The organism is Arthrobacter sp. 05T410 (assembly GCF_056396505.1).
The window spans coordinates 1-56158 of the sequence record NZ_JBFTLP010000004.1; the positions used below are offsets into that span (position 1 = coordinate 1).

Consider the following 56158-nt stretch of genomic DNA (forward strand, 5'->3'; position numbering starts at 1 on the left):
GAAACGCCCGGTCCCATCCCGAACCCGGAAGCTAAGACCCACAGCGCCGATGGTACTGCACCCGGGAGGGTGTGGGAGAGTAGGTCACCGCCGGAACACCATTAACGGTCGAGGACCCCCACCACACGTGGGGGTCCTCCCGCATTTAAACCCCCCTCTCAGGCAGGGCCGGGACCCCGCAACACCTGCGGGAGCATCCCGCCACACCCCGCCAAACGTGAGGGAGCGTCACCGGACTTCCCGACCAAGGTGGGGGAGCGTCACAGCCGCCGTCGACCACCCAACTGCCCGCCAGCCGGCGGCCGCCGACAGAAGTGCCGCAGGAGGTTGTGAGACTTCCCACCGCGGGCCCCCGTCGACCTGATGCCGTTAGCCGGTGGCGGGTTGCTCGCCTAGAATTGGGGGAGATGTACGGACTTCGAAGCGCTTGATTTCGGGTTGCGTAGGAAACGAAACACGGAACAGAGCGGCTGCGATTGCGCCAGTGGTCAGCTCACAACAGGAGGATTCCAGCATGGCTGAGCACAATGATGGCAACCGCGGCGGCAAGGCCCCCGGCAACTCGGGCGGACGCAGTTCCGGTGGAGCCCCTTTCCGCGGCACCAGCAACTCTGGCGGCGATCCCCGCGGATTCCGTTCCAGGGAAGACCGTGACCGCAAGCCGTATGGTGATCGTGCTCCGCGTGAGGGCGGGGATCAGCGCGGCTTCGGAAACAGCGAGCGTAAGCCGTACAGCGGCGGCGGTGAGCGTAAGCCTTATGGTGATCGTGCTCCGCGTGAGGGCGGGGGTCAGCGCAGCTTTGGTGGCGACAGCCGCCCGTCCTATGGTGACCGCAAGCCGTACAGCGGCGGTGGTGAGCGTAAGCCTTATGGTGATCGTGCTCCGCGTGAGGGCGGGGAACAGCGCAGCTTCGGCGGCGGCGACCGTAAGCCTTATGGTGATCGTGCTCCGCGTGAAGGTGGGGGACAGCGCAGCTTTGGTGGCGACAGCCGCCCGTCCTATGGTGACCGTAAGCCGTATAGCGGCGGCGGTGACCGTAAGCCGTACAGCGGTGGTGGCGATCGTGACCGTAAGCCTTATGGTGATCGTGCTCCGCGTGAAGGTGGGGGACAGCGTAGCTTCGGTGGCGACAGCCGCCCGTCCTATGGTGACCGCAAGCCCTACAGCGGCGGCGATCGTGACCGTAAGCCATATGGTGATCGTGCCCCGCGTGACGGCGGGGATCAGCGTAGCTTCGGTGGCGACAGCCGCCCGTCCTATGGTGACCGCAAGCCCTACAGCGGCGGCGATCGTGACCGTAAGCCTTATGGTGACCGTGCCCCGCGTGAAGGCGGCGGCCAGCGCAGCTTCGGCGGCGGCGGCGACCGTGACCGCAAGCCGTACGGCAGCGGCGAGAACCGCAAGCCCTTCGGCACCCGCGAGGATCGTCCCGCACGGGGCTTCGACCGTGGCGACTCGGGCCCGCGCCAGTACGGACGCGACCGCCCCGAGGACCGTCCGGTTCGCGTGCCCAATGCCCGCGACCTCCGCAGCGCCAACCGCCCGGACCGGGAGCGTTCACCCCAGATCGACGAGGACGTCACGGGCAAGGAGCTTGACCGCGCCACGCAGCACCAGATCAAGACCCTCGAAGGCACCAGCGCCGAATGGGTGGCCCGCCACCTCGTCATGGCCGGGAGGCTCCTGGACGAAGAACCTGAGCTTGCCTTCCAGCATGCCCTGGCAGCCAGCCGCCGTGGCGGACGCCTCGCGTCCGTCCGCGAAGCTGTCGGCCTGACGGCCTACGCAGCCGGCCACTATGGTGAAGCCCTCCGGGAATTCCGGACCTACCGCCGGATCAGTGGCTCCAACATGCACCTGCCGGTCATGGCCGACTGCGAACGCGGCCTTGGCCGCCCGGACCGTGCCCTGGACATGGCCCGGTCCGACGAAGCCAAGGATCTCGACGCCCCCGGCAAGGTGGAACTGGCCATCGTTGCAGCCGGGGCCCGCACCGACCTCGGGCAGCTCGACGCAGCGGTTTCCGAACTGGAAATCCCGCAGCTGGACATCAACCGCGCCTTTTCCTACAGCCCCCGGCTGTTCCGTGCCTATGCTGACGCGCTGACGGCAGCCGGCCGCGCTGCCGAAGCCGCCAAATGGCAACGCCAGGCCACCGTGGCCGAAAACGCGCTGGGCCTCGGGGCTGACGAGGAACCCGACATCATCGATCTCGGCTGGGACGAGGAAGAGGAAGCCCGCGAGGAGGAACGGCAGCGCCGCCTCCGGGCGCAGGAGCATGCGGACACCCACGCCGGAACCGAAGAGCGCGCACCGCGTGCCGCCGGTGCCGCTGCCGCGGCAGAAGCCACCGGCGCCGCAGCCGGAGTGGCCGGCTTGAACGCGGGCGATGAGCTCGCCAGCGACGATCGAGCCGACGACGCCGAAGCCGACTACTTCGAGTCTGACGACGCTGAGTCCGACCTGGATTCAGTGGAATCCGACGTGCTCGACGAAGCCGACGGCGAAGCGATCGACGAGGCCGACCTGGAACTGAACGATGACGCGGACGAGGAACTCTCCGCTGACTCAGAGCCGGCGCAGCACGGAAGTGTGGAGGACTAATCGCATGACGGGAACCGCCCTGATCGCCACCTTTGATGCCCTGCTCTCCGATCTTGACGGCGTTGTCTATGCCGGCCCCAACGCCATTCCCGGGGCCGTCGAGTCGCTGCGCCGGCTGGCCGGGGTGGGCGTCGGGCTGGGCTACGTCACCAACAACGCATCCCGTTCCCCGGCACAGGTGGCCCAGCACCTGCGCGATCTCGGCGCCCCCGCCGAGGACCACCAGGTGGTGAGTTCCTCGCAGGCAGCGGCAGCGCTGCTGGCGTCGATGCTGCCGGCCGGGGCACACGTGCTGATCACGGGCAGTGCCGCACTTGCCCGGGAAATTGAACTGGTTGGCCTGGTTCCCGTCCGCGGCGCGGAGGATGCCCCAGTCGCCGTCGTTCAGGGCTTTAGTCCGGAACTTGGCTGGAAGGACCTCGCCGAGGCATCGTACGTCGTCGCCGGCGGCGCCCTGTGGGTGGCCACCAACACGGACTGGTCCATTCCCCAGGCGCGTGGAATTGCCCCCGGTAACGGGACGCTCGTGGCCGCCGTGGCAGCCGCGACCGGCAAGAGCCCGATCGTGGCCGGCAAACCCGAAGCCCCACTGTTCCACACTGCCGCCAAACGGCTGGCGGCGGACCGGCCGCTGGTCGTCGGCGACCGCCTGGACACCGACATCCTGGGCGGCAACAACGCCGGTTTCGCCACCGTCGCCGTGCTGACCGGAGTGGACACGAGGGAATCGATCCTCGCGGCACGATCTGTGGAACGCCCCGATTTCCTCATCAATGATCTGACCGGCCTGTACGCGCCATACCCTGCCGTAGAGCACGACGCCGGGCGGTTCCGCAGCGGCACGGCCTCGGCGGTCGTGCGGGGGCAGTCGGTCCACATCAGCGGCGACCCCGCCGACCTCGATTCGTGGCGTGCCGCCTGTTCGGCCTGGTGGGCCGCAAACCCCGAGACGACCAGCGCACTGGCTCCGGTCCTCGAGTGGTCCGATCACTAGGCTGGACACATGAGCGAGCTACACCAGGGACTGGACCAGGCCCCAGACGAACGGCCGGCTGAGGCGCCGACCCCTGCGGCCGATGTCGCCTGGCCCGAGCTGCCGTCGAAGCAGCTCCCGGCGGAGCTGTCCGGGCACGCCGCACCAGAGCACGCGGCAGCAGTCCTGGATCCGGCCGTCAACGCTGTCCTGGACCGCCTCGGGGCCGTGCGGCAAATGCCTGTGTCCGGGCACGGCGAAGTCTATGCGGGCATGCATGATGCCCTGCTGGAGGCCCTGAACGAAGACGTGGCCGGCCACGCCGGCGTGGCGCGCCGTATCCATGCCGCGGGGAACGGGGGATCGTGAGCCGGCTTGACCAGGCACTCGTCAGCCGGGGGCTCGCCAGGTCCCGGACCCATGCCGCCCGGCTCATTGCCGAGGGCAAGGTGAGCTCCGGGGGCGAGGTCCTCGCCAAGGCGTCCCTGCAGGTCCCGGAGGACGCCGCGCTGGACGTCACGGCCTCGGCCGAGGACGGCTACGTCAGCCGCGCCGGGCACAAGCTGGCCGGCGCGCTGGATGCCTTTCCCGCCGTCGACGTCGCAGGCAAACGGTGCCTCGACGCCGGCGCCTCCACCGGCGGGTTCACCGATGTGCTGCTTCGGCGCGGTGCGGCCCACGTGGTGGCCGTCGACGTGGGGCACGGCCAGCTGGTGCCGGAAATCCGGAATGACTCCAGGGTTTCCGTGCACGAAGGCCTCAACGTCCGCTACATGGCGGCCGCGGAAATAGGCGGACCGGCCGCCCTGACGGTGGCTGACCTGTCCTTCATCTCGCTGACGCTTGTGGTGGCGCCACTCGCGGCCTGCACCCTGCCCGGCGGCGACCTCGTCCTCATGGTCAAGCCACAGTTCGAGATCGGCAAGGACCGGCTGGGCCGGACCGGCGTGGTCACCTCGGAACGCGAACGCCGGCTCGCCGTGGGCAAGGTGGCTGCCGCCGCCGTGGACGCGGGCCTGGTCTTGTCAGGCCTCGCCCAGAGCCCGCTGCCGGGCCAGGACGGCAATGTCGAATACTTCCTGTGGATAAAACGCGCGATGTCGGAAGTCCCGCCTAAGATCGAGGAGCGGGACGCAGCTGTTGCTGCGTTGCTCGGAACAATCTGGCCGAACCACTAGTACCACCAGAAGGCGGAACCTGATGAGCAGGCGTGTCCTGATCCTGGCCCACACAGGGCGCGAGGAGTCCCTCAAGGCTGCCTGGGAAGCGTGTGCGCTGCTGCACGAATCCGGGCTGGTCCCCGTGCTGCAGGAGAACGAGCTCGGGGACATGGTCCGCTTCTTCGGCCGGCTCGACCACCCGGTCGAGGTCCTTCACGACCACGTGAAGCTGCCCGACGTGGAACTTGTCATGGTCCTCGGCGGAGACGGCACCATCCTCCGGGCTGCCGAACTGGTCCGCGAAGTCGATGTGCCGCTGCTTGGGGTGAACCTTGGCCACGTGGGGTTCCTGGCCGAGAGCGAACGGGCCGACCTCGCCCAGACCGTCGAGTGGATCGCCAGCCGTGACTACACGGTGGAAGAGCGCATGACGATCGACGTCCAGGTCTGGGTCCGCGGCCAGAAGATCTGGCACACCTGGGCCCTGAATGAGGCCGCGATCGAAAAAGGCAACCGGGAACGGATGCTGGAGGTGGTCACCGAAGTCGACGAACGCCCCCTGACCTCATTCGGCTGCGACGGCGTGGTCCTGGCCACGCCCACAGGCTCCACGGCTTACGCGTTTTCCGCCGGCGGTCCCGTGGTGTGGCCCGAGGTCGAGGCCCTCCTGATCGTGCCGATCAGCGCCCATGCCCTCTTCGCGAAGCCGCTCGTGGTTTCGCCGCGGTCCCGGCTCGCCGTCGAGATCCTGAACCGCACCGACGCCCAGGGCGTCCTCTGGTGCGACGGCCGCCGCTCGGTGGACCTGCCGCCCGGCGCGCGCGTCGAAGTTACCCGCTCCGCAACGCCCGTGCGTCTGGCCAGGACGCACCAGACCCCCTTCTCCGGCAGGCTCGTGCGCAAATTCCAGCTCCCCATCCAGGGCTGGCGCGGGCCCGTGCCCCAAACCCGGGCCATCCACACCGGCCCCCTCCCGATCATCCGCACGCCCCGTCCCATGCCGCCGCTTCCCTCGCCGCGCCACGCCGAACCCGGTGACGCGCCCGATCCCTCGCCAGATCCCACAACCGAGAAGTGAACCATGCTTGAAGAACTGCGTATCCGCGACCTCGGCGTCATCACCGACGCCACCCTGCCGCTGGGCCCGGGCCTCAGCGTGGTGACCGGTGAAACCGGTGCCGGCAAGACCATGGTGGTGACCGCCGTCGGGCTGCTCCTCGGTGCCAGGTCCGACGCCGGCGCCGTCCGCAGCGGCGCGAAGAGCGCCTCGGCGGAGGCTGTGCTGAAGCTCGACGCCGGCCACGCTGCCGTCGCGCGGTGCAGGGAAGCCGGGGCCGAGGTGGAGGAGTTCGACGGCGGTGTGGAACTGCTGCTGGCCCGCAGCGTCGGAGCCGACGGCCGCAGCCGGGCCTATCTGGGCGGACGCGCAGCGCCGGTGGGGGTGCTGGCCGAAATCGGCGAAACCCTCGTGGTGGTGCACGGACAGTCGGACCAGATCCGGCTCAAGAGCCCGGTGGCGCAACGCGGCGCCCTGGACAAATTCGCTGGCGAGAGCCTTGCGGGCGCGCTGACCGCCTATCAGGACCTCTACGCGCACTGGCATGCCAGCCAGGGCGAGCTGGACTCCTTGCGCAGTGCCGCGCGTGAACGCCTCCGCGAGGCCGAGTCGCTGCACGTTGCCCTGGCCGAGATCGACGCCGTGGACCCGCAGCCGGGGGAGGACGAGGCCCTCAAGGCCGAGGCCGTGAAACTGGCCAACGTAGAGGAACTGCGGATCGCGGCCAGCACCGCCCACCAGGCCCTCATCGCCGAGGACTTCGGTGAAGAAGCCGACGCCACCACCCTCGTGGACGCTGCCAAACGCACCCTGGAGCACGTGGCCGAACACGACGGTGAGCTGGGCTCCGCCGCGGCGCGCCTGGCCGAGGTCGGTTTCCTGCTCAACGACATCGCCGCTGAACTCGCCAGCTACCAGGCCGCCCTTGACACGGAGGGCCCGGAACGGCTCGCCGAAATCGAGGACCGACGGGCCGCGCTGGCCAAGCTGGTCCGCAAGTACGCGCCGAGCATCGACGAGGTGCTGGTCTGGGCGGAGGAGGCCCGGGCCCGGCACGAGGAACTCCAGGACGACTCCACCAGGATCGAAGCGCTGGACGCCGAGGTCGCCCGGGCCGAAACCGAGCTCCGGAAGAAGGCCGCCGGGATCAGCAAGGCCCGCACCAAGGCCGCCAAGGACCTCTCCGCGCGGGTCAGCGCTGAGCTCACGGCGCTGGCCATGGCCGATGCCACCCTGGTCATCAATGTGGAGCCCGCAGGCCAGCTGGGACCGTTCGGGGCCGACGAGATCTCCTTCCTGCTTCAGCCGCACTCCGGCGCGCCGGCCCGGCCGCTGGGCAAAGGCGCCTCGGGCGGTGAACTCTCCCGCGTCATGCTCGCCATTGAGGTGGTGCTTGCTGCCGTCGATCCCGTCCCGACGTTTGTCTTCGACGAGGTCGACGCCGGCGTCGGCGGCCGTGCCGCCGTCGAGATCGGGCGCCGGCTGGCGATGCTGGCCCAGCACGTCCAGGTCCTCGTGGTGACCCACCTGCCGCAGGTGGCCGCTTTCGCGAACCAGCACATCAGGGTCACCAAGACCTCCGTGCGGGGCGCTGACGGGGCTACCGCCACCGGCTTCACCTCCAGCGACGTGCAGCTGCTGGACGAGGCCGAGCGCGTCCGCGAACTGGCCCGCATGCTGGCCGGCCAAGAGGACTCCGAATCAGCCCAGGCCCACGCCCAGGAGCTGCTGGACGACGCCAAACTCCTCCCGCAAAGCTAGGCGGGCCCGAAAGGACGTCCGCAGGGACTCCCGCAAGGACCGCTGCTAGGACAACAATCACATCGGGATCCCGCCAAGGAACCCGTGGAAGGCCGAATTGATGATAAGCTCAAACCCCGTGGTGCAGCGATCAAACTCTCGTGTAAATTCCCGGTTTCCGGGCTCGTCCAAGACGACCAAACACATCTTCGTCACCGGTGGTGTAGCGTCCTCGCTCGGTAAGGGACTGACGGCTTCGAGCCTCGGCCACCTCCTGCGGGCACGCGGTCTGTCTGTAACAATGCAAAAGCTCGATCCCTATTTGAATGTGGATCCGGGCACGATGAACCCCTTCCAGCACGGCGAAGTCTTCGTCACTGACGACGGCGCCGAGACGGACCTGGACATCGGCCACTATGAGCGCTTCCTCGATGAAAACCTCGAAGGATCGGCCAACGTCACAACCGGCCAGGTCTACTCGACCGTCATCGCGAAGGAACGCCGCGGCGAATACCTCGGCGACACCGTCCAGGTCATCCCGCACATCACCGATGAGATCAAGCGGCGCATGCGGCTTCCCGCCGAGGGCAAGAACGCCCCCGACGTCATCATCACCGAAATCGGCGGCACGGTGGGCGACATCGAGTCCCAGCCGTTCCTCGAATCCGCCCGCCAGGTCCGCCAGGACATCGGCCGCGGAAATGTGTTCTTCCTCCACGTGTCCCTCGTGCCGTACATCGGCCCGTCGCAGGAGTTGAAGACCAAGCCGACGCAGCACTCCGTTGCCGCGCTGCGCTCCATCGGCATCCAGCCCGAGGCAATCGTGATCCGGTCGGACCGCGAAGTCCCGCAGCCGATGCGCGACAAGATCGGCCGCATGTGCGACGTCGACATCGACGCCGTGATCGGCTGCCCGGACGCACCGAGCATCTACGACATCCCGAAGACCCTGCACTCCCAGGGTCTGGATTCCTACATCGTCCGCGCCCTGGACCTGCCGTTCAAGGATGTGGACTGGACCAGCTGGGACAAGCTGCTCGACGCCGTCCACAACCCGAAGCACGAAGTTGAGATCGCGCTCGTGGGCAAGTACATCGACCTGCCGGACGCCTACCTGTCCGTCACGGAGGCCCTGCGCGCCGGCGGCTTCGCCAACGACACCAAGGTCAAGATCCGCTGGGTCCCCTCGGACGAATGCGAAACCCGTGAGGGCGCAGTGCAGTCCCTGGCCGGCGTCGACGCCATCTGCGTTCCCGGCGGCTTCGGCATCCGCGGCCTGGAAGGCAAACTCGGCGCCCTGAAGTACGCCCGCGAAACCAAGCTTCCGGTCCTGGGCCTGTGCCTGGGCCTGCAGTGCATGGTGATCGAGTACGCCCGCAACGTGGTCGGCCTCGAGGGAGCGTCCTCGTCCGAGTTCGAGCCGGACTCCAAGTACCCCGTCATCGCCACGATGGAAGAGCAGCTGGACATCGTTGACGGCAAGGGCGACCTCGGCGGCACCATGCGCCTGGGCCTGTACGAGGCCAAGCTCGACGAAGGCTCCGTCGTCGCCGAGACCTACGGCGCCACGAAGGTCAGCGAACGGCACCGGCACCGCTACGAGGTCAACAACAAGTACCGCGATCAGATCGCCGCCAAGGGCCTGTCGTTCTCCGGAACGTCGCCCGACGGCAAACTGGTCGAGTTCGTGGAACTTCCCCGCGACGTCCACCCGTACTACGTGGCCACGCAGGCGCACCCCGAGCTCAGCTCGCGGCCCACGCGCCCGCACCCGCTGTTCGCGGGCCTGATTGAGGCTGCCCTTGGCCACCAGCGGGCCGGCGACGCCGCGAACGCTGCAAGCAGCAGCCCGAGTGCGAAGGCCGATGCCCCGGCACCTGCGCCCAAGCCCTCGTCGGCAGCAGTGTCCAAGTAATTTCCAACTGAATCAAAGGACGGCGCGATGCCCGGTATGTCTGAGACCCCCAATGCTGCACGGCAGGTTTCGGATGAGCCGAGCCCGCGCCGTCTTTTGTCGTCCCGAAAGGTGTACGAGGGCAGGATCTGGGACGTCGTCAGCGACAGTTTCCAGCTCAACGACGACGGCGACACCCTGGTCCGGGACTACATCGACCATCCAGGCGCGGTGGCGGTTCTCCCGATGAACGACGACGGCGACGTGCTGCTGCTCCGGCAGTACCGGCACCCCGTCGGCATGGACCTCTGGGAGATCCCCGCCGGGCTGCTTGACGTCGAAGGGGAGGACTTCGTCGTCGGGGCCGCCCGCGAACTGGCCGAGGAAGCGGATCTCGTCGCGGACCGCTGGAACGTGCTGGCGGACTTCTTCAACTCCCCGGGCTCCTCCAGCGAGGCCATCCGCATCTACCTGGCCCGCGGCCTGAGTGAGGTGCCGGGACATGAGCGGCACGTCCGCACGGACGAGGAAGCCGAAATCGAACTGCGCTGGACCCCGCTGGACGAGGCCGTGCAGGCGGTCCTTGACGGCCGCCTCCACAACCCGTCCGCCGTCGTCGGCGTCCTGGCCGCTGCCGCCGCCCGCGCCGGCAATTTCGAAAGCCTCCGCCCGGCCGACGCGCCCTGGCCCGCCCATCCCAGCCAGCGCTAGTGGAGCCGCTGATCGCCGAACCGCCGGCCCCGGCGCAACTTCCGGCCCCGGCGCAGGCAGCCGCTCCCGAGCGCCCGCCCGCCAGGGCGTTGACGGCGATCGACCGCGCAATCACTGACTACCTGCAGCACATGGGCGTGGAGCGGGGCCTCGCGGCCAACACCCTCTCCGCCTACCGGCGGGACCTGGCCCGCTACGCCAGGCATCTGGACCAAGCCGGCCGGGAACGCCCCGCGGAGATCACCCGGCACGACGTCACCGGATTCGTTCAGGCGCTCTCCGACGGGTCCGACGGCGGCTCCGCCCTGGGCATCCGCTCGGCGGCCCGGACGGTGGTGGCGGTGCGCGGACTCCACAAGTTCTGGGCCCTCGAAGGCATCACGTCCACCGACCCGGCCAGCGACGTCCACCCGCCCATGCCCGGCAAGCGGCTGCCCAAGGCCATCAGCGTCGATGAGGTCACCCGGATCCTCGAGGCGGCCGGCACGGACACGGCAACGGGCCTGCGCGACCGCGCGCTGCTCGAATTCCTCTATTCCACCGGTGCCCGCATCAGCGAAGCCGTGGGCCTGGACGTTGACGACATTTCCCTGCATACCTCCGGCGGGTCCGATGCCGGCGACGGGCCCGCGATCGTCAGGCTCTTCGGCAAGGGGTCCAAGGAACGCCTCGTCCCGCTCGGATCCTATGGGGCACGAGCCCTTGACGCCTACCTCGTCCGCGGCCGGCCCCTGCTGGCCGCCAAGGGCAAGGGCACCCCCGGCCTGTTCCTCAACGCCCGCGGCGGCAGGATCAGCCGGCAAAGCGCCTGGACCATTTTGAAGGCGGCGGCGGACAAGGCCCACATCACCAAGGACGTTTCGCCACACACGCTGCGGCACTCCTTCGCCACCCACCTGCTGGAGGGCGGCGCCGACGTCCGGGTGGTGCAGGAGCTGCTGGGGCACGCCTCGGTGACCACCACGCAGGTCTACACCCAGGTGACGGCCGATACGCTGCGGGAGATCTACGCCGCCGCGCACCCGCGCGCCCTGGGCTAAGGCGCAGTCCGCCGGGTCCCCGCACCGCGCCGGTGCCGGCAAACTTTTTTGCGGGCCTGTGTAAGAAAATGCCGTTCACTGGACACTTACACAGCAAGAAGAAGTCATCGATGTCCGGGGGAACCACCATGTTGGCTGCCAAAGAGCAAGCATTCATTGATCTGCACACCCAGCACTCCGCGCGGGTCTACCGCTACATTGCCTGCCGTATCAGTGACCGGCACCGCGCCGAGGAACTGGCCGCGGACGTCTTCAGAATTGCCTGGGAGAAAGAGCTGTCGGAACCGCCCGGCATTGGCTGGCTGTTGGCAACGGCCCGGAATGTGGTCGGCAATGAGTACAAGGGCCGCCGTCGCCGCCAGGAACTTGTCGAAAGGCTGAAAGACGATGCGCGCAGCCAAATCCCCGAGTCAAACAATGAAGAACGAGGCGCCGTGGCAGAGGTGCTGGTGCAGCTCAGGGAGCGGGACCGCGAGGTCCTCATGCTCAGCTACTGGGACGAGCTGACCATCGCTGAACTGGCGCAGACGCTGGGCTGTTCCTCATCCGCCGCTGCGGTTCGCCTCCACCGGGCACGCCGGGCGTTCGCGAAAGCTGCCCCCTCACATCTCATGACCGAACGGAAGGACTAGCCATGGACCGCATCGAACAGCTCATGAGGGATGCAAAACCTCGGGTGGGAGCGCCGGGAGCAGAGCCGGGAAGCGACTCTGCCCGCTCAATCGTATTTTCCACGGATCCGAATGTCGTCCTTTTGGCAGGGCGCACTCCGGCACGACGGAATGCCGTGCGGGCTGCGGCCGCGACTGTACTGGCCGCTGCAGCCATCGTTGGCGCGGTGGTTGTCGGCGGCAATCTGATGCCGCAACCAGCGCCGGGGCCGGCCCAGACGGGCATCCCGGCCCCGACTGTCTCCGCCAGCCCATCGCCGTCGTCCCCAACCCCGTCCGCTGCCGCCCCCACAGCGTCTCCCACGAAAGCGGGTCCAGCCGCTTTGAGCACCGGCGGGGTCGCATGCACCCTGGCCAACATTGACCAGCAGCGCAATGACCAGCAGCGCGCGATCATCCCGATTGCCCGCGCCGAACAGGGCTACTACACGGTGCTGGGCTGCGCCGGCGGCTGGCTCGCCTATTCCATTTCCGGTGACGGGATCCGGGCGCTCCAGCTCGACGGCGGCAATGCCTGGTATCAAATTGCCAAACTGCAGAACGGCCGATTCCTCTGCGATGTCCGGCAGGAGTGGTCCAGCGTCTACAACTGGGAGTTTCAAGCCACGAACAACCAGGGCCTCACGCCGCAGCAGGCCATGGACAAGGAATTCGCGCAGAAGGGGATACCGGTCGAACTGAGGCCGCAGCTTGTCGGCGACGGCCCGGCCGCCGGATAGCGCCGGCAGCCTGCGGCAGCTATAGGGTTGAGCACATGAAGCTCACGCCAGTCACTCTCTGCTTCCCGCTCCGTGAGGCGGAGAGCGGCACCGAGGTGCTGCTGGGCATGAAAAGGACCGGCTTTGGCATCGGCAAGATCGTGGGAATCGGCGGCCACGTTGAGCCGGGGGAGAGCGACGCCGAGGCCGTGGTCCGCGAGGTCTGGGAAGAAGCCGGGATCATAGTGCTCCAAGAGGACCTGGCCCACGCCGGCGTTGTCGAGTTCATCTTTCCGGCCCGGCCTGACTGGAACATGTCGTGCCGGCTCTTCACCACCCGGCGGTGGCACGGCGAACCCGTCGAGAGCCCGGAAATCACGCCCGAATGGTTCGACTCCGCGGCGTTGCCGCTGGAGCGGATGTGGCAGGATGCGGGGCACTGGCTGCCTCCGGCGCTGGCAGGCGAAACGATCGACGTCGTCGTGGTCCTCAACGAGGACAACGAGACTGTTGCGTCGGTCCGGATCCCGCGGCGCTGAAGTCCGCGGGCAAACAGCACGGGCCGGCCACCTACGAATAGGTGGCCGGCCCGTGCCGGCTGTCCGGTCCCGTGCGTCCCGCAGGAAGCCCTGCTACGCCAGGTGCCGTTCCTCGACGCCGTTGTACTCGCTCAAGGGACGGATGAGGGAGTTCGAATCCAGCTGCTCCATGATGTGCGCCGTCCAGCCTGTGATGCGGCTGGCGACGAACAGCGGGGTGAACGTGGCGGTGTCGAAGCCCATGAGGTGGTACGTGGGTCCGGTCGGGTAGTCGAGGTTCGGCTTGATCCCCTTCGCCTCGTCCATCGCCGTCTCGAGCCCGTTGTAGAGGCCCAGCAGCTCCGGCCGGCCATAGTGCGCGATCATCTTGTCCAGTGCCGACTTCATGGTGGGCACCCGGGAGTCGCCGTGCTTGTAGACGCGGTGGCCGAAGCCCATGACCTTCTTCTTGTGGGCCAGGGCGTCCTCCATCCAGGCCTTGGCCCGGACGTGGGCGTCCTCCAGGGACTCCTCCGGCCGGATGCCGATCTCGTCAAAGGTGTGCATGACGGCCTCGTTGGCACCGCCGTGCAGCGAGCCCTTGAGGGCCCCGATGGCGCCGGTCACGGCTGAGTGCAGGTCCGAGAGCGTGGAGGTGATTACCCGGGCCGTGAAGGTCGAGGCATTGAAGGAGTGCTCGGCGTACAAAATCATGGAGACATTGAACGCGTCGACTACTTCGGGGACGGCTTCCTCACCAAACGTCATCCAGAGGAAGTTGGCGTCGTAGCCCAGATCCTCGCGGGGTTCCACCACGTCCTGGCCGTGCCGGCGCCGCTGGTCGTAGGCCACCACGGCAGGCATCGCGGCGAACAGATCGATGGCCTTGGCCAGGTTGGCTTCGCGCGAGGCGTCCTCGGCGAGGGGGTGCCGGGCCCCCAACACAGACGTGGCAGTCCGGCAGACATCCATGGGATGCGCGGTGGTGGGCAGCGCGTCAATCACCTGTTTGACGACCGGATCCAGGGCACGCCCGGCGCGTTCCCGGGCGGTAAACTCCGCCAGCTGCTCCGCGTCGGGCAGCTCGCCGTTCCAGAGCAGGTAGGCGACTTCCTCGAAGCTGCACTTGGCAGCCAGTTCCTGGACAGGGTAGCCGCGGTACAGCAGCGAGTTCGTGTCCGGGTTGACCTTGGAGACTGCGGTGTAGTCCACCACGACGCCGGCGAGGCCCTTTTTAATGTCCTGTTCAGCCATGCTGAAACTCCTTTGTTCCTAACGCCTGTATACCGGCACGTGCCGGAGGTTCTATGCGGGGCTTACTTACCGGGGATCTGGAAATTAAAGACTCCGGTATCGAAACGGTTGTAAGCCTCGTAATCAACGAGATCGTACAAACGCGCACGGGTCAGCATGCTTCCAACCTGTGCCTCCTGGGTTCCGTCGGCCTTAATCGATTCCAGAGTACGCTCCGCAGCGCCCATGGCACTACGGAGCAGCGTCACCGGATAAATGACCATATTGACGCCGACGCCGGCCAGCTCCTCCACGGTGAACAAGGCACTCTGGCCGAATTCGGTCATGTTGGCCAGGATCGGGACGTTGACGGCGTCGCGGATGGCCTGGAATTCGGCCAGGTCCTTCATCGCCTCCGGGAAGATCGCGTCCGCACCGGCCTCCACGAGCGCTTTGGCGCGCTCCTGGGCGGCCCCGAGCCCGTCCGTGGCGCGGATGTCGGTCCGGGCCATGATCAGGAAGTTCGGGTCGCGGCGGGCATCGGCCGCGGCCCGGATCCGCTTGGTGGCGGTTTCCAGGTCCACGACGTTCTTCCCGTCGAGGTGGCCGCAGCGCTTGGGGTTGAACTGGTCCTCGATGTGGCAGCCGGCCAGGCCGGCGTTCTCGAGTTCCTGGACCGACCGGGCCACGTTCATGGGCTCACCGAAGCCGGTGTCGGCGTCGACGATTGCCGGCAGGTCCGTCATCCGGGCGATCTGCCCGGCGCGGGTGGCGACCTCCGTGAGGGTGGTCAGCCCGATGTCCGGCAGGCCCAGGTCATTGGCGAGGACGGCGCCGGAAATGTACACCCCGGCGAAGCCCTTCTCCTCGATCAGCCGCGCCGAGAGCGGGTTGAACGCGCCGGGGAACTGGGCGATGGTGCCGGAGGCGAGGATTTCGCGGAACCGGATCCGCTTTTGCTCCGGGGTGACTTTCGAATACAACATTAGAAGAGTCCCTTCGGGGCGCCGGCGAGGTCGATCACGCCGTCGGCGGCCTGGATGTTCAGCTGGTCCAGCTCGCCGGCGGCGAGCTCGGGGAGCCGGGCGGCGGCGGCGAGGAAGCGCTCGATCTCCTCGTCGGCCACCAGGCCGGCGGCGAGGGTGCGGAACTTGTTGACGTACTGCTCCCGGGCGAACGGCCGGGCGCCCAGCGGGTGGGCATCGGCGACCGCGATGTCATCGGTGATGACCGTGCCGTCCTTGAGCGTGATCTCCACGGTGCCGCCGAAGGCCTTCTCGGCGATGTCCAGGGAGTGGTAACGGCGGGTCCATTCCGGGTCCTCGACCGTGGTGACCTTGTGCCAGAGTTCCACGGTGTCGGGGCGGGCGGCGCGTTCCGGGGCGTAGGAGTCCACGTGGTGCCAGGTGCCGTCCTGCAGGGCGACAGTGAAAATGTACGGGATCGAGTGGTCCAGCGTCTCGCGGCTGGCCGTGGGATCGTACTTCTGCGGGTCGTTGGCGCCGGAGCCGATCACGTAGTGGGTATGGTGGCTGGTCTTGATCAGCACGGATTCGACATTGGCCGGGTCCGTGACCTCGGGGTGTTCGCCGTTGAGCTTGCGGGCGAGGTCGATCCACGCCTGGGCCTGGTATTCGGCCGAGTGTTCCTTGGTGTACGTGTCCATGATGGCCCGCTTGGCCTCGCCGGCCTCCGGCAGCGGCACGGTGTAGGAGGCGTCCGGGCCGTCCAGCATCCAGGCGATCACGCCGTCTTCGCCCTCGTATATCGGTACGGGCGAGGTCTGGCCGCGCATCGCACGGTCCGCGGATTCGACGGCCATTTTGCCTGCGAACGCGGGGGCGTGCGCCTTCCAGGTGGAGATTTCGCCCTTGCGGGACTGCCGGGTGGCGGTGGTGGTGTGCAGCGCCTGGCCGACCGACTGGAAGATGGTCTCGACGTCGAGGCCCAGCAGGGTGCCGATGCCGGCGGCGGCGGACGGGCCGAGGTGGGCCACGTGGTCGATCTTGTGCTTGTGCAGGCAGATGGCCTTGACCAGGTTGACCTGGATCTCGTAGCCGGTGGCGATGCCGCGGACCAGGTCCCGGCCGCTGGCACCGACGTGCTGGGCGACGGCCAGGACCGGGGGGATGTTGTCACCAGGGTGCGAGTAGTCCGCGGCCAGGAAGGTGTCGTGGTAGTCGAGTTCACGGACCGCGACGCCGTTGGCCCAGGCGGCCCATTCGGGGGAGACGCGTTCCTCGATGCCGAAGACCTTGGCGCCCTTGCCGCCGGTGCTGGGACCGTGGGTGAGGGCCTGGGCCCGAGCCGCGACGATCGGGGCGCGGTTCAGCGAGGCAACCGCCACCGAGGCGTTGTCGATGATCCGGTTGATCACCATGTCGGTGACCTCATCGGTGACCTCCACGGGATCCGCGGCGACCTTGGCGATCTTGTAGGCGAGCTGGTCCTCGCGGCCCAGGTTTTCCTCGCTCTTGTAAACGCGGACGTGGTGTTCCTTAACCATGGTGCTCCCTTTGCTGAGGTGTATGGGTGGCTTTGACGTGCGAAAGACTGCGGTGCAGGTGAAGCGTGGTGGCGGCCTCGGCCAGGCGCGGGTTGCCGGCGGCGATCGCCTCGGCGATGGCAGCGTGCTCGGCGGCCGCGGCAGTAAGCCGGGCGGCGTCGTCGGCGGCCAGGCGCCGGACGCGCACGAGGTGGACGCGGAGACTGCGCATGGCCTGGACGAGGTAGGCGTTGGAGATGGCGGCGTCGATGGCCGCGTCCAGCCGTCCGACCAGCCCGTAATAGTCGTGCAGGGCCGGATCCTGTCCGCCGATCAGTTCCGGGGCCTGGAGCAGTTCGCGCCGCAACGCATCGAAGGTTGCGGGGTCGCCGCGCTCGGCGGCCAGGGCGGCGGCCCTGCCCTCGAGGGTTTCGCGCAGTTCGAACAGTTCGTCTATGTCGTCCAGGGAAATGTCGGTGACGACGACGCCGCGGCCGCCCGCCGTCGTCGTCAGCCCTTCGGCCGTGAGCCGGCTCAGGGCCTCCCGCAGCGGGGTGCGGGAGATGCCGAGGCGCGCCGACTGTTCCACCTCCGCGAGCACGGTTCCGGGCAGGAGGCGCCATTCGATGATGTCGTCGCGCAGGGCCGCGTAGGCCTTGTCGCTGGCGCGCATCCTGCCTCCTTCGGTGGCGGCTGTGTCGGGATGGAACATCATCAGTGTATACACGCAACGGCCCTTTGCCCAGCAATTGCCGCCTGTGGTGAACAAATAGCCGAGTTGTGTATACATGACCCTTGTATCGCCGGTCCGCCCCGGTTTACCATGGCTGCATCACAACGTCGTGGACAGGATGTACGTCATGGTCACCAAGAGCTACAGGGCAGCCTACGAACGAAGCCTGGAACATCCCGCAGAGTTCTGGCTGGAGGCCGCGGAAGGGATCTCCTGGCAGACGTCCCCGCGGCAGGCCCTCGAGGCGGGCCGGGCACCGCTCTACGACTGGTTTCCGGACGGGGTCCTGAACACGTCGTACAACGCCCTCGACCGGCACGTCGCCCAGGGCAGGGGTCAGCAGGATGCCCTGGTCTACGACTCCGCGATGGTGGGCATCCGGCAGAGCTATACCTATGCGGAACTGACGGACCTCGTGGCCCGGTTCGCCGGTGTCCTGCGCCGCAGCGGCGTCGGCAAGGGCGACCGCGTGGTGATTTACATGCCGATGATCCCCGAGGCCGTGATCGCGATGCTGGCCACCGCACGGCTCGGCGCCGTGCACTCGGTCGTCTTCGGCGGGTTTGCCCCCAAGGAACTTGCCGCCCGCATCCGCGACGCAGCCCCCGCGGCGGTGGTGACGGCGTCCGGCGGCATCGAGCCGTCGCGCCGGATTGAGTACCTGCCTGCCGTCGCCGAGGCCCTCAGTATCGCCGGCGCCGCCGAAACCCCGGTGCTGGTCAAGGCCAGGGACGGCTTCGGCTCGACGGTGGCCTCCATGGCGGCCGAGCACCCCGGGTGGCTCGACTGGGACACCGAGATGGCCTCCGCCGAGGCGGCCGCGCCGGTGGACGTCAAGGCGACGGACCCGCTGTACATCCTCTACACCTCGGGCACCACCGGCTCGCCCAAGGGCGTGGTGCGGGACAACGGCGGCCACGCCGTGGCCCTGAAATGGACCATGGAAAACCTCTACGACGTCGGCCCCGGCGACGTCATGTGGACCGCCTCGGATGTCGGCTGGGTGGTGGGCCACTCCTACATCGTCTACGGTCCGCTGCTGGCCGGCGCCACCACGGTGCTGTACGAAGGCAAGCCGGTGGGGACGCCCGACGCCGGCGCGTTCTGGCGGGTCATCCAGGACCACAAGGTCAACGTGCTGTTCACCGCGCCCACCGCGCTGCGGGCCATCCGCAAGGCCGACCCTGAGGGCCGGTTCCTGGACAAGTACGACATTGCCAGCCTGCGGACCCTGTTCGCGGCCGGCGAGCGGCTGGACACCGATACCTTCCACTGGGCCTCCCGGGTGCTCGGTGTTCCGGTGGTCGACCACTGGTGGCAGACGGAGACGGGCTGGGCCATCTGCGCCAACCCCCGAGGCCTCGGCGGACTGCCGATCAAGGCCGGGTCGCCGAGCGTCCCGATGCCCGGCTTCCGGCTCAACGTCGTCGACGGCGCGGGCGGGGACGTCGAGGCCGGCACGGAAGGCAACATCGTCCTCGGCCTGCCGCTGCCGCCTGGCACCCTGACCACGCTCTGGCGCAACGACGACCGCTACATTTCCTCCTACCTCCAGGCGTTTGAGGGCTACTATGCCACCGGTGACTCGGGCTACCGGGACGAGGACGGCTATGTCTTCGTCATGGGCCGCACGGATGACATCATCAACGTCGCCGGACACCGGCTCTCCACCGGCGCCATGGAACAGGTGATCGGCCAGCACCCGGCAGTTGCCGAATGCGCCGTGATCGGCCTCGCCGACCCGCTCAAGGGCCAGCGGCCCAGCGGCTACGTGGTCCTCAAGTCCGGGGTGGACGTGCCCGAGGAAGTCCTGGTCAAGGACCTGATCGCCCTGGTCCGGCGCGACATCGGGGCCGTGGCGGACTTCAAGCACGTCACCGTGGTGGATGCCCTGCCGAAGACCCGTTCGGGAAAGATCCTGCGCAAGACCATGCGCCAGATCGCCGACGGCGAGACCTACGTGGTGCCCTCCACGATCGAGGACGCCGGCGTGATCGACGCGCTGCTCGACACCCTGCGCCCCGGCCCTACGGAGTGACCGGAGCAGCCTCGTGGTCTAGTGATAGTCGCCGGCCCGTTCGCGGGCGATTTCCAACAGGGTGGAGTGGAAGGCCACCTCGGCCGGGGCATAGACCTTGTCCTCCCGCTGCGCCAGCAGTATTCTCCGCAGCGGGGCAGCGGAGCCCAGGCTCAGCACCTTCACGTCGGGATGCTGAAGTGCCACGGCGGTTTTGGGCACCATAGCCACGCCCATTCCCACGCTGACCATGGCCTGGGCCTCCTGGTAGTCGTTGGCCAGGAAGGCAATCTCCGGTTCGAATCCGGCGTCGTGAGCGGAACGCTGCAGCACCTCCACGACGGGGTGGGCCTCGGCGCGCACGATCCAGGACTCGTTGCGCAGGTCTTCCATGCGTACCTGCTCCCGCTCGGCGAGTGGATGGCTGCGGGCCACCAGGATAACGGTGCTCTCCCGGAAGACCTCGGTTACGCGGATGGAATCGTCCCGGAACGGGTTCCAGGGGTAATCCCAGAGCAGGCACAGACCCGTGACCCCGGACTGCAGATCTGCGACGAGTTCGTCGAAGCGGGCGCTGCGCAAAGAGAGGCTGATGGCCGGGTAGCGCTTCTTGAAGGTCCGGATGACGATGGGCAGGAAGGATCCGGCCAGGGTTGGGAATGTACCCACAGTCAGGGAACCGCGTCTGAGGCCGGCAATCTGGCCCAGGTCGGACCGGGCTGCCTGCATCTGCCAGACGATCTTGCGGGCGTGGCCGGCCAGAACCTGGCCGGCCTCGGTGGGCACCACCCCGCGGGAGCGGCGGGTGAGCAGAGGCTGCCCCACTTCCTGTTCGAGCTTGCGCAGCTGCTGGGAGACGGCCGAGGGCGTGTACATCATCAACTCGGCCGCCGCGGTGATCGAGCCCTGCTCCACCACCTCCAGCAGAAGCGCCAGCCGCCTTATGTCGAACAAATCCTGACCTTCGTCCTTTAGCAACGCTTCACCCTTCTTCGCCTTTGGTTCATTCCCTGCCGGGACGAGGCCTGCCTTGAGGACTTCGAGCACTTTTCCTGGCAACGGACGCTTTGCAGCTGGGGAATAATCCTCCAGCGCTCTATGAATTAAGCAATCCTACATCCCCCTGAAAAAATCCAACATTGTCTAAAGTTGTGATCTGGCTCAATCTCTTTTCAGGTCCTCATTCAAGTCTGAGGCACGAGGAGAAGCGGGAAACACCATGAAGATCGAAGCCCAATGGATGCGCGGAGGCACCAGCAAGTGCTGGGTGTTCGAAGCGGAGCATCTTCAGGCGGGCGGCATCAGCCTGGATGTGCTGCTGCCGCGGCTGTTCGGCAGCCCGGATCCGCGCCAGATCGACGGCGTCGGCGGCGCCACCTCGACCACCAGCAAGGCCGTGATCGTGCACCGGCCCGTCAGTGGCGACGTCGACGTTGAGTACACCTTTGCCCAAGTCGGTGTCGAAGAGGCCGCGGTGGACTGGGGCAGCAACTGCGGGAACGGCTCGGCGGTGGTGGGTCTGTACGCCATCGAGAAGGGCTGGGTGCTCCCCAACGGAGACGTCACCCGGATCGTCACCCGCAACACCAACACCAACCAAATCATCGTCCAGCGCGTGGCCACCCCTGCCGGAGCCCTGGCCTCCGTTCCGGACGCCCGGACGCCAGGCGTACCCTTCCCCGGCTACGCTGTGGGGCTCGGCTTCCAGGACCCTGCCGGCAGGACCACCGGTGCGCTGCTGCCCACCGGTGCGGCCACTGACACCCTCACCGCCGGCGGAACCCGCTGGACTGTGTCGATGGTCGACGCCGGAGCGCCCGTCGTGATCGTCAACGCCGAAGAACTGGGCCTGGACCCGGCCAGGTACGACAGCTGGCGCGCCGGAGTGGAGCTGCAGCTGGATACCCTGGAGCAGATCCGGCGGCAGGCGGCGGTGCGGATGGGGCTGGTCCGCACAACAGCCGAAGCGGCCCGGGCCATCCCCAAGCTCGCCATCGTCGCCGCGGCCGCCCAGGCTGACCCAGACTGCGACGCCAACGTCATGATGCTCTCCATGGGCAAGCCCCACCCGGCCCTGGCCATCACCGGCAGCATCGCCCTGACCCTGGCCGCCCGCACCCCCGGCACCGTGCTGCACACCATTACGGGCGACTCCCTGGGGAGCACGCTCCGGCTCCGCACCCCCGCCGGGGTCATCGAGACCTGGAGCGAGGAGCACGACGGGACGCTCCTCGTAGGCGTCGACCGCACGGCCCGCACCATCGCCACAACCATCATCCATCTCCCCGAGGTCCCCGGCAGCGCCGTCGCTGCCTCCCTCGCGGGAGCCACCCGCTGAGGAGACCATCATGACCAAGACTGAGCACCGCACCGCTGTCGCTGCGGACCAGACCCGGGACGACGATGCCCCGCGTCCAACCCGCCGCCGCCGAATCCTGCTGGCGGCGGCCGCCGGGTTCGCGTTCCTGGCTTTGATTGCGCTCGGGCTGGGGGGTGATATCTTCAACCCTTCGGCCACCCCGCAACCGGAGCACTCCATGACCGCTGTCCAAATCATCCCGCTCGTCATCCTCGTCATTATGTTCATCGTCGCCACGAAATGGCCGCTGAACATCGGCGTGATGGGGCTGGTTGCCTCCTTCGGCGTCGGCTATTTCATGCTCGGAATGACGGACAAGCAGATCCTCGAAGAGTTCCCCGCCAGCATCGTCGTGACGATCATCGGAGTCACGTACTTCTTCAGCATGGCCCAGCGGAACGGCACCATCGACATCATCGTCCAGACCTGTGTACGCCTCGTCAGGGGCAAGACGATGCTGCTGCCCTGGGTGTTCTTCCTGATCGCTGCCGCGCTCACGTCACTGGGCACCTTCTCGCCGGCCGCCGTCGCGCTGCTGGCGCCGGCGGCCATCGGCTTCGCCTACGAGTCCCGGATCCATCCCGTCTTGATGGGCGCATTCATCATCAACGGAGCCCACGCCGGCGGCTTTTCCCCGCTGTCCGTCGCCGGCGTGCTGGTGCACGATATCGCCCTGAAGAACGGATTTCCCATTTCCCAGGGCGCACTCTTCATCGCCAGCTTCGCTCTTAACCTCATTCTCTCCGTGCTCACCATCGTCCTGTTCGCCCTCCTGGGCAGGCTGCGGGACGGCGAAGGCGGCCAGCATGCCGACGTCGACACCGCCCGCACCAGCCGCCCTCGCGGGCAGCAGATCCTCACGCTGGCACTGATCGCGGTGATGCTCGTGTGCACCCTGGGCTTCCACCTGCCGATCGGCTTTGTCGCACTCTCCGCCGGGCTCCTGCTGGCGCTGGTCAATATCAAAGAACACCAGACGTTCATCGGCGGTGTCTCCTGGTCCACCGTCCTGCTGGTAGCCGGCATGATCACCTATGTCTCCCTGCTCCAGCACGTTGGCGTCATCGACACCCTCGCCGAGCAGGCTCTGGCACTGGGCGCACCGCTGCTGGTGGCGCTGGTCCTCTGCTATGTCATTGGCGTCGGCTCAGCCTTCGCCTCCTCTACGGCGTTGCTGACCGCGTTCATTCCCCTGGCCGGTCCGCTCCTGGCTACCAGCTCGCTGAGCGCATCAGGAACGGTCGCGGCGCTGGCTATAGCTGCCACGGTGGTGGATGTCTCGCCCTTCTCCACCGACGGTGCGCTGGTGGTCGCCAACGCCCGCGACAATGACAGGCAGCGAGTGTACCGGCAGCTGATGGCGTATGCCGGGGGAGTGGTGCTCGTAGCCCCGGCCCTCGCCTGGGTCCTGCTGGTTCCCACCGGCATCATGTAACCGCGCGGCCACCGGCGGTGCGGCTACCGATAGCCGGGCCGACCCCGCCGCATTGAATGAAGTCTTCGTTTGCGGCAAGTAACCACGCAGAAGGCCCGGACACACAGAGTCCGCCGGCACCAGACCGCAGTGGGGCGGCGAATGATGATCACCCGGATCATCGCCTATTCGCAACGCGCGCCGCCCCGCTGCCCTGACACGTCAACAGCGGCCGCATGGCACTAAGCATTCGCGATCATCCCGCCACAAGGAAACCGCCGGGACGGCATTTCGCGGCAGTGTTTCCCGGGATTGCCGGCAAGTGCCCTCCCGGTGACGGTAACGGGGAGCGGCAGGCCTACGTCCGCGGCCGGTTCCAGCGGTATTCGTTCTCCGGCCGCCCGGGGGCGCCGTAGCGGGCGGCGCGGGAGACCGTTCCGGCGTCGGCGAGGTATTCGAGGTAGCGCCGGGCGGTGACCCGGGACATCCCGAGCGCCTCCATGACCTCGCTGGCCGACACCGCCTCGGCCTGCTGCTTGATGTAGTCCTGGACGGATTCCAGCGTGGATACGGCCAGGCCCTTGGGCAGCGACAGCTCGGACGGGGCACGGAGGCTGGCGAAGGCCTGGTCCACATCGCTTTGGGACGCCCGGGCTCCGGCTTCCCCGGCCAGGGGTGCGGCCAGCTGCTCGCGGAACAGCCGGTAGCTGGCGAGCTTGTCCGCAAAGGTCGCGTAGGTGAACGGTTTGATCAGGTACTGGACCACGCCGGTGGCCACCGCGCTGCGGACAATGTTCAGTTCCCGCACCGCGGTGATGGCGATGATGTCCGCGAACAGTCCGGCCGCCCGCATCCGGCGTGCGATGTCCAGCCCGTGGAGGTCCGGGAGGTTCATGTCCAGCAGGACCAGCTCCACCGGATTGCCTGCCGCGGAGAATTCGGTGAGCAGGCGCAGGGCGGACTGGCCGTCGGGCGCGGAGCCCGCCAGGGTGAAACCGTCCAGCCTTTCTATGTAGGCGGCGTGCGCTGCGGCAGCGATGGGCTCGTCCTCGACGACGAGTACCCGGATCTCGCTCATGGTTGTCCCTCGGTAGTGACCGGCAGCGGAGTGACCGGCGGTGTTGTGACGGGCAGAGTGACGCGGAACAGCGCCCCGGCCGGGCTGGTGATTGTCATGGTACCGCCCAGCCGCTGTACCGCCTGGCGCACCAGGGCCAGTCCAAGGCCGCGTCCGAACGGTCCCGGGGCCTTGGTGCTGAAACCGTGCCGGAAGACGTCCTCCACGGCCGCGGGATCGATCCCGGGGCCGCTGTCCTCCACGGTAATCTCCAGGGCGGAGCCGGTGGTCTCGACGGTCAGCTCCACGAGCCGGGGTGCCGGTGCCTCGGCCGCGGCGTCGATGGCATTGTCCAGCAGGTTCCCCAGGATGGCCACGAGGTCCTGCACGGCCAGTCCGGTCACGGCCGTGGAACCGCTGGTATTGAGGGTCAGTTCGACGCCGCGTTCGTGTGCTTCGGCTGCCTTGCCCATGATCAGGGCGCCGAGCACGGGTTCCTCGATGGAGCTCACAATGTCATCCGTGAGCCGCTGGCTCAGTTCCAGGTCCTTGGTGGCGAAGTCCAGCGCCTCGGGGCCCCGGCCCAGTTCCATGAGCGAGACGATGGTGTGGAGCCGGTTGGCGTGTTCATGGGTCTGGGCGCGGAGCGCGTCCGAGAGCGTGCGCATGGTCTCGAGTTCACTGCCCAGGGATTCGATCTCGGTACGGTCCCGGATGGTGGCGACGGTTCCATAAACAGGAGTGCCAGCGCCGGCAGCGCCGGACTTCGCTCCGCGCGGGCGGGCGCCGGCAGATTCGGGTCCCACCGCGGGGCCCTGGTTGACCACCAGGATCCGCGAGCCGGTCAGGTGGATCTCATCCAGGGCGGTCCGCCCCGATTCGAAGAGCTCTTTGAGGCTGGGGGCCAGTGGCAACTCCGCGAGGGAGGGCGCCGCCTGGCGGCCGCCCCCCGCAACGCCGCCGTCAGCGCCGGAGCTGGGACCGCCGTCGGCGGACTGCTTCCTCAGCCCGAGCAGTTCGGCGGCCTGGTCGTTGTACATCACCACTTTGCCCTTGGGGTCGATGAGGATCACGCCCTCACGCACGGAATGCAGCACTGATTCGTAGTACGCGAAGAGCTGGCCCAGCTCTTCGGGGCCCCAGCCGCGGGTCACCCGGCGCAGGTACCGTCCCAGGAGCCAGGCCGCCGCCGACCCGCCGGCCAGCAGCGCCAGGCTGATGGCCAGCAGCGCCGGCAGCCGGCCGGAGAGTGCGACGTCCACCGTCCGGACCGTCACGCCCGCGGCCACGAGCGCCCGGACCTTGCCGTCGGCATCCTTGACCGGGGCGATGGTACGCACCGACGGGCCGAGGGTGCCGGCCACGACTTCCGTGAACACCTGGCCATGGAGGGCCGCGTCAATGGAGCCGATATACGGTTTGCCCAGTTCCTCATCCCGCGGGTGGGTCCAGCGCGTGCGGTCCGGGGCCATGATCGTGATGAAATCCGCGTCGGCGTCGTTCATGGTCTTTAGGGCATACGGCTGCAGCAGGGCCGTGGGATCGGCCGAGTCCGCCGCCGCCAGGACGAAGGGGGCGTCGGCGACGGCGGTGGCGATGCCGGCCATCCGGCGTCCGGCCTCGTCGTAGGCGTGATCGCGCGCGTCCACGAACACGGCCGTGCCAACGATGGCCGTCAGGGCCACCACGAACAGCAGGTTGGCCGCAAACAGCCTGCGGGCGATGCTCCAGCGCCGGATCATCAACACCTTCCATGACCAATATGAACGCAAGGGTGATGCGCGTCACCTTCTCATCAATGATGGGGTTACACGCAAGAAGGACAAGAGCGGACCACAGCCAGGACCGCACCAAGTCCAGCCTATCCAAGGAGAACACCATGGCCTCTCAACGAGGAGAGTCAGCAGCACCGGCCGCCGCTCCGGCCAAGAAGCGCAAGGGACTGGACAAGTCCCACTACCTCTACATCGCAGTCATCGTAGCCGTGATCGCAGGTGCCGTTATCGGCCTGCTGTTCCCCGAGGTCGGCAAATCCCTCAAACCACTCGGCGACGGCTTCATCAAACTCATCAAGATGATGATCGCGCCCGTGATCTTCTGCACCATCGTGCTGGGCATCGGCTCCATCGCCAAGGCCGCCACGGTCGGCAAGGTCGGCGGCCTGGCGCTCGCCTACTTTGTGGTCATGTCCACGTTCGCCCTGGGGATCGGCCTGGTGGTCGGCAACCTGATCCACCCGGGCGAGGGCCTCAAGCTCGCCCCCTATGATCCGAACAAGAAGGCGGCAGTCGACAGCACCGTTGACTTCCTTCTGGGCATCATCCCGGGCGACATTCCCGTGTTGCCGACCCTCCTCGCCGCCATCCTGGTCGGCTTCGCGCTGCAGAAGATGGGCCCGCAGGGAGCCCCGATCCTCAAGGCCGTCGGTTACGGCCAGGCCCTCGTGTTCCGCATCCTCATCATGATCATGTGGCTGGCCCCGGTCGGAGCCTTCGGCGCGATCGCCGCAGTGGTCGGTGCAACCGGCTTCCAGGCCATCATCAGCATGGCGACCCTGATGGGCGCCTTCTACATCACCTGCGCCCTGTTCATCGTCGTGATCCTCGGCGGCCTGCTCAAGGCGGTCGCAGGCGTCAGCATCTTCAAGCTCATGAAGTACCTCGGCCGCGAATACCTGCTGATCTTCTCCACGTCCTCCTCCGAAGCCGCGCTGCCCCGCCTGATCGCGAAGATGGAACACCTCGGCGTGTCCAAGCCCGTCGTGGGTGTCACGGTCCCCACCGGGTACTCCTTCAACCTCGACGGGACCGCCATCTACCTGACCATGGCCGCACTGTTCGTCGCCAACGCCATGGGCACGCCGCTGGACCTTGGCGCCCAGGTTTCCCTGCTGGTCTTCATGATCATCGCCTCCAAGGGTGCCGCCGGCGTCACCGGTGCCGGCCTGGCCACGCTGGCCGCCGGACTCCAGGCGCACGCACCCCAACTGCTGGGCGGCGTGGGCATGATCGTCGGCATCGACCGGTTCATGTCCGAGGCGCGCGCCCTGACCAACTTCACCGGCAACGCCGTCGCCACGGTGCTGATCGGCACCTGGGTCAAGGAGATCGACGGCGGACGCGTGGACCGTGTCCTGGCCGGTGCCGAGCCGTTCGACGAAGAGACGATGCTGGCCGGCCACTCCGGCGCACAGGATGCCGCCGAACAGCCCGCACAGCCGGCACAACCGGTCCTGGCACACGCCTGAACCGACGCCTGCACCGTCCCGAACCACGCCGGAACCGGCCAGGGCCGCACCCCGGCCCTAAACTGACAGGACGCACTACCGCTCGATGACGCCCAAGCGCCCGGCAGCCCAGCTGCCGGGCGCTTGGGCGTTCGGTTCAGCCCTCGTCGGCGCCGAAGGGGGTGACCACCGTGCGGCGGGGCGTCCCGGCGTCGTCGTAGTTCAGGGTGCTGACGCGGACGCCGTACAGCGCGGAAAGCTGCGCATCGGCGAGGAGCGGCCCGGCAGGCCCGGTCACCACACCCGCGGCGCCCATGAGGACCACCGAGTCCGCGAGGAACAGGGCGTGGTCCGGGTGATGGGTGCTCACGAGCAGCGACATCCCGGTCCGCACGAGTTCCCTCAGCAGCTGGAGGACCCGGACCTGGTTCTTCAGGTCCAGCCCGGTGGACGGCTCATCCAGGACGAGGAGCCGCGAACCGCCCGCGATAGCCCGTGCAATGAGGACCAGCTGCTGCTCGCCCCCGCTGAGCGTCGGAAACAGCCGGTCGGCCAGGGCGGCTATCCCCACCCGGTCCATGGCGCGGAGCGCGGCGGCCCTGTCCCGGCTGCCGGGGGAGCGGAAGACGCCGACGTGGCGGGCACGGCCCATGACCACCATGTCCAGGGCCGGGTAGCCGAACGTGCTGCCGCGCGCCTGGGGAACATAGCCCGCCGTCTCGGACCTGCGCACCGCACCCTCCTGTACGGCCAGCATGCCGGCCGCGCAGCGCACCAGGGTCGTTTTGCCGCTGCCGTTAGGCCCCAGGACCGCGGTCACGGTGCCCGGCGGCACCGAGAAGCTGAGATCCTTGAACACCCAGTTCTGCGGTGAATAGCCAAATCCGGCCCCGTGAAGCTCAAGCACCGTCCCAGATCCTCTCCCGGTTCCGGCGCAACAGCACGAAGAAGACCGGTGCGCCAATCAGGGCGGTCAGGACGCCCAGCGGGATTTCCCCGGCCGTGGCGGTGCGCGCGATGGTGTCGATGGCGATCAGGTAGGCCCCGCCCAGCAGGAAGGAGACCGGCAGCAGCACCCGGTGGTCCGGTCCCACCCACATGCGTGCGAGGTGCGGGATGACCAGCCCCACCCAGCTGATGACGCCGCTGACGGCGACGGCCCCGGCGACCATGAGGGCCACGGCGGCGAGGACCGCCCAGCGCAGGGGGCGGGGCCGGAGCCCCAGGGCGGTGGCGTCGTCGTCGCCGAGCGAGAGCACATTGATCCGCCACCGGAGGGCCAGCAGGACGACGCCGCCGGCAGCGATCGGAATGAGGGCCACCAGCACTTTCGCCCAGGTGGCGGTGGAGACACTGCCAAGCAGCCAGAAAACGATGGCGGGCAAGGTGGTGAACGGGTCCGCCAGATACGTCACCAGGGCCACCAGGGCGGAGAAGAAGGAGGCCGTGACGATTCCTCCGAGGACCACCATGAGGATGTGGGCGCCGCCCCGCCCGGACGTGATGAGGAAGACGATTCCCAGTGCCAGCAGCCCGAAGCCGAACGATCCGCCCACGAGGGCGACGGGGCCCAGGCCCAGCAGCAGGGCCAGGGCACCGCCGAAGGAGGCCCCCGAGGAGACGCCGATGACCTCCGGGCTGACCAGGGGATTGCGGAACACGGCCTGCAGGGCCGCGCCACCGATTGCGAGGGCGCCACCGACCAGCAGGGCCAGCAGGACCCTGGGCAACCTGACCAGCAGCACCACGTTTTCCTCGGCCGCGGGAAGGCCCGGGCCGAAGGGAACTATTCGGGACGCCAGGATCTGCACAACATGGTCCAGGGACACGCTGTAGCGGCCGCTGGCGAGTGCAACCGCCGACACGGCCGCCAGGACTGCTCCTGAGAGCAGGCATGGACCGATGACCTGGCGCAGCCCCGGTCCCCGGCCGCCGGGGGGTCCCGTGGTCAGAGGCTGGGCCTCACGAAGCATCGAACTGCCGGTAGTTGGCCGAGGTGCCGTTGGCCTCGGTCCAGAGGATCTTGTCCAGCTCCGGCGCCGATGGCCGGTAGCGGTACAGGAAGTCGAAGTAGTCGTTTATCTCGTCCCTCAGCGTGGAGCGGTTGCCGGAGGGGAAACTGACATCTGTGAGCCAGCGCCACATCAGTGGCGATTCCTGGCCGGGGGGATCCCAGCGGTAGCCGCCCAGCGGGACCTTGTAGACGCGGCGGGAGCGCACCGCGGAGACGCTTTGCCATACCGGGTTGGCGTAGACGTCGGCGGGCATCGCGTCGTCGAAGTTCCCGAGCAGGATGATTTCCGGATCCCAGGCCAGGACCTGCTCGACGTCCACGCCCACCATGCCCTTGCCCTGAAGGCCCTGCGGGCCGGTGGCGGGGTTGTGTGCCCCGATGAGCTTGATGTAGAAGTCGTTGTAGCTGCCGTTTCCGGCCACCTTGAGGCCGCCGCTGAACCTGTTGAAGTAGATGATGCCCGGGCCGCCGGTGCCGCGGGCGGCGGCCTCGGCCTGGATGGCCTTCTGCTGCCCGTCGCTGCGGGCCTTCATCTGCACGGCCCGGTCCGGCCGGCCCAGCATCGTTGCGAAAAGCGCGGTCCACGTGTCCACGTCCTGCTGCGTGCCGGTGTTCGTGATGCCCAGGACCTTCATCCCGGCCTGTTCCAGGGGTGCCGTCAGTTGCGCATCGCTCCACTGGACCACGACGTCGGGGTTCAGCGCCCGGATGCTTTCGACATTGGGCGTGAAGTCGGTCGTGGCGATGTCGTGCGGGATGTTCAGGGCCTCCGGGTACATGGTGCCCATGGCGCCGTCGCGCATGGCGACCCATGAGGCGTTGTGCATCCCGGCGAGATGGCTGGCGCCCTGGTCGACGGCGGCCAGCAGGGAGGCAGCGGGCATGGGAATGGTCACCACCCGGGTGACCGGACGGTCGAAACTCAGGACGGTCCCGCGCTGGTCCGTCACCTGGATCCCGGCCGGGCCGGAGGCGGAACCCGGGGGCGCAGTACCGGCAGCCCCTGCCGGCGGCGTTGACTGCGGCGACGACTGTGGCGCCGTGCCGGCCGCGGCGCAGGAAGCGAGGAACAGCGCCCCTCCGCCGTAGAGAGCCGCTGCCAGTACAGATCGTCGGTTGGCTTCGGGGACGCTCATCGGCCTACCTCCCGGGAAGGACCGCGCGCAACGGCCATTCGCTCCGCGCCGGCCACAGCAATGGTCCCGGTGCGGCATTTCCTCACAGCATCCGCCGAATGCGCAGGGGTGTCAATGCCGGTCACGACGGGCATTGTTCGCCGATGGGCGCCGGTGCTAGCCTCGCTGATATCCCCTGTGAAACGAGGCCACGGGATGGAAATCAACGGCGCCCAACTGTTTGTCCGCTACGCGTATCCGCCGAATTCGCGGGGCAGCTGCGGGCCGCCTGACAGCGACGCGCTGCTGCACTATGGCCAGTCCGGGGTGACCGACGCGGGCCTGCGCGAACTTGCGAAGGGGTTCGCCGGCGCCTGGCCGTACCTGGAGCTCATCGCAGGTGCCACCGGCAACCCGGACCCGCTGGACTACGCGGTGGTGGAGGCCTACTGGGTGGGAAACACGCTGCTGGACTCCGTGGGTGTGCGCAGCATCGGCAATTCCATGGAGGACCGGTTCCGCGCACGGACCGGGCATCAGTTCCCGCATCTGATGGAAGGGGTCCTGGCCGGCGGCGTCCCGCATCACAGCTTCCACGTCCTGGAAATCTATCCGTGGACGGGACTCTTGCGCGATGACCGGCGCTCATCCACGGCCCTGAATGTCCTTGACCAATGCCGCATCCGGTGGGGCGAGGTGGTGGCCGTCGAAGCGGACAGCGCCCTCGTGCGCTCGCGGCCCCTGGCGTGGGACGGGATGGCGCTGTCGCTGGGGGAACCGGTGATCGAGACGGCCAAGTACGCCGTGGCCGGGTCCGGCTTCATCGCTGACCTCATGCCCGGGGACATGGTGTCCCTCCACTGGGACTGGGTGTGCGACCGGCTCTCGGCCGCCCAGCTCCACCGGCTCCAGCACTACTTTGCGCGCCACCTCAAGATCGCGAATTCCGGCGTGGAGCACCGCGGCGCAGCGATCGCCCTCGAATAGCGGCGCCTTCAGATCCTTCAGTGGGGGAGTTCCTTCAGTGGGAGAGTTCCTTCAGTGGGGGAGTGAAGGCTACGGGACCGTGTCGGTGGGGTCCGGGCCCCGTCCCATGAGCTCAAGTCCCGTCATCGCACGGTCGGCGCCTTCCTGGTCCACGCGTTCCAGGGCGAAGCCCATGTGGATCAGGACCCACGTGCCGCTCTCCACGGGGCCGTCATCGAGGAGGCCAATGTTGATTTTGCGCTCCACTCCGGCCACATCCACGAGGGCGAGTTGCCCGTTGTAGCCGTCGATCACTTCGATGATCCGGCCCGGTATTCCCAGACACATCCGTGGTTCCTCCTCAGCCTGTTTCATCCGGAGCCGCGCTCGCGGGCGCTGCGTCTGCGTTCGTGATGCGGGCTGTGACCAGGGTGCGGACTGCTTCCACGGCTGCCGGAACGGCGCGGGACACGTCCTCGGACAGTCCCATGCCCTCGTCCGTTCGCCCCGCGATGCAGCCGACCAGGTAGGTCTCCGGCAGCGATCCGCCCAAAACACGCAGACGGCGGAGGACAGCCAGCGGGTCCATGCCATGCGGATCGAAGGCCGGATTGGCCCGCAGGCCGGCCGGCGTCAGCGGACCGCCGCTTTCCAGGTCCTCCACCCGGATCTTCAGGATCCGAAGCGTTCCCGCGCCTGCGCTCCCGTCCGCCGGGGCCGGGAGCACATCCACGAGCACCAGCGCATCCACCCCGTCGAGGAGATCGTAGGCGAGGTGCAGCCCGCGGATCCCATAGTCCCGCACCTGGACCTCCTCCGGCGCCCAGCCGGGCAGGCCGGACACCTCCTCGGCCAGCCGGCGGGCGACGGCCGGCCCAAATCCGTCGTCGCGAAGGAACACGTTCCCCACGCCCGCCACGAGGACCCCGCTCACACCGGGCCTCACATGCTCCGCATTCGCACGTAGCGCTTGATGTCCGGAATTGAACGCAGGCCGACGACGGCTGCTGCCAGGCCCGCGGCCAGCAAGAGCACGACTGTCATGATGCCCAGAGCTTTCATGGTGATGGTTCCTTTCCGTTGTCCGGGGCCGGCGCCGCGGTGAGCGGCACGAGTTCCTCGGGGGCGAAATACAGATACCGTCCGTACCACTCCTGCAGTTCGGCGGCGGGGTCGGCCTCGAGGACCACCGCGACGTGCGTTCCGCCGTCGACGTCGAAGTGGACTCCGGTGACACGCCCCGACTTGCCGGCGAAGAAGAGGTCCTGGGCGTCGGCGCGGCGCAGCGGGACAACCCGCACCCTGCTGCCGCGTGAGATCGGGACGCCGTCGATGAAGACGGTGTCCGATCCCGGATCCACGGCGGCGTCCCGGGCCGGATCCCACCACGGCGTGCCGGTGTCCGCGTCGGAGGCGCCCGGAACCGAGAATTCCGGAACTGAGAACTCCGGAACTGAGAACTCCGGATAGGCCGGGACCGCGGGGCCGGGGAAGCCGTCGCCTCCGATGCTCCCGGGTCCGCGGGGCGCACCGGCGTGCGGGTTCCGCAGGATGCCGTGCAACTGCTGGAGCTCCTCTGCCGTCATGTTTTCGCAGCGTTCGATGATCGCCGCGGCCCGGGCATCGGTTGACCGGGCCTCCGCCTTTTCCGCATCGGTCAGGGTGAGCACCCGCAAGGTCAGGATTTCATCGATCTCCGTCGCGTCGAACAGTTCCACGGTGCTTTCCGGTGCCACCGCCGGATGGTCATAGAGGATGATCGGGGACAGGAGCAGGACATCGCGCTGCCCCTCGGGGCCGGCGAGCACGGGCCAGCAGCGGTGCTGGCTGCACGAAGCCGCCGCCGCCGCTGCCCATTCCGGCGGATCGATCACCGACTGGAAGTCGGCATCGTGGACGGCGAGCAGGACATGGGCTCCGATGAACGAGTACTCGATGGCGGTACGCGTGTCGGTGGCCGCTGCCGCCGCGTTCTCCACCGTGACCCTGAGCCGCCACAGCGGCCCGTGGGCCGGCTCCGCCGCTGCCGCGGCATCTGCTCCGGCGACCTGCCCCTGCGCCACCACTTGCGCCGCCAGCAGGCGCACCTCGCCACGAAGCTCCCGCCGCCGGCGCACAAGCCGGCCGGCAATGGCGCCGGCGGAATCCAGCACGGGCTCGATGTCCTCGTTCGCCGGCACGTTCACCGGCGCGGACACGCCGGCGGCAAGCTGGCCGAGGCTGTACGGCCCGAGGGTGATCTCCTGATCCGTTGCCTCGTCCCAGCTAAGCCAGCGGGAGGCGCCGACGGTGAGTTCGTCGACGGGCGTGAATCCGCCGTCATCCGCGCGTTCGGCGGACCGTCTCTGGAGGTGCAGGAAGCGCAGGTGCACGTCGACCCGGGCCGCGGGTCCCGGCTCGAGGAGGCAATCCGCTGCCATGTCCGGCGCTTCGCCGGCACCGGATTCAGCCGCGCCCGGCGGCCCGAGCACGCCGAACTGCCAGCGGGCCTGGTTCTTGGCGGACGAGGCGCGGTAGGGGTACAGGAGGTATCCCTCGTAGAGGACGGCGTCGGCGACGGCGCGGGCCAGGCTGAGTCCGGTGTTCACGGCACCGGGTCGCCCGCCCCGGCCAGCAGCCCCTCGATAGCGGCCTCCCAGGAAATCAAGCCGTGGACCGCCTTGTACCTGGCCAGGGCCGCGAGGACGTCGCGGTCCAGGCGGATCCATCCCTGGTTCGGGAAGAATGCGTCCATCAGCGAGCGCCAGGCCGCCACGGGCAGGGCGTACCGGGTTTCCCGGTCCCAGGGAATCTGCTCGACGCCGAAGCCCGCCGCGCCGCGCGTGAAGACCGTCCCGGAGAAGAGGAACTCCAGCGGGACCGTCCCGTCCCGCAGGGAGTTCAGGTATTTTGCCGCTGCGACGTCGAAGTCGAACGTGCAGGGCAGCGGCAGGTCAACGTCGGCACTGTCCGCAAATCCCTGGACCAGGACGCCGCTGTGCATCCAGATGAAGGGCTTGAGTGTGGTGGGCCACCGTCCGCGGGTGCCGAAGAGTTCCAGCAGCCCGGCTTCCTCGTCGGCATCGTAGCCGCGGCGCTGGGCCAGGATCCGCACCTGGCACCGCAGGGCCATGGCATGGACAGCGGCGCCACTCTTCTCCTGGATCCGCAGGCGCGCGGTCAGCTGGGGTGCGGCCGCGTAGGGCTCCGGGGCGATGTCCAGCACACTGAATTCGAGCTCAACCATGGCGTCCCTCCAAGTCTGCCGCGGGGGCGCCCGGCCTGCTGCGGCGGCTGATCCGGTCGAAGAATCCCGCGAGCTCCTGGCGGGACTCCTGGCCGCCGTCGAAGCCTTTCCATACCCGCCGCAGGCGGCCCACCAGCTCGTAGCACGCATCGATGGGGACCAGGTGGCAGTCCGCCCGGTCCCGGTCGGGGCCGGGGGCGCGGATCAGCAGGGCTTCCGTGTCGGGGGCGAGCACGGTGATGGCCGGGTTGGCCGCCTCGACCAACGCCCAGGCAGCCAGGGGAAGTTCGGACTCCGTGGCGCCCGCGGGGCTCGGGTAGAAAGCGGCCGTCCGGCCAAGAGTCGAGTTGAAGAAGAAGAATGCCAGCCCCACCGGGATTTCCAGCTCGTCCCACTGGGCCTGGCCGAGCTCGAAGGGTTCGAATGAGAGGTAGCGGTCAGGGACGGAGCGGTAGCGCAGATGGGCCGACGAGTCCGTGAACAGCAGATAGCAGGGCCGGCACGTGCACAGCAGGGAGCGGCCCTCCAGATCCACCACGTGCTGGTGGACTTCCGGGATGGGCTCCGCGCACATCTCGCAGCGCTCGCCGGCAGGCTGGGCCGGGCGGGTGGACGTTATCCGGCGGAGCACGGCCAGCGCCGACGCGCTGTTTCCGGCCCTGTTGTTTCCGGCGCTGTTGTTTCCGGCGCTGCCGGGCGGCTGACTCCCGGTTCCCGGCGTCGCCGTCATGCCCTGCTCCGTTCCCGTGCCGCGGAATTCATGTGCCGGCATCTCACAGAGGGTCCGCGGTGGTGGGGACGGCCACGGAGGGAACCCCGTCGCGGAGCAGCAGCGGAAGGGGATCAAGATGCAGCCCCTTGTCCTCGAGGCAGGCCCCGGCCTTCCGGACGTCGAAGTGGCTGCGGCAGTGCGGGCAGCGCAACAGCCCCCCGCCCACCGGGGCAGCCAGCGCCCGCTGCAGCGAGGCGCCCGGCATGGTGTGGGTGCACCGCGGGCAGCGGTCCACAAACGCGTAGATGTCCGGGCCGATCCGGCACGTGAGCACGTCCACGCCAGCCACCAGGAAGCCGGCCACGGCTCCGGACTCCAGCTCAGCGAGGGCCGGGACCGCCTGCCACGTGCCTGGGGCCGGTGTGCCGGAGTCGGGGACCGCCCAGTCCGGCGCGGCACTGCGAATGCCGCCGTCGGGCGGGCCGCCCAGCCCGTCCAGCCGCGAGCGCAGGGCGCCGACCGGGATGAGGGCGGGAACGGCGGCGGGGGCCGCTTCATCCACTTCGATGCCGGTCACCTCGGGCGCCGCAGATTCGATCGCGTCCTCGACGGCGAGCTTGAGCGTCACCGACGACGACGGACAGCCCTGGCAGCTGCCCAGCAGCCTCAGCCGGACGACGCCTTCTTCGCTGATGCCGAGCAGTTCCACATCGCCGCCGTGCGAGCCGAGGTAGGGCCGGACCGAGTCCAGGGCGCCGGCAATCCTGCCGGGCAGGTCCACGGGGTGCAGCCCGTGGATCAGGAGCAGGCCCGACACCAACGGGTCGGACGTGAGGGCGGACAGCGTTCCGGGCCCGAGCGCACCCTGCGAATCGAGCACGTGCAGGATCCGTTCCAGCCCGGCACCGTACAGTTCCGTCACCTGCCGGACCAGTTCTTCCGCCCGGTCCCGGGCCACCGGACCGCCCGAGCCCAGCGCGTCCAGGAGGGAACTGATCCGTTCACCGGCCGAGCCCAACAGATTCTCCCGGTCCATGGCGGGCTACTCACCGGTGAGCGACTGCGTGGGGGAGTGCAGCAAGTCCAGCGTCTGCCCGTCGCCGAGATACATGTGGACGCCGCACGGCAGGCAGGGGTCGAAGCTGCGGACGGTGCGCATGATGTCGATGCCCTTGAAATGGTCGCGGTCGTTCTCCTCGAAGATGGGCTGGCCCTGCACCGCGTCCTCATACGGGCCCGGTGTTCCCTCGGAGTCGCGCGGGCTGGCGTTCCACGGCGTCGGCGGATAGGGATGGTAGTTGGCGATCTTGCCGTCGCGGATCACCATGTGGTGCGAGAGCACGCCGCGGACGGCTTCGGTGAAGCCGCAGCTGATGGCTTCCTCCGGCACCTCGAAGGACTCCCACGTCTTGGTGCGGCCGGCCCGGATTTCCTCGAGCGCCTTTTCGGCGAAGTGCAGGGCGGCGGCGGCCGCGTAGGCCTGGAAATAGGTCCGGGCGCGGTTCCGCTCCAGCGTGTTGCTCCACTGCGGGATCTTCCATTCCAGGGTCACCGGGCCCTTCAGCGCAGTCTTGGGCAGCTCGATCTGGACGCTGCTGCCCGTTGACTTGAGGTAGCCGGTGTCGACGAAGCCGGCAAGGGCGGTCGACCAGAGCCGGGCCAGCGGGCCGCCGCCGGTATCCAGCGCCAGGTTGCTTTCGCCGTCATTCCACCGCGGTGACATCACCCAGCTGTACTTGTCCTCGAGGTCACGCTTCTGCGGCCGCGGGTTGGTGTGCTGGTTCCAGGGGTGCCGGCGGTCCACCGGGTTGCCCAGCGGGTCGCGGGTGACGAACATTTCCTGGTCGCCCCAGTCCTCGTAGTAAGACGAGCCCAGCATGATCCGGATCCCCAGGTTGATGCGCACCAGGTCCGTGGTCACGAGTTTGCCGTCCACCACGACGCCGGGCGTGACGAACATCTTCCGGCCCCACTCCGTCATGTCCTTGTAGGCGAAATTGCAGAACTCCGGGTCCTGGAAGGACCCCCAGCAGCCCAGCAGGGTGCGCCGCAGCCCTACCTGCTCGTACCCGGGCAGGGCCGCATAGAAGAAGTCGAAGAGGTCATCGTGCATCGGCACGACCTTCTTCATGAACTCCACGTACCGCATGAGCCGGGTGATGTAGTCCGTCATCAGCTGGATCGTCGCCACGGTGCCCACGCCGCCGGGATACAGCGTGGAGGGATGGACATGCCGGCCCTCCATCAGGCAGAACATTTCCCTGGTCATCCGGCTCACTTGCAGTGCCTCGCGGTAGAACTCCCCGGTAAACGGGTTCAGCGAGCGCATGATGTCCGCGATGGTGCGGTAGCCGTGCGCGGCTGCCTGCGGGGCCGGTGTGTTCTCGGCTTTGGCCAGCACCGACGGGTTGGTTTCGGAGACCATCTTCTCGCAGTAGTCCACGCCGACCAGGTTCTCCTGGAAGATGTTGTGGTCAAACATGTACTCGGCAGCCTCGCCCAGGTTGACGATCCATTCGCCGAGGTGGGGCGGCTTCACGCCGTAGGCCATGTTCTGCGCGTAACAGGAACAGGTGGCGTGGTTGTCGCCACAGATTCCGCAGATCCGGCTCGTGATGAAGTGTGCGTCCCGGGGGTCCTTGCCGCGCATGAAGATGGAATAGCCGCGGAAAATCGAGGACGTGCTGTGGCATTCCACCACTTGGTTGTTCTTGAAATCGACCTTGGTGTAGATGCCGAGGCTGCCGACGATCCTTGTGATCGGGTCCCAGGCCATCTCTACCAGGTTCTCGCCCGCGGTACCGTCCGCTGAGGGCATCGGAATCGTCGAAGTCATTGCATTGCCTCTCTGCCTAGCGTCCCTACCAGGTCCGCTTGGCGCCGGTCAGCAGATCATTACCGGGTTTGCGCCAGCGGGGTTCCTGGTCCAGCGTGTGCTTCGTGATGTTCCGCAGTGTCCTGATGGTCTTGCCGTACGGCATGATCGAGGCGGTCGACAGCTTGCCGCCGGGAGGTTCGTCCATGAACGGCATGAATTTGTCCGGGAAGCCCGGCATGGTGCAACCGATGCAGATGCCGCCCACGTTGGGGCAGCCGCCGATTCCGTTCATCCAGCCGCGTTTGGGCACGTTGCACTTGACCACCGGCCCCCAGCAGCCGAGCTTGACAATGCACTTCGGGGACCCGTATTCGGTGGCGAAGTCGCCCTGTTCGTAGTACCCCGCGCGGTCGCATCCCTCGTGCACCGTCTGGCCAAACAGCCAGGTCGGCCGGAGCGCCTCATCCAGGGGAATCATGGGGGCCTGTCCGGTGGCCTGATACAGCAGGTACGTCATGGTTTCGGAAAGGTTGTCCGGCTGGATGGGGCAGCCCGGGACGCACACGATCGGGATCCCGGCTTTGGAGCGCCAGTCATACCCGAGATAGTCGGGCACCCCCATGGCGCCGGTGGGGTTTCCGGCCATGGCATGGATGCCGCCGTAGGTCGCACAGGTCCCGGCGGCGATGATCGCCGTCGCCTTGGGCGCCAGCCGGTCCAGCCACTCGCTGGTGGTGATCGGCTGTCCGGTGTCGAGGTTGTTGCCGAAGGCCGCCCAGTAGCCGCCCGCGGCGTGCAGCTTTTCATTCGGGATGGACCCCTCCACCACCAGCACAAACGGCTCCAGCTCGCCGCGGTCCGCCTTGCGGAACCACTCGAGGAAGTCGTCGGCGCCTTGCTGCGGGCCGCATTCGAAGTCGATCAGCGGCCAGTGCATGGCAATCTTGGGTAGTCCGGGAAGCGCCCCAAGGGCTATCTCCTCGACGCTTGGTTGGGTTGCCGCCGTCAGGGCCACGGAGTCACCGTCGCAACTGAGTCCGGCATTGATCCACAGGACGTGGATCAAGGTTTCTTCCGCTTTCAATGCAGTAGCTGTAGGCATCGTTGCCTCCTTCGGAGCCCGCCCTGTGGCCGCGGCTCGAATGTTGCGTCAACGGTCAAACGCGTAGTCCGCCAGAGCGCGGCGCACTCCCGGCGGCAGCCGCCGCCGGGTGGGGATTCTTCCGGATCCACTCCAGCCAGCCGTCCATGCCGTCGCCGGTGGTAGCTGACAGGGCCAGGACGTCGACGGCGGGATTCAGCAGGCGCGCCTGGCGCACGCAACGCTCGACGTCGAACTCCACATAGGGGAGCAGGTCTGCTTTGTTGATGATCACCAGGTCGGCAGCCAGGAACATGTGGGGGTATTTCTGCGGTTTGTCATCGCCCTCCGTAACTGAGATCACGACGACCCGGGCCGATTCGCCGAGGTCGAACAATGCCGGGCACACCAGGTTGCCCACGTTTTCGATGAAGAGTGTCGATCCGGGGACCGGATCCAGCGCGCCCAGCGCCCGCTGCAGCATCCCGGCATCCAGGTGGCAGCCTGCCCCGGTGTTGATTTGGATCACCGGCCGTCCGGTGGACCGGATCCGGTCGGCGTCCAGCGAGGTCTCCTGGTCCCCTTCGATCACACCAATGTCCAGCTCACCGGCAAGTTCCCTGATGGTCCGGACCAGGAGCGTGGTCTTGCCGGCCCCTGGGGAACTCATGACATTGAAGGCGTGGATGCCGCGTCCTTCCAGCCAACCCCGGTTCCGTGCGGCCAGGAGGTCGTTCTTGGCGAGCAGGTTCTCCTCCAGGGAGATGAGGGTCCGTCCCTCCGCCGTGGGGCTGTGCCCGGCGTCGGCTGTCCCGGGGGATTGGGGATGCTGCTGGCCGTGATCGTGCGGATGCCCGTGCTCGTGATCGTGGGCGTGCTGATGGCTGTGATCGTGCTCGTGATCGTGCGGATGATCGTGATCGTGGGGATGGCCGTGATCGTGCGGGGCCGCAGCAGCGGGCAAGATGTCGTGCACAGTGCCGTCGAGGTCCGAAACTCTGGTGCCGGCGTCGTCGCCGCATCCGCACGTCGCACACATGTCTACGCAACCTCCACCGAGGTGACCAGGAGCTCCCGGCCACTGACGACTTCGACATCGGCACTGCCACAGGGGCAGAGCAGAAACATGTCCTCAAGGACGAACTCGTCGCGGCAGCTGCGGCATCTGGCCCGGCCCTCGGATTCATCGATCGTCAGGGTTGCCCCGGCCAGCGGCGTGTCAGCTGAAACGACTTCGAAGCAAAAGCGCACGGCGTCCGGGAGGACGCCGCTCAAGGGTCCGATCCGCAGGTTGACGCCCGTCACGGAGCGGCCACCGGTCCGGTCCAGGACCGCCTCCACAAGACTTTGCGTGATCGAAAGTTCGTGCATGAGCCGCTGCCACCTCGTCGTTTCAATGTAGGCCTGCGGGGTACAAACTTCAATATGTCCGGGGCCGCCGGAGGCCGGAACCGGCCGCCTGCTTCACCGCTCCCGGCGCGCCTGCGGGCGTCCCCCTTGGTGTCCCTCCGGGCCTGTCTGCCGGCACGCCCGGGCTGCCGTGACAGCCGGGTGGCAACCTTCGACTTCAACCCGAACGTCAAGGCACAGCCTCCGGCGCAGTGTCAAGGTCCGGCGAATACCGTGTCGGGCGCTGTAACCTTGGGAGGAACGCGCTGGGCTCCGGGAGCCCGGAGGCGGCAAAATGAAGCACGACAATCACCGTCATCGAAAGTGTGGATAGATACGTGAGCAGCGAACAGGGTTCAGCAACTCTGGAAGGCACCGAACTCGATCTGGAAGACGCCGTCATGGGCCCCACCGGGCGGCCCCAACGCGACTTTCCGGAGCCCGCGCCGCTGTCCTCCCACGGTCCTGCGCGGGTTATCGCCATGGTGAACCAGAAGGGCGGGGTGGGCAAAACCACGTCCACGATCAACCTCGCCGCCGCCCTGGCCGAATACGGCCGCCGCGTGCTCTTGGTCGACTTCGATCCGCAGGGTGCCCTGTCCGCCGGCCTGGGCACCAATCCTCACGAGCTCGACCTCACGGTGTACAACGTGCTGATGGACCGCAAGGTGGACATCCGCGACGCCATCCAGAAGACCGGCGTGGAAAACGTGGATCTGCTCCCGGCCAACATCGACCTTTCCGCCGCCGAGGTGCAGCTGGTCAATGAAGTGGCCCGCGAACAGGTGCTGGACCGGGCCTTGAAAAAGGTCGAGGACGACTACGACGTCGTCCTGATCGATTGCCAGCCCTCGCTCGGCCTGCTCACCGTCAACGCGCTGACCGCCGCCCATGGGGTCATCATCCCGCTGATCTGTGAATTCTTTGCCCTGCGCGCCGTGGCGCTGCTCGTGGAAACCATCGACAAGGTCCAGGACCGCCTCAACCCGCGCCTGCAGGTCGACGGCGTGCTCGCCACGATGTACGACGCCCGGACCCTGCACGGCCGCGAGGTGATCGCCCGCCTCGTGGAGGCCTTTGGCGACAAGGTCTTCGAAACCGTCATCAAGCGCTCGATCAAATTTGCCGACGCCACGGTCGCGGCCGAGCCCATCACAACCTACGCGGGCAACCACGTCGGGGCCGACGCCTACCGCCGCCTGGCCAAAGAGCTGATCTCGCGCGGCGGCGCGCCCTAGCCAGGGTCGTGGCAGGCGCCTTTTCTCCGCCAGCGAATCTCGACATGCCTGCGGAGCTCGACACACGCGCGGAATCCGCGCGGGCCGCGCGGCCGGAGGACCCAGCAGAACAGGGCGTCAAAAAGCCCGGATTCGAAGTGCGGCTGGCCAACTTCACCGGCCCGTTCGATCTCCTGCTCGGCCTGATCTCCAAGCACCAGCTGGACATCACCGAGGTGGCGCTGTCCACGGTCACTGACGAATTCATCAAGTACATCAGGGGCCTGCAGCAGCTGGGGGAGGAGTGGGCCCTGGATGAGGCCAGCGAATTCCTGGTGATTGCGGCCACCCTCCTGGACCTCAAGGCGGCCCGGCTGCTGCCCGCGGGCGAGGTTGAGGACGATGAGGACATTGCCCTGCTGGAGGCCCGGGACCTCCTGTTCGCCCGGCTGCTGCAGTACAAGGCGTTCAAGCAGGTGGCCGGCATGATCGGCTCCACACTCGAGCTTGAGGCCCGGCAATATCCCCGGCAGGTTGCCCTTGAGGGACACTTCGCTGCCCTGCTTCCGGAACTGCTGTGGCGGCACACCCCTGCCCAGTTCGCCTCCCTGGCCGAGGCGGCCCTCAAACCCAAGGAGGCAGCCCCCACCGAAGTAGGCCTCGCGCACCTGCACGGTGCGCCCGTCAGCGTCAAGGAACAGGCCGAGCTGCTGGGGAACCGGCTGCGGCTGGGCACGCCGCTGAGCTTCCGGGCCCTGATCGCCGACGCCGAATCCACGCTGGTGGTGGTGGCGCGGTTCCTGGCGTTGCTGGAGCTGTTCCGCGACCGGGCAGTGGGCTTTGACCAGCTGCTGCCGCTGGGGGAACTGACGGTGCACTGGACGGCCGATACCCAGGGGTGGAGCAGCGAAAACCTGAGTGAAGAATACGAGGACCAACCGTGAACGAACGACTCCCTGACGCTGCCCGCGAGGCCGGGCCGGACGCCGGGACAGACGCGCGGCCGGACGTCGCGAGCCTGCCAGGGGGTGCCCGCGCGGCCCTCGAAGCGGTCCTGATGGTGATCGACGAACCGGCCACGGCCCAGGCCCTGGCAGCCGGACTGAACCTGACGGTCGACGTCGTCGAGACCCTGCTGGCTGAACTGCAGCGGGAGTATAACGGTTATACTGTTAATGCCCCGGATGTGGACGATGCCAGTTTGAACGGCTTCAGCGCCACCGCCCGGGGTTTTGAATTGCGGAATATCGCCGGAGGCTGGCGGATCTATTCCCGCGCTGAATTCGCCGAGATCGTTGGCGAATTCGTGCTGGAAGGACAGACGGCCAGGCTGACGCAGGCGGCGCTCGAAACGCTCGCCGTCATCGCTTACCGCCAGCCCGTATCTAGGGCGCGGGTGTCTGCAATTCGAGGAGTCAACGTTGACTCTGTCGTGCGGACGCTGACGCAGCGGGGGCTGATCGAGGACTCGGGAACCGATCCTGAATCCGGAGCAATCCTGTACCGCACGACGTCGTATTTCCTGGAGCGAATGGGAATCGGCTCGGTGGCGGAATTGCCACAGCTTTCACCCCACCTTCCGGGGCTTGAAGGCATCGAAGAGTTTTACGACGCTGGAAGAATGTAGGCAGGAACAACTGCCTGCGCACGAGTATCCACTAGGGCAGAATCATTTTGCCCAGTCGGCGGGTGTTGTCGGGAGACAGCGGCCGTCGGCCAACAAACGAAGGACGGGTCATGACACAGGCGGGACGCCAGGGTTCACCACGTAACAGTTCGGGACGTAACAGTGCCGGACAAAACTCAGCGCAAGGCTCAGGCCGCGGCGCACAGGGCGGTTCGGGCCGCAGCGGCGGAGCCGACTACAAGGGCGGCGCAGGCCGCAGCTCCCAGGGCGGCGCAGGCCGCAGCGGCGGAGCCGGCTACAAGGGCGGCGGAGACCGCCCCTTCAAGCACCCCAAGCCTCGCGAAGAGGCCTTCATCGATCCGGACCTGCAGGGTCCGGACGGCGCGCCGTCGGCCGCCCGCCCGGCTTCCGCTGACTGGAAGTCGAAAGCGCCTTCCGGCAAGGAGGCCGCCCGCAAGGCAGCAGCCCGCAAGCCCGGCTTCGGCAAGGCCCCCGGCACTCCCGGCGCCCTCAAACCCAAGCCGCGCGTCGGCGCCGGAGCGGCCAAGGCCACCGGTTCCCGCGCCTTCGGCAGTGAACGCTTCGGCCAGAACCTCGGGCCCGTGCGCAAGCCGGCCCGCAAGCGCGGACCCCGAGCCGAGGTGCCGCAGTCTGAGCTGCACGACGCCGACGGCACCCGCCTCCAGAAGGTCATGGCTTCCGCCGGCGTCGCCTCACGGCGGGTCTGCGAGGAAATGATCGCCGAGGGCCGCGTCGAGGTCGACGGCCAGGTGGTCACCGAACTCGGCGTGCGCGTCGACCCGAAGACGGCAGTGATCCACGTCGACGGACTGCGCATCCAGCTGGACGAGAACATGGTCTACATGGTCTTCAACAAGCCCAAGGGCGTTGTCTCCACCATGGAGGACCCGGACGGCCGCCCGTGCATCAGCGACTTTGTCCGCAACCACCACGGCGAACGCCTCTTCCACGTGGGCCGGCTTGACGTCGCCACCGAAGGGCTGCTGCTGCTGACGAACGACGGCGAGCTCGCCAACCGCCTGACGCACCCGTCCTATGAAGTGCCCAAGACCTACCTCGTGCAGGTCCGCGGGCCCTTCCCGCAGGGCGTGGGCGCCGAACTCAAGGGCGGCGTCGAACTCGAGGACGGCATCGCCTCGGTGGACTCCTTCAAGCTCGTCGACTCGACCCCGGGCCACGTGCTGATCGAGGTCGTGCTGCACTCGGGCAAGAACCGGATCGTCCGGCGCATGTTCGACGCCGTCGGCTTCCCCGTGCTGCGCCTGGTGCGCGTCAAGGTCGGCCCCATCGGGCTCGGCGACCAGCGCCAGGGCAGCATCCGCAACCTCGGCAAGCAGGAAGTCGGCCACCTGCTGGCCTCCGTGGGGCTGTAAGCATGTCCGCCTTCCGCACGCACGGCCGCGGCCACCTGAACGGCCCGGTGCTCGTCCTGGGCTCCGGGCTACTGGGCACCAGCATCGGGCTGGGGCTGCGCGGGCGGGGCGTCCCCGTGTTCCTCTCGGATCCCTCGCCGACCAACCAGGCCGTCGCCGTCGATATCGGCGCCGGCCTGCCGCTGGCGCGCCTCGAGGGGGAGGCGCCGGAGCTCGTCGTCGTGGCCGCGCCGCCGGATGTCACGGCGGACGTCGTGGCCAAGGCGCTCCAGGACTACCCGCACGCCGTCGTGGTGGACATCGCGAGCGTGAAGGCGCAGATCCTGGCCGATCTCCGTAGCCGCGGTGCGGACCTGGGCCGCTACGTGGGGACCCACCCCATGGCCGGGCGCGAGAAATCGGGCCCGGTCGCGGCCCGGGGCGAGCTGTTCACCTCCATGCCGTGGGTCGTGTGCCCGGCGGAGGAGACACTGCCGGAGTCCCTGCGGGTGGCGCGTGCGCTGGCCGGCGATCTCGGCGCCGTCGTGTCCGAATTCGCTGCCGACGAGCACGATGCAGCCGTGGCGCTCGTCTCACACCTGCCGCAGGTGATGTCCTCGCTCGTGGCCAGCCGCCTGCAGGGCACGCCCCTGCACGCCCTGTCCCTGGCCGGCAACGGGCTGAGGGATGTCACCCGGATCGCCGCAAGCGATCCCACGCTCTGGGTCCAGATCCTGGGCGCGAACGCGGAAAAAGTGGTGGAAATCCTGCACGGAGTCCGCGAGGACCTCAACCGGCTGATCGGCACCCTGGAGGCACCGGCCGCTCCCGGCGCCCGGCTGGACCTTGCCCAGCTGATCAGCGAAGGCAACGCCGGCCAGTCCCGGATCCCGGGCAAGCACGGCGGCCCCCCGCAGGCATACTCGTGGCTGACGGTGCTGGTGGATGACACACCGGGACAGATCGCCAAGCTGCTGACCGAGATTGGCGAGATCGGCGTCAACGTCGAAGACCTCCGCCTCGACCACTCTTCGGGGCAGAATGTGGGCATGGTGGAAATTTCCGCCCTGCCCAACAAGCACGACCTTTTGATAGCAGCCCTCAACGACCGTGGATGGCGGGTACTCCAGTAATGACCCAGGAACTCATCGAGACAGTGGACGTAGTCCGCCCCGGAAAAAGCCTTGTGGTTGCCATCGACGGCCCCTCCGGCTCCGGCAAATCCAGCGTGAGCAAAGAGGTGGCCCGCCGGCTGAAACTGGCCTACCTCGACACCGGCGCGATGTACCGCGCCCTGACATGGTTCTGCCTGAAGAGCGGCACGGACCTGGACGACGGGGCCGCCGTCGAGACCGCCGCAGAGACCCTGCCGCTTGAAATCAGCACCAGCCCGCAGGAAGAGTACGTCCGCGTCGGCGGGCACGATGTCACTCTCGCCATCCGTGAACCCGCCATTTCCGCGGCAGTCAGCGCCGTCGCCACCACGCTGGGCGCGCGGACTGAACTGATCCGCCGGCAGCGCGAGCTGATCGAAAAGCACCACCGCCGCATGGTGGTCGAAGGCCGGGACATCACCACCGTCGTCGCGCCCCATGCCGAGGTGCGGATGTTGCTGACCGCCAGCGAGGAAGCCCGGCTGCGCCGCCGCGGCATCCAGTTGGGCGGCAGCCAGAATGCCGAGCAGTTGGCAGCCCAGGTCACGCACCGCGATGCCAAGGACTCCACCGTAGTGAACTTCACCACGGCCGCCGACGGCGTCGTGACCCTGGACTCCTCCGACCTGGACTTTGACGAGACGGTCCAGGCCGCCCTCGACATCGTGGACACCGTGGTCAACCACTCTCCCGTTCCGCTCCGGGCCGTCCACGGTGACTGAGGGGCGCGCCGGACTGCCGGGGACAGCGCCGGCCTCCCTGCCCGGTCAGTGGACGACGGCGTGGAGCCGGCCCGTGGGCTGGCTCCTGGACCACCTCGTCTACCGCACCTCGGTCAGCGGACGCTCCAACGTCCCCGCGGCCGGTCCCGTGATCTTCGCGGGAAACCACATCAGCTTCCTGGACGGGCCCGTCATGTTCGGCGCCTCGCCCCGGCCGATGCACATCCTCGTCAAGCAGGAGATGTTCACCGGGTTCCTCGGCCGCGTCCTGGCCGCGTCGGGCCAGTTGCCCGTCGACCGCCGCGGTGGCCGTGCGGCGCTGGCCACGGCCCGGAGCCTGCTCGACGCCGGACGGTGCGTCGGGATTCTTCCCGAAGGCACGCGGGGGAGCGGTGAGGCCGCCGCGATCAACAACGGCGTCGCCTGGCTGGCGCTTAACTCGCGCGCCACTGTGGTCCCCGTGGCCATCCTGGGCACAAGAATCGACGGCGAACACCTGGACACCGTGCCCGCACCGCGCCGGCGTCTGCATGTCAGCTTCGGCGGGGCCATCAACGTCAGCCGCAGGCCCGGCGAGACCGGGCGTGTTTCAATGGACAGGGCGGGAACCGAAATCCGGGCCGCATTAGCGCGCCATGTCCAGGACTCAGTACTAAGAACCGGGCAGCCCCTGCCCCACGCGGAATCACCGCATGAACGTCATGAAGAAGTAGCCGGGACGCCGGCAGATCACCACCTAAGGAAAGTGCAATGAGCGATACGACTCAAACCTCCGGCAATTTTGGCGCCGGCGAAGACGAATACACGCCCACCGGCACCGACCAGGTGGCTGAAAACCTTGCCGCCCTGGACGATGACGAAGCGGAACTCCGCGCGGCCTCGCTGCGTGCCGGGCTGGACGACTACGAGCTCGACGAAGACGACGCCGCGCTGCTGAGCGGCCACTTCGACGACGAGGACTTTGACGGCCCGGTCAAGCTGGACCCGGTCCTCGCCATCATCGGACGGCCCAACGTGGGCAAATCCACCCTGGTCAACAGGATCCTGGGCCGCCGCGAGGCCGTGGTCGAGGACACCCCCGGCGTCACCCGCGACCGTGTCATGTACTCGGCAAACTGGAACGGCCGCAACTTCACCGTGGTGGACACCGGCGGGTGGGAGCACGATGCCCGCGGCATCCACGCCCGTGTGGCGGAGCAGGCCGAGATGGCCGTGGAACTTGCCGACGCCGTCCTGTTCGTCGTCGACTCCGCCGTGGGCGCGACCGCGACCGACGAAGGCGTCATGAAAATGCTGCGCAAGTCGAAGAAGCCGGTCATCATGGTGGCCAACAAGGTGGACGACTTCGCCCAGGAAGCCGACTCGGCCACCCTCTGGGGCCTGGGCTTCGGCGAACCGTACCCCGTCTCGGCCCTGCACGGCCGCGGCGTGGCGGACCTCCTGGACCACGTCATGGACACCCTCCCGGAGTACTCCCTGATTGAAGGCCTCGAGCGCTCCGGTGGCCCCCGCCGCATCGCCCTGATCGGCCGCCCGAACGTCGGCAAGTCCTCGCTGCTGAACAAGCTCGCCGGTTCCGAGCGTGTGGTGGTGGACAATACCGCCGGCACCACCCGCGACCCGGTCGATGAATTCATCGAACTCGGCGGACGCACGTGGCGCTTCGTGGACACCGCCGGCATCCGGCGCCGCCAGCACATGGCCCAGGGCGCGGACTTCTACGCTTCCCTGCGCACGCAGAGCGCGCTCGAAAAGGCCGAGGTCGCCGTCGTGCTTCTGGCCGTGGACGAGGTGCTCAGCGAGCAGGACGTCCGCATCCTGCAGCTTGCCGTTGAATCCGGCCGCGCCCTGGTGCTGGCCTTCAACAAATGGGACCTCCTCGACGACGAGCGCCGCCGCTACCTGGAACGCGAAATCGAGCAGGACCTGGCACACGTGGCCTGGGCGCCGCGCGTGAACATCTCGGCCAAGACCGGCTGGCACAAGGACCGGCTCGTCCCGGCCCTGGACACCGCCCTGGAAAGCTGGGACAAGCGCATCCCCACCGGACGCCTCAACGCGTTCCTGGGCGAACTTGTCGCAGCGCACCCGCACCCGGTCCGCGGCGGCAAGCAGCCCCGCATCCTGTTCGGCACCCAGGCCTCGAGCCGGCCGCCGAAGTTCGTGCTCTTCACTACCGGATTCCTGGATCCGGGATACCGCCGCTTCATCACCCGACGCCTCCGGGAGACCTTCGGCTTCGAGGGCACGCCGATTGAGGTCAACATGCGCGTGCGCGAAAAGCGTGGCAAGAAACGTTAATTCCGACACACCTTGCCGTGACAGCCTGAAATTGTCACAGGCACCCTCCCGGATCGTGTAAGCTTTTGGAGGTGGTTCGGCCGGACTGCTTGGAAGAAAACCTGGAGCGAATCCGGGAAGACTTCCGGGCGGAGAACGGTGGAACCAGCGGGCTGTAGCGCAGCTTGGTAGCGCACTTGACTGGGGGTCAAGGGGTCGCAGGTTCAAATCCTGTCAGCCCGACCAACAGCTGAAACCCCGCCATTCCTGATGAAGGAATGGCGGGGTTTTCTGTTTCCCGGACACATCCGCTCCGTGGTGTTCCCAGGAAGGTCCGCGGTGATCCGCTATTTCAGGAAGCGGGACGTCCGGCGGTCGGCCAGGATCTTTCCTTTGGTCTGGCACGTCGGGCAGTACTGCAGGGCGGAATCGGCAAAGGAAACCTCCCGGACCGTGTCCCCGCACACCGGACACGGTTCGCCGGTCCGGCCGTGGACCCGCATGTGGCTCCGCTTGGTGTCCTTGAGCTCGTTGGGCGGCTTGCCCCTGGCCTCCGCCACCGCCGTTCCCAGAATGGTGTGGATGGCGTCGTAGAGGTGCTGCACGTGCGTCCGGTCCAGCGACCTGGCGATCGCGAACGGCGAAGTCCTGGCGGCGTGCAGGATCTCGTCACTGTACGCGTTCCCAATCCCGGCGATGATGCCCTGGCTCCTCAGGACGCCCTTGATCTGCTGGGAACTGGAGCCGAGAATCCCGGCCAGGGCATCGACGTCGAAGTCCGGACTGAACGGATCCGGTCCGAGCGCCGCGATGCCGGGCACGTCGTGCGGATCACGGACCACATAGACCGCCAGGCTCTTTTTCGTGCCCGCTTCGGTCAGGTCCATGCCCACCGGGCCGGAATCGCCCGAGAACGTCAGCCGCAGCGCGATGTGGCCCTTCCCCATTTTCAGCTGGGCGTCGGTGGGGGAGTCCGTGAAGCGGACCCAGCCGGCCCGGGCGAGGTGGAAGACAAGATGCAGCCCGTCCGCTTCCAGGCTGACAAACTTGCCGAACCTTTGCACGCCGGTGACGGCCTTGCCCTGGAGGTCGGAGTAGGGAGGGGCTGCCGTCTTGAGCACGGCGAAGGAGACCGGCTGGATTTTCCGCACCATTGCTCCGCGCAGGTGCTCGTCCAGAAAGTCCGTCAGGGCCGCAACTTCAGGAAGCTCAGGCACGGCCTAGCCCTCACGTGTCCGGACGGTCCCGGCGCCCCGGTTGTTCACATTCCCGCCCTTCAGCGGAGCATGTTCTGCCATGGCACCATCTTCGCAGATGCCTCCCCGGCCCCTGCCCGATGTGCCTATACTTTCAGCGGCGGCTAGAACAAACGACTGCCGCCGCCAGGTGATTGACCCGATGAAAGGCCCGTCATGAGCATCATTCCCGAAGACCTGTCCTACACCGCAGAACACGAATGGGTTTCGGCCCCCAACGCCGACGGGGTTGTGCGCGTGGGCATCACTGATTTTGCCCAGGACGCCCTCGGGGATGTCGTCTACGCCCAGATGCCCGAGGTCGGGACCACCATCAAGGCCAACGACGTCGTCGGAGAGGTCGAATCCACCAAGAGCGTCAGTGACATTTACGCCCCGGTGACGGGCGAGGTGGTGGCCAGGAACGAGTCGCTGGACACCGATTCCGCCCTTATCAACTCCGATCCGTACGGTGAAGGCTGGCTGATCGAAATCAAGCTCGCGGAAGCCGACGCGGTCGAGTCCTTGCTCAGTGCATCCGAGTATGAACAGCAGGTAGGCTAAAGACAGAGGTCATTCGGGCCGGGGCCGCCGGCGAGTGTTGTTGGGATAACAAAACAAAGCCGCGCCCCGCCGAAGGGCCTCATTACCGGGACTGCAAGGCTTTTCCGGACGGCATGCGTTGTTTGCAGGGGGGACACCTGCAACGAATGAGGAGGACTCAATGTTTGGGCACGAACGGAACGACACCGGTGACGGTTACGGCACGGGTGGAGTGAAGGCTTCGGAGACCACGTCGATCAACCTCACTCCGGTGCGCGACGAACCCAATTTCACGCCGAAGCTTTCGACTGAGGAACGGGCAGCGGTTGAGGCCCTTCCCTTCGGATCGGCCCTGCTCGTCGCGCACAGCGGCCCCAACGCCGGTGCGCGGTTCCTGCTGGACTCCGACGTCACCACGGCGGGCCGCCACCCGGACGCCGACATCTTCCTCGACGACGTCACTGTTTCGCGCAGGCACGTCGAATTCCGCCGTACTGCGCGCAGCTTTGAGGTTGTGGACACCGGGAGCCTGAACGGCACCTACGTCAACCACGACCGCGTGGACTCGGTGGAACTGAAGTCCGGCAACGAGGTCCAGATCGGCAAATTCCGCCTCACCTTCTACCTCAGCCCTGCCCGCGCAGCAGGCAACGTCTGATTCCGGGGTAGTTGCCTGTGGCCACGGCACATGCGGATCGGCGCGGACCCCAGGTTCTGAACATCGGGGAAGTCCTGGCTCAACTGAGCGACGACTTCCCCAGCATGACTGCGTCAAAAATCCGGTTCCTTGAAGAAAAGGGACTCATCAACCCGCAGCGGACACCTGCCGGCTACCGTCAGTACTCCGAGAACGACGTCGAACGGCTGCGCTTCGTCCTCTCACTCCAGCGTGACCAATACCTGCCGCTGAAGGTCATCAAGGACTACCTGGATGCGATCGACCGGGGCGAACGGCCGGAGAACCTGCCGGCAGGCGTCACGTTGTCCCCGCGGATTGTCTCCGAGGAGCTCGCCTCCGAGCTGCAGAGCCGGGCACGCAGGCTCAGCGAGGAGCAGCTGCGCGCCGAATCCGGGGCGAGCGTCCCGCTGCTGGAATCGCTCCTGAGCTACGGCCTGATCGGGCACGTCAACGGCAAATTCGACGAACACGCGCTGCAGGTCGCGCGGGCCTGCGTCCAGCTGGAGAGCCATGGCCTGGAACCCCGCCACCTGCGGCCCTTCCAGGCGGCTGCCGACCGCGAATTCGGGCTCGTGGAGCGTGCTGTGGCCACCCTGACCTCCCGCAAGGACGCAGCCTCCCACGCCCGCGCCGCCGAGGCGGCCCGGGAAATCAGCGACCTCTGCCTGTCCTTGCACCAGGCGCTGGTCCACGACCGCATCTCAAGGATGGACATCTGATGATTGAGGTGGAGATTGTCGGCGTGCGGATCGAGTTGCCGTCCAACCAGCCGCTTGTCCTGCTCAAGGAAATCCATGGTGAGCGCCACGTGCCCATCTGGATCGGGACCCCGGAGGCCAGCGCCATCGCCCTGGCCCAGCAGGGGGTCATCCCGCCCCGGCCGATGACCCACGACCTCCTGGTGGACGTTGTCGAGGCCCTGGGCCACACGATCGTCAGCGTCAACATCGTGGCGGTGGAGGACAACATCTTCTACGGGCAGCTGCAGTTCGAGAACGGCACCACCGTGAGCTCCCGGGCCTCCGATGGGTTGGCCGTTGCCCTGCGCGCCAAGTGCCGGATCTGGTGCGCCGACGCCGTCATGGACGAGGCCGGCGTCCGGATCACCGAACACGACGAGGGCGAGGACACGCACCCCGGACCCGCCGTGGACGAGGAAGTCGAACTGCGGCGCTTCCGCGAGTTCCTCGACGACGTCGAACCCGAAGACTTCGGCGGCTGAGCCGGCCCAGGCAACCGGCGCCAGGGAACCTGCCGCGATTGCGGGCGTGCCTGTGACTGCTGGTGTTTCTGATACGTGCGTGACAGCTGTGGCGGCACCAAACGTTAAAGTCGAGGATGAAACTTTCGACACGCCCTTGGAATAGCCCCAACGTCTTTGACCTTGGGCCCCGGCAGGCCTAACGTCGAAGGTACAAGTTCCCATTGCATACGGTAGCCGCGCAAGTCACACTGGAAGGTGCAGTCCGGCTGAATTACACGGATGAAATATTCATCCGGTGTCATGCAGCTGTTCACATCTATTGCTGCCGATGCAACAAACCCAGGGGAACCCACGACAAGGAGGGTCCACGTGAGTCCGAAAGGCGAAGCAGGCGAGCTGAAGCAGGCCTCAACGGCCGGCGTTGCTGTGCCCGCCAGCGGTGCCCAAGGCCTGCTGTTCACCGAGGATCTCCCCGTTCTGGACGAGGACGCGGGCTACCGCGGACCCACCGCCTGCAAGGCGGCCGGCATTACCTACCGCCAACTCGATTATTGGGCGCGCACCGGACTCGTTGAGCCCGCCGTCCGCGGTGCGGCCGGCTCCGGCTCGCAGCGGCTCTACGGCTTCCGCGACATTCTGGTTCTCAAGGTGGTCAAACGGCTCCTGGACACGGGCGTCTCCCTGCAACAGATCCGCACCGCCGTGGAACACCTGCGGGAGCGCGGCGTCGAGGACCTCGCCCAAATCACGCTCATGAGCGACGGCGCCAGCGTCTACGAGTGCACATCGGCAGATGAAGTCATCGATCTCGTCCAGGGCGGCCAGGGGGTGTTCGGCATCGCCGTCGGCCGCGTATGGCGCGAAGTTGAAGGAAGCCTCGCAGCTCTTCCCAGCGAACACGCCGCGGACCAGTCCTTTCCCGACGACGAGCTGAGCAAACGCCGGGCGGCCCGCAAGATCGGCTAGCCCCCGCAGCTATAGACGTGACTGAGCACAGCAAACGGAATTCAACAGAATGAGGCCGCCTCCCGGACAGGGAAGGCGGCCTCATTTCTGTTGGGCTGTGTACGGCAGTCCGGGGCTACCGAAGGCTGCGGTCGCGGACAGCGCCGGCCGGGGCCACGCCGCCCTGGTTCAGCAGGTTCTGCAGCAGGGCATCGAAGAGCCCGGCCGCATTCTTGGCCGAGTCGCCGGGCCAGTGGTGGATGGAGTGGGCGGCGCCCTGGATCTGCTGCCAGTTGGCCTGCTCCGGGATATGCGGGCTCAACAGCAGTTGGCCGAACATGGATTCCATCTCCGAGAGCCGGAACGTGTGCTCGGCCGAACTGCTGCGCACCCGGTTGGCCACGATGCCGGCAGGGGACAGCTTGGGGGCGAATTCCTGCCGGAAGAGCTGGATGGCGCGCATGGTGCGTTCCGTGCCGGCCACCGAGAAAAGCCCGGGCTCGGCTACCAGGGTCACCTTGTCGCTTGCGGACCACGCCATCCGGGTCAGGCCGTTCAGTGACGGGGGGCAATCGACCAGGACGAGTTCGTAGTTCGTGGCGCCGGCCAGGACCGTGGAGAGTCGGCGAAGGTCGCGGCGGCCCAGGTCGGGGCGGTCGTAGATGCCGGTATAGGCAGAGCCGACGGCCACGTCCAGGACGGAGGTTGCCGCGCCGGACTGAATCCTGCCGTTGGCACTGCCGTTGGCGTTGCTGCGGCCGTTGATCCGGGCGTGTTCCACCCAGCCGCTGGGGACCACGTTGTCCGCCAGATGTGCCCGCCGCGGCGACCTCAGCATCCTGCCGATATCGAGCTGATCGTCCGGACTCACGCCCAGGGCCGTGCTGGCGTCAGCATGCGGATCAAGGTCGACGACGAGGGTGGGGATGCCGGCGGCCAATGCCGCCGACGCCAGTCCGGTGGTCACGGATGTCTTGCCGACACCGCCTTTGAGGCTGCTGATGCTCACTACTTGCACTTGAAAAACCAATACCTAACGCCGGTTGCCGAGACGGGGTCGTGCCGGCTCCTGCGTTCTTCGGAGCCGGGGCGTGCATGCGCCACCCACCCACTCATCATATGTTGATGCTCCGGCGAAACCCGTTTCATCCGGCGTGGGGCGCCAGAACCTCGCCAATCGGACGGACGGGGAAAGCTCCAAGGCCAAGGCCCTGCCCATCGCGGCGTCCGTGACGGATAATGCTGTGACAGTCGCCACAATGATTTGTGTTTGCCCGCACAGGTCCTAGACACTGTGAGCACTTACCGATACGCCCGCGATGAAGCAGGAGAAGTATGTTTTCTAAGATTCTGGTGGCCAACCGCGGCGAAATCGCGATTCGCGCCTTCCGCGCGAGCTACGAGCTGGGTGCCAAGACTGTCGCTGTGTTTCCCCATGAGGACCGCAACTCCATTCACCGCCAGAAGGCCGATGAGGCGTATCTGATCGGCGAGGAGGGACATCCGGTCCGGGCCTACCTGGACGTTGATGAGGTGGTGCGCGTCGCCAAGGAGTCCGGGGCGGACGCCATTTACCCCGGTTACGGTTTCCTCTCCGAGAACCCGCGCCTGGCGCGGGCCGCGAAGGAGGCCGGCATCACCTTCGTCGGCCCGCCGGCCGAGGTTCTGGAACTCGCCGGTAATAAGGTTGCCGCCCTCGAGGCCGCGCGCAAGGCCGGCGTCCCGGTCCTCAAGTCCAGCCAGCCGTCGAAGGACCTGGACGAACTGATCGCCGCCGCGGATGAAATCGGCTTCCCCATTTTTGCCAAGGCCGTCGCCGGCGGCGGCGGGCGCGGCATGCGCCGCGTGGACACCCGCGAGGCGCTCCCGGAGGCCCTGCAGGCCGCCATGCGCGAAGCCGACGCCGCGTTCGGCGACCCCACCATGTTCCTGGAGCAGGCCGTCCTGCGCCCGCGCCACATCGAGGTCCAGATCCTGGCCGACGCGGAGGGCAACGTGATGCACCTCTTCGAGCGTGACTGTTCCATCCAACGCCGCCACCAGAAGGTCATCGAGATCGCCCCGGCGCCGAACCTGGACGAAGGCATCCGGCAGGCGCTGTACCGCGACGCCGTGAAGTTCGCGAAAGCGCTGAACTACGTCAACGCCGGTACCGTCGAATTCCTTGTCGACACGGTGGGTGAGCGGGCCGGCCAGCACGTATTCATCGAAATGAACCCCCGGATCCAGGTCGAGCACACGGTGACCGAGGAAGTCACCGACGTCGA

The 56158-nt window shown here is 67.5% G+C and carries 54 protein-coding genes, 1 tRNA gene and 1 rRNA gene (1 of these 56 cut by a window edge); 33 read left to right on the plus strand and 23 right to left on the minus strand.

Features of this window, described 5'->3' with window-relative positions; translation table 11 throughout:
- The 13 genes from rrf to AC1DFR_RS06940 all read left to right on the plus strand — a co-directional run.
- A 5S ribosomal RNA gene (gene rrf, locus AC1DFR_RS06880) occupies nt 1-96 on the plus strand; the annotation flags it as partial.
- Nucleotides 97-514: 418 nt separating this feature from the next.
- Nucleotides 515-2605 (plus strand): hypothetical protein, encoded by a 2091-nt coding sequence (locus AC1DFR_RS06885; RefSeq protein ID WP_476873034.1) that lies wholly within the window; start codon nt 515-517, stop codon nt 2603-2605.
- A 4-nt stretch (nt 2606-2609) separates the two neighbouring features.
- Nucleotides 2610-3599 carry an HAD-IIA family hydrolase gene (locus AC1DFR_RS06890; protein WP_476850374.1) on the plus strand — a complete coding sequence of 330 codons (990 nt, stop codon included), beginning with the start codon at nt 2610-2612 and terminating at the stop codon, nt 3597-3599.
- Nucleotides 3600-3608: 9 nt separating this feature from the next.
- Nucleotides 3609-3947, plus strand: a complete 339-nt coding sequence (locus AC1DFR_RS06895; protein WP_476873035.1) for a hypothetical protein — start codon at nt 3609-3611, stop codon at nt 3945-3947.
- On the plus strand, nt 3944-4756 hold the full coding sequence (locus AC1DFR_RS06900) for a TlyA family RNA methyltransferase (protein ID WP_459384348.1): 813 nt from the start codon (nt 3944-3946) through the stop codon (nt 4754-4756). The genes AC1DFR_RS06895 and AC1DFR_RS06900 overlap by 4 nt, the downstream gene beginning before the upstream one ends.
- A gap of 22 nt (nt 4757-4778) precedes the next feature.
- A complete protein-coding gene (locus AC1DFR_RS06905; RefSeq protein WP_476857871.1) occupies nt 4779-5816 on the plus strand; it encodes an NAD kinase in 1038 nt (345 codons plus the stop codon).
- A 3-nt stretch (nt 5817-5819) separates the two neighbouring features.
- Entirely contained in the window at nt 5820-7556 is a 1737-nt protein-coding gene (gene recN, locus AC1DFR_RS06910; protein WP_476859880.1) for a DNA repair protein RecN, read from the plus strand.
- Nucleotides 7557-7656: 100 nt separating this feature from the next.
- Nucleotides 7657-9450: a CTP synthase gene (locus tag AC1DFR_RS06915; protein WP_476850378.1), complete on the plus strand. Its 1794-nt coding sequence runs from the start codon at nt 7657-7659 to the stop codon at nt 9448-9450.
- A 27-nt stretch (nt 9451-9477) separates the two neighbouring features.
- Entirely contained in the window at nt 9478-10140 is a 663-nt protein-coding gene (locus AC1DFR_RS06920; RefSeq protein ID WP_476850379.1) for an NUDIX domain-containing protein, read from the plus strand.
- Between the two features lie 8 nt (nt 10141-10148).
- Entirely contained in the window at nt 10149-11180 is a 1032-nt protein-coding gene (gene xerD / locus AC1DFR_RS06925) for a site-specific tyrosine recombinase XerD (RefSeq protein ID WP_476873129.1), read from the plus strand.
- Nucleotides 11181-11290: 110 nt separating this feature from the next.
- Entirely contained in the window at nt 11291-11812 is a 522-nt protein-coding gene (locus AC1DFR_RS06930; RefSeq protein ID WP_476859879.1) for an RNA polymerase sigma factor, read from the plus strand.
- A 362-nt stretch (nt 11813-12174) separates the two neighbouring features.
- Nucleotides 12175-12570 (plus strand): hypothetical protein, encoded by a 396-nt coding sequence (locus AC1DFR_RS06935; RefSeq protein ID WP_476873036.1) that lies wholly within the window; start codon nt 12175-12177, stop codon nt 12568-12570.
- A gap of 35 nt (nt 12571-12605) precedes the next feature.
- Nucleotides 12606-13088: an 8-oxo-dGTP diphosphatase gene (locus AC1DFR_RS06940; protein WP_476873037.1), complete on the plus strand. Its 483-nt coding sequence runs from the start codon at nt 12606-12608 to the stop codon at nt 13086-13088.
- A gap of 93 nt (nt 13089-13181) precedes the next feature.
- Here the strand turns inward: AC1DFR_RS06940 and AC1DFR_RS06945 are convergent, their stop codons facing one another.
- The 4 genes from AC1DFR_RS06945 to AC1DFR_RS06960 all read right to left on the minus strand — a co-directional run bounded on the left by AC1DFR_RS06945 (nt 13182) and on the right by AC1DFR_RS06960 (nt 17458).
- Nucleotides 13182-14321 carry a bifunctional 2-methylcitrate synthase/citrate synthase gene (locus tag AC1DFR_RS06945; RefSeq protein WP_028277410.1) on the minus strand — a complete coding sequence of 380 codons (1140 nt, stop codon included), beginning with the start codon at nt 14319-14321 and terminating at the stop codon, nt 13182-13184.
- A gap of 62 nt (nt 14322-14383) precedes the next feature.
- Nucleotides 14384-15286, minus strand: a complete 903-nt coding sequence (gene prpB, locus AC1DFR_RS06950) for a methylisocitrate lyase (RefSeq protein ID WP_476870546.1) — start codon at nt 15284-15286, stop codon at nt 14384-14386.
- Nucleotides 15286-16806, minus strand: coding sequence for an MmgE/PrpD family protein (locus AC1DFR_RS06955; RefSeq protein ID WP_476873038.1), 1521 nt, complete (start codon nt 16804-16806; stop codon nt 15286-15288). The genes prpB and AC1DFR_RS06955 overlap by 1 nt, the downstream gene beginning before the upstream one ends.
- Nucleotides 16799-17458, minus strand: coding sequence for a GntR family transcriptional regulator (locus tag AC1DFR_RS06960; RefSeq protein WP_028277407.1), 660 nt, complete (start codon nt 17456-17458; stop codon nt 16799-16801). Before AC1DFR_RS06960 ends, AC1DFR_RS06955 begins: the two co-directional genes overlap by 8 nt.
- Nucleotides 17459-17645: 187 nt before the next feature.
- On the opposite strand from AC1DFR_RS06960, the gene AC1DFR_RS06965 reads away from it, so the two are divergent.
- On the plus strand, nt 17646-19556 hold the full coding sequence (locus AC1DFR_RS06965; protein WP_476857879.1) for an AMP-binding protein: 1911 nt from the start codon (nt 17646-17648) through the stop codon (nt 19554-19556).
- Nucleotides 19557-19574: 18 nt separating this feature from the next.
- Here AC1DFR_RS06965 and AC1DFR_RS06970 read toward each other — a convergent pair whose 3' ends face one another.
- Nucleotides 19575-20513, minus strand: a complete 939-nt coding sequence (locus AC1DFR_RS06970; RefSeq protein ID WP_476850473.1) for a LysR substrate-binding domain-containing protein — start codon at nt 20511-20513, stop codon at nt 19575-19577.
- Between the two features lie 241 nt (nt 20514-20754).
- Here AC1DFR_RS06970 and AC1DFR_RS06975 point away from each other — a divergent pair, with 241 nt between their 5' ends.
- Both AC1DFR_RS06975 and AC1DFR_RS06980 read left to right on the plus strand, forming a co-directional pair.
- Nucleotides 20755-21873, plus strand: coding sequence for a PrpF domain-containing protein (locus AC1DFR_RS06975; protein WP_476850384.1), 1119 nt, complete (start codon nt 20755-20757; stop codon nt 21871-21873).
- 10 nt (nt 21874-21883) lie between these two features.
- Complete coding sequence (locus AC1DFR_RS06980; protein ID WP_476873039.1) at nt 21884-23329, plus strand: SLC13 family permease; 1446 nt, start codon at nt 21884-21886, stop codon at nt 23327-23329.
- Between the two features lie 337 nt (nt 23330-23666).
- Here AC1DFR_RS06980 and AC1DFR_RS06985 read toward each other — a convergent pair whose 3' ends face one another.
- Nucleotides 23667-24386 (minus strand): response regulator, encoded by a 720-nt coding sequence (locus tag AC1DFR_RS06985; RefSeq protein WP_223916554.1) that lies wholly within the window; start codon nt 24384-24386, stop codon nt 23667-23669.
- On the minus strand, nt 24383-26107 hold the full coding sequence (locus AC1DFR_RS06990) for a sensor histidine kinase (protein ID WP_476873040.1): 1725 nt from the start codon (nt 26105-26107) through the stop codon (nt 24383-24385). Before AC1DFR_RS06990 ends, AC1DFR_RS06985 begins: the two co-directional genes overlap by 4 nt.
- 137 nt (nt 26108-26244) lie before the next feature.
- Between AC1DFR_RS06990 and AC1DFR_RS06995 the strand changes: the two genes are divergently transcribed.
- On the plus strand, nt 26245-27612 hold the full coding sequence (locus AC1DFR_RS06995) for a cation:dicarboxylate symporter family transporter (protein WP_476850387.1): 1368 nt from the start codon (nt 26245-26247) through the stop codon (nt 27610-27612).
- Between the two features lie 136 nt (nt 27613-27748).
- On the opposite strand, the gene AC1DFR_RS07000 is transcribed toward AC1DFR_RS06995, so the two are convergent.
- The 3 genes from AC1DFR_RS07000 to AC1DFR_RS07010 form a co-directional block, all read right to left on the minus strand.
- Nucleotides 27749-28498, minus strand: a complete 750-nt coding sequence (locus AC1DFR_RS07000) for an ABC transporter ATP-binding protein (protein WP_476873041.1) — start codon at nt 28496-28498, stop codon at nt 27749-27751.
- Nucleotides 28491-29456, minus strand: coding sequence for a FecCD family ABC transporter permease (locus AC1DFR_RS07005; RefSeq protein ID WP_179129146.1), 966 nt, complete (start codon nt 29454-29456; stop codon nt 28491-28493). The genes AC1DFR_RS07000 and AC1DFR_RS07005 overlap by 8 nt, the downstream gene beginning before the upstream one ends.
- Before the next feature lie 97 nt (nt 29457-29553).
- Nucleotides 29554-30741 carry an ABC transporter substrate-binding protein gene (locus AC1DFR_RS07010; RefSeq protein ID WP_476873042.1) on the minus strand — a complete coding sequence of 396 codons (1188 nt, stop codon included), beginning with the start codon at nt 30739-30741 and terminating at the stop codon, nt 29554-29556.
- A 195-nt stretch (nt 30742-30936) separates the two neighbouring features.
- Here AC1DFR_RS07010 and AC1DFR_RS07015 point away from each other — a divergent pair, with 195 nt between their 5' ends.
- Nucleotides 30937-31707 carry a DUF6390 family protein gene (locus AC1DFR_RS07015; protein WP_230008282.1) on the plus strand — a complete coding sequence of 257 codons (771 nt, stop codon included), beginning with the start codon at nt 30937-30939 and terminating at the stop codon, nt 31705-31707.
- A gap of 69 nt (nt 31708-31776) precedes the next feature.
- Here the strand turns inward: AC1DFR_RS07015 and AC1DFR_RS07020 are convergent, their stop codons facing one another.
- From AC1DFR_RS07020 to AC1DFR_RS07070, 11 genes are read right to left on the minus strand one after another with little or no spacing between them, the layout of a single operon-like run.
- Nucleotides 31777-32034, minus strand: a complete 258-nt coding sequence (locus AC1DFR_RS07020) for a HypC/HybG/HupF family hydrogenase formation chaperone (RefSeq protein WP_230008283.1) — start codon at nt 32032-32034, stop codon at nt 31777-31779.
- 13 nt (nt 32035-32047) lie between these two features.
- Nucleotides 32048-32632: a hydrogenase maturation protease gene (locus AC1DFR_RS07025; protein ID WP_476873043.1), complete on the minus strand. Its 585-nt coding sequence runs from the start codon at nt 32630-32632 to the stop codon at nt 32048-32050.
- Nucleotides 32629-32748, minus strand: a complete 120-nt coding sequence (locus AC1DFR_RS07030) for a DUF6893 family small protein (protein ID WP_018772298.1) — start codon at nt 32746-32748, stop codon at nt 32629-32631. Before AC1DFR_RS07030 ends, AC1DFR_RS07025 begins: the two co-directional genes overlap by 4 nt.
- Entirely contained in the window at nt 32745-34274 is a 1530-nt protein-coding gene (locus tag AC1DFR_RS07035) for a hypothetical protein (RefSeq protein WP_476873044.1), read from the minus strand. Before AC1DFR_RS07035 ends, AC1DFR_RS07030 begins: the two co-directional genes overlap by 4 nt.
- Nucleotides 34271-34912 (minus strand): DUF6084 family protein, encoded by a 642-nt coding sequence (locus AC1DFR_RS07040; RefSeq protein ID WP_476857885.1) that lies wholly within the window; start codon nt 34910-34912, stop codon nt 34271-34273. The genes AC1DFR_RS07035 and AC1DFR_RS07040 overlap by 4 nt, the downstream gene beginning before the upstream one ends.
- Entirely contained in the window at nt 34905-35684 is a 780-nt protein-coding gene (locus AC1DFR_RS07045; RefSeq protein WP_476873045.1) for a DUF5947 family protein, read from the minus strand. Before AC1DFR_RS07045 ends, AC1DFR_RS07040 begins: the two co-directional genes overlap by 8 nt.
- Before the next feature lies 1 nt (nt 35685).
- Nucleotides 35686-36660, minus strand: a complete 975-nt coding sequence (locus tag AC1DFR_RS07050) for a NifU family protein (RefSeq protein WP_476873046.1) — start codon at nt 36658-36660, stop codon at nt 35686-35688.
- Nucleotides 36661-36666: 6 nt separating this feature from the next.
- A complete protein-coding gene (locus tag AC1DFR_RS07055; RefSeq protein WP_476873047.1) occupies nt 36667-38460 on the minus strand; it encodes a nickel-dependent hydrogenase large subunit in 1794 nt (597 codons plus the stop codon).
- Nucleotides 38461-38485: 25 nt separating this feature from the next.
- On the minus strand, nt 38486-39544 hold the full coding sequence (locus tag AC1DFR_RS07060; protein WP_476850398.1) for an NADH-quinone oxidoreductase subunit B family protein: 1059 nt from the start codon (nt 39542-39544) through the stop codon (nt 38486-38488).
- A 55-nt stretch (nt 39545-39599) separates the two neighbouring features.
- A complete protein-coding gene (gene hypB / locus AC1DFR_RS07065; RefSeq protein WP_476873048.1) occupies nt 39600-40562 on the minus strand; it encodes a hydrogenase nickel incorporation protein HypB in 963 nt (320 codons plus the stop codon).
- Between the two features lie 2 nt (nt 40563-40564).
- A complete protein-coding gene (locus tag AC1DFR_RS07070) occupies nt 40565-40894 on the minus strand; it encodes a hydrogenase maturation nickel metallochaperone HypA/HybF (RefSeq protein WP_028275916.1) in 330 nt (109 codons plus the stop codon).
- A gap of 356 nt (nt 40895-41250) precedes the next feature.
- Between AC1DFR_RS07070 and AC1DFR_RS07075 the strand changes: the two genes are divergently transcribed.
- The 9 genes from AC1DFR_RS07075 to AC1DFR_RS07115 all read left to right on the plus strand — a co-directional run bounded on the left by AC1DFR_RS07075 (nt 41251) and on the right by AC1DFR_RS07115 (nt 49531).
- On the plus strand, nt 41251-42150 hold the full coding sequence (locus AC1DFR_RS07075) for a ParA family protein (RefSeq protein ID WP_018772307.1): 900 nt from the start codon (nt 41251-41253) through the stop codon (nt 42148-42150).
- A gap of 44 nt (nt 42151-42194) precedes the next feature.
- Complete coding sequence (locus tag AC1DFR_RS07080) at nt 42195-43073, plus strand: segregation and condensation protein A (protein WP_476873049.1); 879 nt, start codon at nt 42195-42197, stop codon at nt 43071-43073.
- Nucleotides 43070-43756: an SMC-Scp complex subunit ScpB gene (gene scpB / locus AC1DFR_RS07085; protein ID WP_459384365.1), complete on the plus strand. Its 687-nt coding sequence runs from the start codon at nt 43070-43072 to the stop codon at nt 43754-43756. The genes AC1DFR_RS07080 and scpB overlap by 4 nt, the downstream gene beginning before the upstream one ends.
- Before the next feature lie 110 nt (nt 43757-43866).
- Nucleotides 43867-45150, plus strand: a complete 1284-nt coding sequence (locus tag AC1DFR_RS07090; RefSeq protein WP_476873050.1) for a pseudouridine synthase — start codon at nt 43867-43869, stop codon at nt 45148-45150.
- 2 nt (nt 45151-45152) lie between these two features.
- A complete protein-coding gene (locus AC1DFR_RS07095) occupies nt 45153-46262 on the plus strand; it encodes a prephenate dehydrogenase (RefSeq protein WP_476873051.1) in 1110 nt (369 codons plus the stop codon).
- Nucleotides 46262-47005 carry a (d)CMP kinase gene (gene cmk / locus AC1DFR_RS07100; protein WP_476873052.1) on the plus strand — a complete coding sequence of 248 codons (744 nt, stop codon included), beginning with the start codon at nt 46262-46264 and terminating at the stop codon, nt 47003-47005. The genes AC1DFR_RS07095 and cmk overlap by 1 nt, the downstream gene beginning before the upstream one ends.
- A 73-nt stretch (nt 47006-47078) precedes the next feature.
- Nucleotides 47079-47759, plus strand: coding sequence for a lysophospholipid acyltransferase family protein (locus AC1DFR_RS07105; protein WP_476850474.1), 681 nt, complete (start codon nt 47079-47081; stop codon nt 47757-47759).
- Complete coding sequence (gene der / locus AC1DFR_RS07110; RefSeq protein ID WP_028275909.1) at nt 47756-49306, plus strand: ribosome biogenesis GTPase Der; 1551 nt, start codon at nt 47756-47758, stop codon at nt 49304-49306. The genes AC1DFR_RS07105 and der overlap by 4 nt, the downstream gene beginning before the upstream one ends.
- 148 nt (nt 49307-49454) lie before the next feature.
- A tRNA-Pro gene (locus AC1DFR_RS07115) sits at nt 49455-49531 on the plus strand.
- A 101-nt stretch (nt 49532-49632) separates the two neighbouring features.
- On the opposite strand, the gene AC1DFR_RS07120 is transcribed toward AC1DFR_RS07115, so the two are convergent.
- Nucleotides 49633-50502, minus strand: coding sequence for an Fpg/Nei family DNA glycosylase (locus AC1DFR_RS07120; protein ID WP_476873053.1), 870 nt, complete (start codon nt 50500-50502; stop codon nt 49633-49635).
- A gap of 195 nt (nt 50503-50697) precedes the next feature.
- Between AC1DFR_RS07120 and gcvH the strand changes: the two genes are divergently transcribed.
- From gcvH to AC1DFR_RS07145, 5 genes are all read left to right on the plus strand, one after another.
- Nucleotides 50698-51084 carry a glycine cleavage system protein GcvH gene (gene gcvH, locus AC1DFR_RS07125; protein WP_079553886.1) on the plus strand — a complete coding sequence of 129 codons (387 nt, stop codon included), beginning with the start codon at nt 50698-50700 and terminating at the stop codon, nt 51082-51084.
- Nucleotides 51085-51244: 160 nt separating this feature from the next.
- Nucleotides 51245-51721: an FHA domain-containing protein gene (locus tag AC1DFR_RS07130; protein WP_028275906.1), complete on the plus strand. Its 477-nt coding sequence runs from the start codon at nt 51245-51247 to the stop codon at nt 51719-51721.
- Between the two features lie 17 nt (nt 51722-51738).
- Nucleotides 51739-52461, plus strand: coding sequence for a transcriptional regulator FtsR (ftsR, locus tag AC1DFR_RS07135; RefSeq protein ID WP_026266235.1), 723 nt, complete (start codon nt 51739-51741; stop codon nt 52459-52461).
- A complete protein-coding gene (locus tag AC1DFR_RS07140) occupies nt 52461-52964 on the plus strand; it encodes a bifunctional nuclease family protein (RefSeq protein ID WP_230009361.1) in 504 nt (167 codons plus the stop codon). Before ftsR ends, AC1DFR_RS07140 begins: the two co-directional genes overlap by 1 nt.
- Before the next feature lie 351 nt (nt 52965-53315).
- Nucleotides 53316-53912, plus strand: coding sequence for a MerR family transcriptional regulator (locus AC1DFR_RS07145; RefSeq protein ID WP_028275903.1), 597 nt, complete (start codon nt 53316-53318; stop codon nt 53910-53912).
- A gap of 115 nt (nt 53913-54027) precedes the next feature.
- Here AC1DFR_RS07145 and AC1DFR_RS07150 read toward each other — a convergent pair whose 3' ends face one another.
- Nucleotides 54028-54909, minus strand: a complete 882-nt coding sequence (locus AC1DFR_RS07150; protein ID WP_476857893.1) for a ParA family protein — start codon at nt 54907-54909, stop codon at nt 54028-54030.
- A gap of 317 nt (nt 54910-55226) precedes the next feature.
- On the opposite strand from AC1DFR_RS07150, the gene AC1DFR_RS07155 reads away from it, so the two are divergent.
- Nucleotides 55227-56158, plus strand: partial view of a pyruvate carboxylase gene (locus AC1DFR_RS07155; RefSeq protein WP_476870563.1) — the start only. It continues 2464 nt past the right edge of the window; only the first 932 of its 3396 coding nucleotides appear in the window; its start codon is at nt 55227-55229; its stop codon lies beyond the right edge, outside the window.

What these genes read in the sequence shown, in the direction of transcription:
- AC1DFR_RS06885 (WP_476873034.1), top strand. Translation starts at nt 515, where the DNA reads ATGGCTGAGCACAATGATGGCAACCGCGGCGGCAAGGCCCCCGGCAAC.
- AC1DFR_RS06890 (WP_476850374.1), top strand. Translation starts at nt 2,610, where the DNA reads ATGACGGGAACCGCCCTGATCGCCACCTTTGATGCCCTGCTCTCCGAT.
- AC1DFR_RS06895 (WP_476873035.1), top strand. Translation starts at nt 3,609, where the DNA reads ATGAGCGAGCTACACCAGGGACTGGACCAGGCCCCAGACGAACGGCCG.
- AC1DFR_RS06905 (WP_476857871.1), top strand. Translation starts at nt 4,779, where the DNA reads ATGAGCAGGCGTGTCCTGATCCTGGCCCACACAGGGCGCGAGGAGTCC.
- recN (WP_476859880.1), top strand. Translation starts at nt 5,820, where the DNA reads ATGCTTGAAGAACTGCGTATCCGCGACCTCGGCGTCATCACCGACGCC.
- AC1DFR_RS06915 (WP_476850378.1), top strand. Translation starts at nt 7,657, where the DNA reads ATGATAAGCTCAAACCCCGTGGTGCAGCGATCAAACTCTCGTGTAAAT.
- AC1DFR_RS06920 (WP_476850379.1), top strand. Translation starts at nt 9,478, where the DNA reads ATGCCCGGTATGTCTGAGACCCCCAATGCTGCACGGCAGGTTTCGGAT.
- AC1DFR_RS06930 (WP_476859879.1), top strand. Translation starts at nt 11,291, where the DNA reads ATGTCCGGGGGAACCACCATGTTGGCTGCCAAAGAGCAAGCATTCATT.
- AC1DFR_RS06940 (WP_476873037.1), top strand. Translation starts at nt 12,606, where the DNA reads ATGAAGCTCACGCCAGTCACTCTCTGCTTCCCGCTCCGTGAGGCGGAG.
- AC1DFR_RS06945 (WP_028277410.1), bottom strand. Translation starts at nt 14,321, where the DNA reads ATGGCTGAACAGGACATTAAAAAGGGCCTCGCCGGCGTCGTGGTGGAC.
- prpB (WP_476870546.1), bottom strand. Translation starts at nt 15,286, where the DNA reads ATGTTGTATTCGAAAGTCACCCCGGAGCAAAAGCGGATCCGGTTCCGC.
- AC1DFR_RS06955 (WP_476873038.1), bottom strand. Translation starts at nt 16,806, where the DNA reads ATGGTTAAGGAACACCACGTCCGCGTTTACAAGAGCGAGGAAAACCTG.
- AC1DFR_RS06960 (WP_028277407.1), bottom strand. Translation starts at nt 17,458, where the DNA reads ATGCGCGCCAGCGACAAGGCCTACGCGGCCCTGCGCGACGACATCATC.
- AC1DFR_RS06965 (WP_476857879.1), top strand. Translation starts at nt 17,646, where the DNA reads ATGGTCACCAAGAGCTACAGGGCAGCCTACGAACGAAGCCTGGAACAT.
- AC1DFR_RS06975 (WP_476850384.1), top strand. Translation starts at nt 20,755, where the DNA reads ATGAAGATCGAAGCCCAATGGATGCGCGGAGGCACCAGCAAGTGCTGG.
- AC1DFR_RS06980 (WP_476873039.1), top strand. Translation starts at nt 21,884, where the DNA reads ATGACCAAGACTGAGCACCGCACCGCTGTCGCTGCGGACCAGACCCGG.
- AC1DFR_RS06985 (WP_223916554.1), bottom strand. Translation starts at nt 24,386, where the DNA reads ATGAGCGAGATCCGGGTACTCGTCGTCGAGGACGAGCCCATCGCTGCC.
- AC1DFR_RS06990 (WP_476873040.1), bottom strand. Translation starts at nt 26,107, where the DNA reads ATGATCCGGCGCTGGAGCATCGCCCGCAGGCTGTTTGCGGCCAACCTG.
- AC1DFR_RS06995 (WP_476850387.1), top strand. Translation starts at nt 26,245, where the DNA reads ATGGCCTCTCAACGAGGAGAGTCAGCAGCACCGGCCGCCGCTCCGGCC.
- AC1DFR_RS07010 (WP_476873042.1), bottom strand. Translation starts at nt 30,741, where the DNA reads ATGAGCGTCCCCGAAGCCAACCGACGATCTGTACTGGCAGCGGCTCTC.
- AC1DFR_RS07015 (WP_230008282.1), top strand. Translation starts at nt 30,937, where the DNA reads ATGGAAATCAACGGCGCCCAACTGTTTGTCCGCTACGCGTATCCGCCG.
- AC1DFR_RS07020 (WP_230008283.1), bottom strand. Translation starts at nt 32,034, where the DNA reads ATGTGTCTGGGAATACCGGGCCGGATCATCGAAGTGATCGACGGCTAC.
- AC1DFR_RS07030 (WP_018772298.1), bottom strand. Translation starts at nt 32,748, where the DNA reads ATGAAAGCTCTGGGCATCATGACAGTCGTGCTCTTGCTGGCCGCGGGC.
- AC1DFR_RS07040 (WP_476857885.1), bottom strand. Translation starts at nt 34,912, where the DNA reads ATGGTTGAGCTCGAATTCAGTGTGCTGGACATCGCCCCGGAGCCCTAC.
- AC1DFR_RS07045 (WP_476873045.1), bottom strand. Translation starts at nt 35,684, where the DNA reads ATGCCGGCACATGAATTCCGCGGCACGGGAACGGAGCAGGGCATGACG.
- AC1DFR_RS07050 (WP_476873046.1), bottom strand. Translation starts at nt 36,660, where the DNA reads ATGGACCGGGAGAATCTGTTGGGCTCGGCCGGTGAACGGATCAGTTCC.
- AC1DFR_RS07055 (WP_476873047.1), bottom strand. Translation starts at nt 38,460, where the DNA reads ATGACTTCGACGATTCCGATGCCCTCAGCGGACGGTACCGCGGGCGAG.
- AC1DFR_RS07060 (WP_476850398.1), bottom strand. Translation starts at nt 39,544, where the DNA reads ATGCCTACAGCTACTGCATTGAAAGCGGAAGAAACCTTGATCCACGTC.
- hypB (WP_476873048.1), bottom strand. Translation starts at nt 40,562, where the DNA reads ATGTGTGCGACGTGCGGATGCGGCGACGACGCCGGCACCAGAGTTTCG.
- AC1DFR_RS07070 (WP_028275916.1), bottom strand. Translation starts at nt 40,894, where the DNA reads ATGCACGAACTTTCGATCACGCAAAGTCTTGTGGAGGCGGTCCTGGAC.
- AC1DFR_RS07080 (WP_476873049.1), top strand. Translation starts at nt 42,195, where the DNA reads ATGCCTGCGGAGCTCGACACACGCGCGGAATCCGCGCGGGCCGCGCGG.
- AC1DFR_RS07090 (WP_476873050.1), top strand. Translation starts at nt 43,867, where the DNA reads ATGACACAGGCGGGACGCCAGGGTTCACCACGTAACAGTTCGGGACGT.
- AC1DFR_RS07095 (WP_476873051.1), top strand. Translation starts at nt 45,153, where the DNA reads ATGTCCGCCTTCCGCACGCACGGCCGCGGCCACCTGAACGGCCCGGTG.
- cmk (WP_476873052.1), top strand. Translation starts at nt 46,262, where the DNA reads ATGACCCAGGAACTCATCGAGACAGTGGACGTAGTCCGCCCCGGAAAA.
- der (WP_028275909.1), top strand. Translation starts at nt 47,756, where the DNA reads ATGAGCGATACGACTCAAACCTCCGGCAATTTTGGCGCCGGCGAAGAC.
- gcvH (WP_079553886.1), top strand. Translation starts at nt 50,698, where the DNA reads ATGAGCATCATTCCCGAAGACCTGTCCTACACCGCAGAACACGAATGG.
- AC1DFR_RS07130 (WP_028275906.1), top strand. Translation starts at nt 51,245, where the DNA reads ATGTTTGGGCACGAACGGAACGACACCGGTGACGGTTACGGCACGGGT.
- AC1DFR_RS07140 (WP_230009361.1), top strand. Translation starts at nt 52,461, where the DNA reads ATGATTGAGGTGGAGATTGTCGGCGTGCGGATCGAGTTGCCGTCCAAC.